Origin of the sequence: Psychrobacillus antarcticus, from assembly GCF_029533155.1 — a bacterium.
Taxonomy (GTDB): domain Bacteria; phylum Bacillota; class Bacilli; order Bacillales_A; family Planococcaceae; genus Psychrobacillus; species Psychrobacillus antarcticus.
Genome location: NZ_JAIZDB010000012.1, coordinates 1 through 57,671 on the forward strand (window position 1 = coordinate 1; position 57,671 = coordinate 57,671).

A 57,671-nucleotide genomic window follows, 5' to 3' on the forward strand; every position below is an offset into this window, starting at 1 on the left:
GATGCTGCTCAAGTTGTAATAATCCCTTCTGCATAAGACGTTGCAAAATAGTTACTACTTTGTTTTCACTAAAATGAGTACGTTCTACTAAGTTTTGTGGGGTAGGAAAATGATTTCCTGCTTCTCCATAAGCGATTAAATGCAATAGAAGAATAGCCTCTTCATCTCTTATGTTAATCGCTTTATAGTGACTAAAAAAAAGCTGGGAAATAGTTACATTCCCCTGCTCAGTCCAGATACGGAGTCGATCTAGCTTTTGCATACTCGTACTCCTTTCTCTCTATATAATACAATTTACTTATTATGGATATAAACGGTTCAATAGACGTGGGAACGGAATCGATTCACGAACATGCTCTGCTCCACTAAACCACGCTACCGTGCGCTCTAATCCTAGTCCAAAACCAGAATGAGGTACAGCACCTTGTTTACTTAAATCTAAGTACCAAGCATAAGCTGATTCATCTAGATTATGCTCTGCAAGACGTTTCTTCATAAGCTCATAATCATAAATACGCTCAGAACCGCCAATAACCTCACCATAACCTTCTGGAGCGATTAAATCAGCACATAAAACTACATCATCACGCTCTGGATGTGGTTGCATATAAAAAGGCTTAATGCCTACTGGATAGTGTGTTATAAACACTGGTTTATCATAGCTTTCGGCAATGGCTGTTTCATGTGGTGAACCAAAATCGTCTCCCCACACTATGTCATCAAAACCTTTTTCATGTAATAACTTAATAGCATCATCGTATGAAATACGTGGGAATGGTGCTTGAATATTTTCTAATTTCGACTTATCACGATCAAGACGCTCTAATTCTAGCGTACAGTTTTTCAATACTGCCTGAGCAATAAATGAAACATATTGTTCCTGCACTTCCAAGTTTTCTTCGAATTCAACAAAAGCCATTTCTGGTTCAATCATCCAAAATTCGATTAAGTGACGACGTGTTTTAGATTTCTCTGCACGGAATGTTGGTCCGAAAGAAAATACTTTCCCCATTGCCATAGCTGCCGCTTCTAAATATAATTGACCTGATTGAGAAAGATATGCATCCTCGTCAAAGTATTTCGTATGGAATAATTCTGAAGTTCCTTCTGGCGATGAACCCGTTAAAATAGGTGGATCCATTTTCACAAAGCCGTTTTCATTGAAGAATTCATATGTAGCACGAATAATTTCATTACGAATTTTCATAATGGCATGCTGCTTTCTAGAACGTAACCATAAATGACGGTTGTCCATTAGAAACTCTGTACCATGCTCCTTGGGAGTAATTGGGAAATCAACCGCTGCATGAATTACTTCGATTTCTTTCACTTGAAGTTCAAATCCAAAAGAAGAACGTTCATCTTTGATCACTTCACCAGTTACATACATAGAAGTTTCTTGCGATAACCCTTTTGCGGTTTGGAAGATTTCTTCTCCAACCTCTTCCTTTACTACTACACCTTGTACAAAACCTGAGCCATCACGTAATTGTAAAAATGCTATTTTACCACTTGAACGCTTGTTGGCAAGCCAAGCACCCATTTTCACTGTTTCTCCAACATGGTTGGCCATATCTTTAATCATGATTTTTTTCATTTTACCCTCCAAAAGTTTTGACTATAAGTTCGAAATTCGCTTCCACCATTCCCCATTATCGAATAACAAATATACATAATTGAGTTTGTCATCCGCATTCACATAGGTAATTTCCCATACTGGTCCTATTTTTTCTACACCTAATTTAGCATGTAAAAGTTTACCACCTTTAACATCTTTCATCGCTATGTCCACAGCTTGCTGCTCCGATATACCTTCGTCCAAGCTCACTTCCATAATTTTCTCGTCTGACTGCTTGGCAGGTAAAAAATATGCTTTTTCTTCCCCTTTAGCTGTCGTCCCAATTACTGTATGAAAAGTAGAGGTATTATTATAAACATAGGTCTTATCCACTTCAGCCAACAAATTATTTTCTACTGCATACGACTCTGCTTGATCCGTTGCCTCTGAGAATGGACTTTTAGCTTGGAAGTAAATTAATAAGCTTATAATGATCGTTAAACTAACTGCAAAAGTAACAATAAATAATAACCATCTTTTAAGTCCCATCTTCTACGTCCTGTAAATAGTGAAAACCGCTTTATTTTCATCTTGCTTATCTAAAGCTAATCCAAACATCAAATCTTTCTCTTTTAGTGTACGATTTAATGCATCAACTATTTTATATAAGTCTGATTGGTAGTCGACTACAACAGTCGATAGCGTTTCAATTTTGTTTTCCATATTCCTACCTGCTTTCTAAAATCATCCTTTATCAGTATACCAATTTTCTAGCTCTAAAACCATATTTTCTAGCGATACTTTCTTAACTGGAATATTAGGAATAGCCTGTAAAAAGTCACTCCCATATGACTTTGTCTCTATTCGTCTGTCTAAGACAATAAAAACACCTTTATCCGAAGAGGATCTGATTAGGCGCCCGAATCCTTGTCTAAAGCGCAACACAGCTTCCGGTAAAGAATAGGCTGAAAATGGATTTTGACCATTTTTCGTTATTAAATCTGCTCTTTTTTTAAATAGAGGATCATCTGGAGAGGAGAATGGTAATCGAACCATAATGATTACCGATAGTGCATCACCAGGTACATCTACCCCCTCCCAAAAACTATTAGTTCCAAATAGAACTGATTTGGAGAAACGTTGGAAAGATTTTAATAATCTCATCCTGCTGCCAGAAGTCATTCCTTGGGCAAAAAGCATATAATCATCCAACAAATGGGTATCTTGTATTAGTTCCACTGTTTTTCGTAGCATGTCTTGAGAGGTAAATAAAACAAAGCATCTACCTTCCGATACAAGAACCGTTTGTACTACTGCTTCTGCGACTGCTTCAATATAATCACTCTGTGATACCGCTTTAATATCTGGCATATTTTCCACTATTAAGAGTTCTGCCCCACTATAAAAATCGCTAGCAGCCTTATATTGAAAAATAGGTATTTCTGTACTTAACCCAAGTTGAGTAGTGATAAAGTGTCTATTAGAAGGCACGGTTATTGTTCCTGATGTCCAAATAACTGCTCCAATCTCTCGATGGGGCATTAAGGCATTTTTAATATCTTCTTTATAATTTAGAGGCCTTTTAATGACAGTGAGGCTACCCGGAATACTTCTAGTATCAATTTCTAGCCATCTTGCCTCTGTTACTCTATTCTGTAGGAAAATCTCATCCCATTCACTTACTTTTATAGCTAACTCTCTAATCCAATATTGCCACTCATTGATAAATGATTGAATTTTTTCTTCTTCAATATGCTTACTGTATGAGTCAATCATCGATTTGGTAGAAAAGATAAAGACCTGAATCGAGTTAGCAACTGTACGGAAAATAGATTGATCTAACTCAAGATCTTCTAATGCAATTGTCTTTTTAGTGCTTTTCCCGTTTCTTTTACTTTTATATAGGAAGGCATCAATAATATAAGATATAGCATGATCAAATTTTTCTATTGTCTCAACATATTGCTTTTCTAATTGAATTTGGACGGACAATGGAACATGCAAAAGTTCCAACTTTTGTAGCAACTGCTCCGTATCAAGCGTTCCAAACTGGCCTAATACATATTTCCAATTAGTATAAGAGAAAATACGCTCACCACGAGACATGCTAGCGTGAATCATTTGATGCGCTTCATCGATAATCATGGCACAACCAGAAGTGAGTAACGGGTGCTCTCGTACTTGATCGGTCATTACCATTGCGTGATTGGTTACTAATATATGGCAATCCTCACTTTTCCGAAGAGCTCTTTCATAAAAATCATTTTCTCCCACTTCTCTAATATCCGATAAACTTCCTCGTCTTATTTTATCAACAAATAGTTGGCCACCGCCGGAGACATTCAACTCGGTTAGATCGCCATCCTCAGTTAAAGTCAGCCACACTAAAATTTGCATAATCGTAAAGGTTTCATCGTACGACTCATCCTCTAGTTGGACATGCTGCCAAAAGCTATAAAGATCAATATAATGATGCATCCCTTTTAAAGTTGCAACCTTTACATTCGTTTCCAAAATTGCGTTAATCTTCGGGATTTCTTCTGTCACTAATTGATCTATCAGATGTGTCGTGTATGTACTTATAATAACGGGTCTTTTCATTTTAAATGCATAGAGAACAGCTGGTAATAAGTAACCTAATGTTTTACCTATTCCTGTTTCAGCTTCACAAACTATTTCTGATTCGTTAGCAAGAGCAGCTTGAATTTGATCCATCAATTCAAATTGTCCCTCACGCTCCTCAAAGTTGGGGATGCTCTTACTAAATAATTCTACTTTCATTTCCTTTGATGTAGGAAATGAAAGGGATATATTTTCTTCCTCTATCTCTTTCGATACTTCCCTCATCGGTATCCCTCGATAAATCAGAAAATTATCTGGTGATAACTCTTTTCGTTTACTTACGAGTACATCGAAAAATAGTATTGATAAATTAGATTTTAATTGAAATGAACGCTTATGTAATAACTCAATCGTTTGAAGTGGCAGCTTTATCAATTGATCCATACATTTTAACAATAAATAAGCAGTAGCAAGCGCATCATCATCCGCTCGATGTGCAGATTTTAGGTCGATCTCTAACTCATTGGCAATATCCTGCAGCTTATAGCTATACAAGGTTGGAAACATTAATTTTGTGAATTCCACTGTATCCATTGTTTTACAAACTAGTTTTGGAAGTCCTACACGTTTCAATTCGTTTTGAAGAAAAGGCAAGTCAAAGTGAATATTATGTGCAACAAAAATATGATCCTGTAGCATTTCCAATACTTCTGCCCCAATATCCTCAAATAATGGAGCATTTTGAACATCACTATTCGCTATTTTAGTCAAATCCTGGATAAATAATGGAATCGGCTTTTCTGGGTTAATAAAAGTCGTATATGTGTTAACCAACTTATTATTTTCAATAAATACAATTGCAAGCTGAATAATACGGTCACCATTCGTCGATGAGTGGCCTGTTGTTTCTATATCGACAACTGCATATTTATGATTTTCCATCATTTCTCAACTCACAGTCCTGTTGTTCTAAAAAAATTGTACCACATTCACTTTCCAGTGACGAAACTTTTACATTAAACTGACTTCCAGCTACCTCTTTTTAGAGTATTAGGATTTTACTGTACGCCACTGTTTCAATCACCAATTAAATAAAACGGAAAATTATTATTGTTTCGTTTATTTTTCTAAACATATCTTTTCATTTATTGCTATAATCAGAGAAAAGTAGGGGAAAAGGAATGATTACATGAAAAGTAAAATGAATCAATTAATAGAGAACCAGAAGAATGTTCATGTACTTTATTCTTATTATGAAATGGAAGATTACTTGGAAATGGTAGTGAGTTTTATTCTAGATGGCATTGAGGCAGGAGAATACACTATTCTTATTGAAAATGACAGACTTTATCCTCTCATTCAAGAAGAATTGAGCACAAGATTAACGGAAGTACAAATGAAATTTATTCATTTTGTCAACAGCTTATCCTTTTATTATTCAAGTGGTAGTTATCACCCTCTAGCAATAGCTGCTTACTTTAATAAAATGATTCATCCCTATGTGGTAAACAAAATCTCTTTCCGCTCATGGGCACATGTTGAGTGGAGTTCGATAGAAGAGCCACTACATCTAATAAGTGATTTTGAAAAGATTGTAGACCAAGCTGTTAACGAGGTAGAGTTTCCATTAATTTGCGCGTACTCAGGAATTAGAATGCCTTCATACCTAAAAACAATTTTATTGGAAACACATCCTTACGTGCTACTAGAGGATGATTTCATTGTCTCTGATCTTTATCAACCATCGAAAGTAGAGAAATAAGTTTGTAATGACATACTGTAAATGAACTTTATGGCCTTAAACAAAAATGAGCTTAGAGTAAATTTCAAAACTCTTTTTATGTTCTAGGAAATAACATGTATAATCTTGTTGTTTAGAACACGAAGTTCTTAGCCCTACAAAAAGAGGATTGTTAATCAAAATCAACTGGTGATATCTTATATTTGTTACGAACTTTAACTATACGCTCCACAATAAAGCCAACGACTAACCCGATAGCAATCGGAAGTAGAGCAATCCCCGTACCTAAAATTGAACCATCCTCCAATCTAATAAAGTAAAACCATTGTTCCGAACGATGATAATAATGGAAACGATAAAGAGTTCCTCATAAAATTCCTCCTTATTTTAATTTTAAAACAGAGTAAAATAATGTCAATAAATTGTTCCTTACAAACAAACCTTTACAAAATCGCATTAAAACATCCACGTTATTTGTAAAAAGTTAATCAATTAATTTATATTCGTATCTGTTTTATTCGAGTCTTAATTCTGTCCAATTTTTTACTGAAATTATTTCTATTGTCATCCAATAGTTGAATGTTTAACATGTTGGCAATCGTTTCAGCTACACTTTCAATTGACATTCGATCCGATAAGACATCTGCCTATTTGAATAGCCACCCAGATACTGTAATCTTGAAAATTTCCTCTATTAATTTCTTTGGGTATATTCTTATTAATAAAAAAACCTGAATTTTCGGGATCATAGATAAACAAATTAGGAATCCTTCTATGCAATTCATATGAAGTCTGGGTTTTACCAGAACCAAATGCTCCATTTATCCAAAATAAAATCACCCTGTTCTATATTGAATGGGTTCTCTATTTAAATTTCCCAAGCTACACTAAGAAAAAGAAATGGATATTAGAGAATTTAGAAGCACATTATCGAAAAGTTCTTTTTGTCGCCAGTGTATATGCTAGATTTTTTGACTTCAAAATTATTGTCTATCTCTGTTAAAAAATTTAGGACAGCTGCTTTCATCTGCTCCACACCTGGTTGTTCTATCGGAAAGTGACCAGCTCCCTCTAAGATGATACAACTTTTCTTACATTGTAATCGCTCATAAAAAGATTCACTTAAGCTATATGGCGTCATTGGATCTACTTCAGGATGAATCAGTAATGTTGGACAAACATCAAAATATTCAGGTTCTACAATTGGTTTCATCTTTAAGAAAGTTCTTAGAAATAGCAAAGGAACTTTTGTCCCTGCCGCTCGAGGATCTTTTATAATTAGTTTGGTCAGAGCTGTGCACTAACTAAAAAATTAACTGTTTTACCCATTAATTAAACCTCCTACCCTTTTTTTGATGGTTTGGCCATTGGATCAGTTGCACTAGGAATCTTAGCAAAAAGGGTTGGGTATCGCATGACTTTTAGTTATTCTGCAGCTTTTACGATTATTCTTTTGTTATTGTATCTATTTGGGAACAAAAAAACCTTATCACTAGCAGCAAATAAGGAAAAATCAAACTGAACGAAACTAAGAAGTCACACCTCTCAATAAGTGTAAAAATTTTACTTTTCAGAAAAAAAGGCGTATAATAGGCTTCGTAGACTAGATGACATTTTCATGCAAGCATATTAAATTGTTTTAACAAATAATTGAATCTTTTTTCGATGAACATCTTTTTGCCTTCCGGGGTGTACCAAGATGTTCTTTTTTTTATCTTGAAAACAGGTTTACTTGGAGGAAAGGTCAATGAAGAAAAATGCGATTATATATTGTGAGGCCCAATTTAGTTCGATGGATGGAAAGACAGCCAATGGATTAATCCGTGAACCTGGCAACTATTCTATTTCTGCTGTCATCGATAGCACAAAAACTGGGCAAGATTCAGGGACATTTTTAGATAACAAAAGAAATGGTATTCCTTTGTGTAGAAATCTGAAAGAAGCAATGACAATCTCACCTAAGAAACCTGAGTATTTTATTTTTGGTATTGCCCCTTCGGATGCCTTTCTAAAAGATAATGAAAGAGAAGTTATTATGAAAGCAATGCAAGCTGGACTTCATATTATTAATCCACTTCAAGAATTTCTAACAGAAGATGAGGAAATGATGGACTATGCAACACGTTATGGGGTAGAAATCCAAGATATTCGAAAACCTAAACCAAAAGATGAATGGAAGTTATTTACTGGAGAAATTCTTGAAATAGCAACTCCAATTATTACTGTCTTAGGAACAGATGGTGCTTGTGGGAAACGTACGTCCGCTGTGATTATCGAAAAAGCACTGAAAGAAAGAGGTTATAAAACCGCTTTTATCGCAACAGGGCAAACCGGCCTTATACAAGGTGCTTCATATGGATTTGCGATGGATGCTTTCCCTTTACAATATGTGATTGGTGAACTTGAAAGTGAAGTAGTTAGAGCAAACAAAACTGAAAATCCTGATATTATTATAGTAGAAGGGCAAGGTGCTTTAAGCCATCCAGCCTATGCAAGTTCATGTGGTATTTTAAGAGGAGCACGACCACAAGCAGTTATTTTGCAGCACCCTCCAAAAAGAAAAGTGTTAGGTGATTTCCCTTTCGTGAACATGCCAAGTGTCCAAAGTGAGATAGATCTTATTGAGCACTTCAGCGATACAAAAGTAATTGGTATTACACTGAATCATGAGAACATGAATAATCAGGAAGTAAACCGTACAATCCACGAATATGAACACATCTTTCAGCTCCCAGTAACCGATTTATTAACAACAGGTTCTGATAAAATTATTGACTCTATCGTTGAATTTTTCCCATCCTTACAAAACAATGTAAAAGTTGTTGTTTCATAAATGGCGCCTAATCCCAGAATTGAAATTAATCTCGATAAAATCAAACATAATGCAACTACTTTAAAAGAGTTGTACGAACTGAAAGGGATTCAAATAACTGGAGTGGTCAAAGGAGTATTTGCCAGACCTGAAGTGGTCAAAGTCTTAATTGATAGTGGAATTGAAAGTATTGCAGATTCCAAAATATCTAATATAGAAAAAATGAAAAAAGCAAATTTACAAGCAACCTTTATCTTATTACGTACCCCTGCAATGAGTGAGATTCAAAAGGTTGTAGAGTTTGCGGATATAAGTATGAATTCTGAACTTGAAGTCATTCGTGCTCTATCAGCTGAAGCTAAGAAAAAAAAGAAGATACATCAAATAATAGTGATGGTTGAAATGGGCGATTTAAGAGAAGGAATATTATTAAAGGATGTTTCCTCATTTATTCAAGAAGTATTGTTGCTTCCTAATATTCAAATTTCAGGTATCGGTACAAACTTTGCTTGCTTTGGAGGGGTCATCCCTACAGAGGAAAAAATGAGTGTGTTTTCTTCTCTAGTAAAAAAAATGAAAAGAAAATTTGGTTTACCTTTCCCTTATATTTCAGGTGGAAACTCCGCAAACCATAATTGGCTTATGAAAACAGCCGATGTGGGAGAGGTTAATAATCTGCGTCTTGGTGAATCTATTTTTTTAGGATGCGAGACAGTCAACGGTGCACCAATTCCGAATTTATTCACCGATGCATTTTCATTTTTTGCAGAAGTAATTGAGTCCAAACTAAAACCTTCTGTACCAATTGGCTATAGAGGGAAAAATGCTTTTGGTGAATTTATTTCATTTCCAGACCGTGGAATTATAAGACGAGCAATTGTTGGTGTCGGCCGACAAGATATACTCGTCTCAGGATTAACTCCCCTCCAACCTCTTGAAATAATTGGTTCAAGCAGTGATCACATTATTTTGGATACCAAAAGAACCTTTTTGAAGCCAGGTGATGAAATTGCATTCTCTCTCAACTACGGTGCTTTACTATCTGCCATGACATCCCCATCTGTTTATAAATATATGACATTCAGTACTGTAGTTAATAGAGGGTCCGCAAGAAAATAATATCCACATTGCAAAATGGTAAAAGGAAGTAACTTCACTTCCAAAATTATCATTGTGCATGTGGTATTTTTTTGTTTAAGAATTCAATATCAAGCTATTTCAATTAAAGCCTAAATAGATGATAATATTATTCGGAGTATGATATGGTAAATTATCTACAACTAAAGATTAGAAGGTGAAGACTATGCTAGAAGTAAGTGAAAGTAAGTTAGTGCAGTATGTCGTACATTATGTAGGTGATACTCTTGTCTTAGGAGATGAGTCATTTACCCAAACAGAGGTCATGCTAGAAGCAGCCTTTACACAATTAGCATTCAATAAAATTGATTTGGAACAGCGATTCGAATTTTTTCATGAAACAGATATTGGATTAAACGAAGTATATACATATGTAAATTCAATTTTTGATCAAAACAGCAGTTTTCTTGAACAATCCAAGCATATTGCCACTCATTTAAAAAGTGTATCTCAGCATCCTAATATTAAAAGTGGCGAATTGTTTATAGGATTATTTGATAACTGCTTATGGCATACAGAAGTAAAAAAGGTATTAGCCATTGTAAAAATCGATGAAAAAGAAATATTTTTAGATGTGAAAAACGACCAAAACAAAATGATTGTGAATGGCATCGACGGTATTAATGTAAGGAAAATCAATAATATGGCTGTTATCGTGGATATGGGACCAGACGTAGCACCTGCTGTCTTTATGAAAACGAAGAAAAAAGAAGATGTCGTCTATTGGCAAGAGCGTTTTCTAAAGATTAAAGTGGCGGATGAACATTATCATAAAACAGAGTTAGCATTAACAGAGTGTAAAAAATATATTATTAAAGAAGAAAGTTACACGAATACCGAGAAATTGGGTTTTCTAAACAAAACACTCGATTACTTTAGAAATGAAGAACAATTTCAAGTAGATGATTATATTGATACCGTTTTTGAAAAAACAGATCCAGTCCAAAAAGATATTATCATCAATTCAGTTAAACCATACGAAACAGTCATTTCTGACAGTGCTATTGCAAAGGCAGAGAAAACATATAAACGTAAAATAAAACTAGATTCCAACATTGAAATACAAGTGAATGTACGAGATATTGATGAAGTCGATAAGCTGATTGAAGTCGGCTATGACGAAGCAACCAATCGAAAGTTTTATAAAATCTATTTCCAAGAAGAAGTATAATCATAAAATGATAAAAGCCTGCCTTTGAAGTCAGTTTACACTCACTTCAAAGGCAGGCTTATTTAATCTCTAATTACATTACTGTTGCTTCAGGTTCATAATGGATGATTTGATCGATAGAATTATCTTGATTCATAATCGCAACTGTTGGTTTATGGGATTGTGCTTCTTCATTCATCACGTATGCATACGATAAAATGATTACTACATCTCCACGTTGGACTAGGCGTGCTGCTGCTCCGTTTACACAAATCACTCCACTTCCACGTTCTCCAGAGATAATATATGTTTCAAAACGTGCACCGTTATTATTATTCACGATATGCACTTTTTCGTTAGGCAACATACCAACAGCATCTAGTATATTTTGGTCGATTGTAATACTTCCTACATAATTTAAATCCGCTTCCGTCACTACTGCACGGTGAATTTTACCATTTAACATCATACGTAACATTTGTTACACATCCTTTTTCTAATATAATCGAATTAATTTATATAAACATATTTAATAATGAAATCCCAACAACGTTGATTTCTGCTCCAGGCGGACGCTTTCCACTCCAATCAACAAGATCGACTTTTTTGTCTTGATCAAGTTAATATATTATCGATTAACCGAGCTTTCTCGAAAAATACTGCTGTCGCAAATAAAACTTCTTTCGTTTCATTCGTAACAGGCTGCAACGCTGGGTAGGATAACGCTTCTAAATAATCAATTTTCCCAGACGTATTACTGTCAATATGCTCTTTCCCCTTAGCAATTGCTGCTGCTAAATCACTTGTTTTTTCCCATGTTTCTGTAGCTAATTGCAATGCTTTATACAAATGCATTGCCTCTACACGCTCTTGCTCACTCAGAAACACATTTCGAGAGCTTTTAGCAAGTCCGTCCGCTTCTCTAACAGTCGGAACTCGAACTATTTGTACTGGGAAGTTATACGCCTCCACAAATGTCTCAATAATTGCTAGTTGTTGTGCATCCTTTTGTCCAAAATACGCCTTCGTTGGTTGTACAAGATGAAATAACTTAGTAATTACTTTTAGGACACCATCAAAATGACCTGGTCTGCTTTCTCCACATAGCTTTGTCGAAAGATCTCCCACAGTTATAGTGATCCCACTCTCAAAAGGATACATTTCCGTAGCACTAGGAATGAATAATACGTCTACTCCTGCATCTGTCGCTAGCTGTGTATCTTTTTCAATATCTCTTGGGTATCGATCTAAGTCTTCATTTGGACCAAATTGAGCTGGGTTTACGAAAATACTTGCCACGACCAAGTCGTTATCGACTCTCGCCTTATTCAATAACGCTAGATGTCCTTCGTGTAAATAACCCATCGTAGGTACGAACCCGATCGTTTTTTCTTTATTTAAAGAGATTATATGTTTTAGCTCATTTATCGTTTGTACTGTTTGCATGATTGCCTCCATAAAGTGCAGAAAGTTGCTCTTCCTTCATCGTAAACGAATGCTCTAAAGTAGGAAAAGTACCATTTCGAACTTCCTCTACATATTGCTTGATACCTGCTAAGATTGGTTCTCCAACATTCGCAAATTCCTTCACAAATTTAGGAATATGATGTGTTCCGTATTTAACCATATCATGGAATACTAACACTTGCCCGTCTGCTTGAGCACCCGCTCCAATACCAATAGTTGGGATAACCAGGGAATTAGAAATTGTTTCTGTTAGTTGGTATGGAATGCATTCTAGAACGACCGCGCAAGCCCCAGCTTTCTCACATAATTTCGCATCTTCTATTAGCTTTTCTGCTGCAGCTGCCGTTTTACCCTGTACTTTGTATCCACCTAGTACACCCGCAGATTGAGGCAACAAACCAAGATGCGCGACAACTGGAATACCTGCAAACGTCAATTTTTCTATAACTGGCAGTACATCATCCGCACCTTCAAGTTTCACAGCCTGTGCACCTGTTTGCTGCATTAGTTGGATCGCATTTGTTAACGCTTGGTCTAATGAACCGTGAAATGTTCCAAAAGGCATATCCACCACGAGGAAAGTATCCTTCGCACCACGTCTAACGGCTTTTCCATGATGAATCATATCATCCATTGTAACGAGTACAGTCGAATCATAGCCAAGCACTACCATGCCAAGTGAATCTCCGACAAGAATCATATCCATTCCTGCCTCTTCTGCAAATTTTGCAGTTGGAAAATCGTAAGCTGTCATCATGGTAACTTTCTCATTGTTTTTTTTCATACTAATAAAGTTACTCGTCGTTTTCATACTATTATCCCTCCATTTGTGTGAAGAGAAAACCATATAAAAACCCTTCTAATCCAATTTGGACAGAAGGGCAGAAAAATTAGGTTCATAGGTTTTCTCCGTCCCTGTCATATAGATCAAGGCAGACTATTTAGTTAAACAAGCTTTTTTAAAAAGGTGCAGTTCAAAAAAGATACTGCCCAATACATACAGAATAACAAACAAGTTGCAATTCGTCCAAATTAATTTTTTCCTAGTAAATGAATATCGGCAGAATAAACACCACGAATTTCACCACTATCTAGTTTTAGTTCTAAAACGCCGTCATTTGTTATACCTAAGGCAACACCTTCAACAGTTTCCCGTAACATAGTGGCACGTATGCGTTTCCCAATCGTACAGTTAAGACTTTCCCAAAGAATCTTAATAGGTTGAAAACCTTTTTCCACATACAAGTCTCCATACTTTTCAAGATAGGAAAGAATTTTAGCTACCAATAAAGAACGATCTACCTCTTCACCGTTTTCCATTTTTAATGATGTAGCTGTAGTTTGAATGGATTCGTCAAATGCACTCAGTTCCTGATTCACATTGACACCAATCCCTATAATAATGGAATGGACGATATCCATATCTGCTTGCAACTCAGTTAAAATACCTGTCACTTTTTTTCCGTTAATAAGAATATCATTTGGCCATTTAATCTGAGGAGTAAGATTTGTCACCTCTTGAATAGCTTGAGTAATAGCTACAGCAGAAACAAGTGTGAATGGAGCAGCATTCTCTGGACTGATTGCTGGACGAATAATGACACTCATCCATATACCTTTATTTGCGGTCGAGTCCCAGCTTCGTTCTAATCTTCCTTTTCCGGCTGTTTGTTTCTCTGATATTATAACGGTTCCATGGGGTGCGCCTTCACGTGCTTTTTCTGCCGCAATAATTTGCGTGGATTCACAAGTCGTATAATAATCGATATTTCTCCCTAACTGCTTCGTGGTCAGATTAGGAATAATTCGCTCTGGAGTTACTAAATCCGGTATAGACTCTAGCACATACCCCTTCTTTTTGATGGCTTTTATTACATAGCCATCCTCTTCGATACTCTTCAGATGCTTCCAGATCATCGTTCGCGAAATATGTAATTCATCTGCGAGCTTCTGACCAGAGACAGGTTCCCCTTTTGCATTCATCAGCGTGGAAATAATTTTTTCTTTAATGGAGATATTCATGAGAAAACCATCCCTTTATCTCTTGTCTGTCATTCGTTATTTCGCCATTTACTATCATGTGTGATAATATGTCTAACACTTCTTTGATCCAAGGACCTCTTTTTTGATTGGCCCATTGCATTAAATCATTTCCATTAATAACAATATCTTTTTTGGAGGCAATTGGAATAGCACGTTTTCGTAATAAAAATTCCTCAAGCGAATCAGGTATTTCATTAGAAAGAATGGATTTTCCATAATGGTAGGCTACTGATAAAACTTCCTCACTATAATGGAATAATTCATCGGCTGTCCAAGCACCTTTTACTAAACAATGGACTGCTTGAACCACATTTTTCACATGTCTTTTCTCATCATTTGAGCACTTAAAATGATTTAATAGCTGATGAACAACCTCTTCCTTTTGCTGAAGAGCAAAAAATGCCCACCCATTTGCTTTTACATTAAAGCTAGCGAAGTCATTCCAACTTTGTAGACCCATTTTCCAGCTTCCAGGGAAATTGCTCGATAACCCACTGTCTACAAATAATTGCATTCCTTTGAAAGGACAATCACTTAGCCACATTTTCTCTAGCTCGACTTTTACCCTTTCTATGGAAACATGTGATATGAGTGCATGCAAGGATTGAATTGCATGTAAGGTATTTTGCTCAAGGGAGAAATTCAGCTGTGCAGAAAATCGGACCGCTCTTAACATTCTTAATGCATCTTCTGAGAATCTTAACTCAGGATTCCCGACTGCTTGAATTATTTCTTCCTCGATAGCTTGTCTTCCTCCAAAATAATCGACCAGCTCATCCTCTTTTGTTAAGGCCATCGCATTTATCGTAAAGTCTCTTCTTTGTAAATCTTCTTTCAAGGTACGAACAAACGTAACTCCATCTGGTCTTCTAAAATCTGTGTATGTCGATTCCGATCTATACGTAGTTACTTCGATAGGCTCGTCCAACACAACTAATACAGTTCCATGTTCAATACCAACATCAATCGTATGCATAAATATCTCTTTGACTTCATTCGGCGTTGCATTCGTGGTAATATCGACATCATTTACAGGAGCGTTACGTACAAAGTCTCGGACAGCCCCTCCTACTACAAATGCCTCGAAACCCGCTTGTTCAAGTTCATCAATTATTTTATAAGCTGCTGGCCACCGATTTTTCATAACGCTATTTTTTCGCCACTCTTTCATACATCGCTTCGTATTGCTCCACAATACTTTTTGAACTAAATCGATCCTGTATAATCTCAAGTGATCTATCTACTATTTGTTTATGTAATGTAGGGTTTTGTAAAATTTTCACACCATATTCTGCTACCTTCTCACAATCCCCTAATTCAACGGTATATCCATTTTGTCCATTTGTAATAACTTCTGGAATTCCACCAACATTTGTCCCTATACATGGTACTCCACAGGCCATAGCTTCAAGTATTACTAAACCAAATGACTCTTTTTCAGAGAGCAATAACATAAGATCCGCTATTGCATATAGCTCAGATAAACTATCCTGTTTTCCTAAAAACAACACATCATTTTCAATGGAGGTGCCTTTAATAGATTCCATAATAGGATGTTTTTCAGGACCATCTCCTACCAATAACAGTTTAGAAGGAACCTTCTGATGGATCAGTTGAAAGCTTTTCACAATATCCGGAACATGCTTCACTTTTCTAAAGTTTGAAACATGAATAACTACTTTTTCATCCGGTTTTATACCTAATAATTCTTTTAGGTTTCCTGGATCCTTTTTCGTGTATTCTCGTTCATCTATAAAATTATATATCGTCTCAATACTTTTGTTCGGAGCTATTAAGTCCATCGTTTCTTCGGCAAGGGAGTGAGATACCGCAGTAACGACATCTGATTTTTCTATCCCATATTTAATGGCACCTTTTAGGGAAGAGTCATAGCCCAATACTGTTATGTCTGTTCCATGTAAGGTTGTAACAATGCCAACATCTGAATTAGCCATATCTTTAGCCAAAATAGCGCACACTGCATGAGGGATAGCATAATGGACATGTAAAACATCTAATTGCTCTTCTACAATTACTTCTGCCATTTTATTGGCTAGTGCAATGTCATAGGGAGCATATTGAAATACAGAGTAGCTATTCACTTCAACCTGGTGAAAGGTTATTGTTGGATATATTTTATTTAATCGGAAAGGGATTCCAGATGTGATGAAATGAATTTCATGTCCTTTTGCTGCAAGCATCTTTCCTAATTCCGTCGCAATTACTCCAGATCCACCAACTGTTGGATAGCAAGTAATACCTATTTTCAATTTACGCACTTAATCACTTCCTTAACGTGAACGTCTCTCTGCTAATAAACGCCAATCTAAAAACCCTTCTTCAATACCTTTTAACAGAATTTCTGCCGTCCCCATATTCGTTGCAAGCGGAATCTGATATACATCACAAAGTCGAATGAGAGCAGTTACATCTGGCTCATGAGGTTGGGCAGTAAGTGGATCTCGGAAAAATATGACCATATCCATTTCGTTGTTTGCAATTGATGATCCTATTTGTTGGTCACCACCAAGTGGTCCTGATTTATATCTAAAAACATTTAAGCCAACTTCATCGATAATACGAGTTCCCGTTGTTCCGGTAGCAAATAATTCATGCTCCACTAATATGGATTTGTAGGCAGTTACGAACTGTATTAAATCTTCTTTTTTCTGATCATGCGCTACTAATGCAATTCTCATTCTTTACCCCCTATAAAATAATATCTTCTAAACCGTAAATCAAAACATTACGTTTCACAACTTCCTCAATCGACAATACAATTCCAGACATAAAAGATGCACGGTCAAACGAATCATGTCGTAAAGTGAGCAATTGTCCTTCCCCGCCAAGCAGTACCTGTTGATGTGCAACTAAACCAGGTAAACGGACACTGTGTATACGCATACCATCTACATTCGCTCCTCTTGCCCCTTGGATTGTCTCTTCCTCACTCGGATGACCCTGTTCCATCGAAGAGCGTGTCTGCTGAATCATTTGAGCCGTTTTAATAGCTGTTCCCGAAGGGGCATCTACTTTTTGATCGTGATGCATCTCGATAATCTCTACATTCGGCAAATATTTTGCTGCTGTTTGTGCAAACTTCATCATAAGGACAGCACCTATAGAAAAGTTAGGTGCGATAATACAGCCCACTTGTCTTTCTTCTACTTTATTACGTAATGTATCTAATTGTAAATCAGTAAAGCCAGTTGTACCAATAACTGGTCTTACACCATACTCTAGGGCAGTCATCGCATGATCAAATACTGCTGAAGGTACTGTCAAGTCAACTAATACATCTGGTTCTGTTTGTTCGATTAATAATTGCAAAGAAGTGAAGGTGGGAACTCTATCCCCTATAGACTCCATATCTTTCTTTGAATCCAATACCGCTACTAATAAAAAATCCTTATTTTTAATTATTGTTGCAACTGCTTCTTTTCCCATTTTACCTCTAGGGCCTGCTAATGCTACCTTAATAACCAATTTTAGTCCTCCTTGACCGTCCATCTATCTTTATCTCTCGTATTATATTTGTGTAAGACTTGCTCTAGTGACTGTTGCAGATCTATACCTTCCACGTTTGCAAGACACAGTAGTACAAAAAAGAAATCTCCCAATTCATCGGCTATCTCTTTTTCTACCTCTGTATCTTTTTTCTTCTTTACCCCATACTTATGTTGAATCTCTCTCGAAAGCTCCCCCAATTCTTCTGTGAGTCTTGCTAATAATTCCATTGGTGGAAAATAACCTTCTCTATATTGATTTATGTATGTATCTACTGTTTGTTGTAGTTCATTTAAACTTTTTTTCTCTGTCAAGTTATAATCTCTCCTTTTACATCGTAATAAATTTAACCACTAGTTGTCAAAGCTAGCGAAATAATTGATAATAGCTTAAGTATGAACTAATAAGTGAGGTGGAACAATGGGAATTGGACTTAAATTTAAAAACATAATAATGATTATATTGGGATCAGCCATTTATAGTTTTGGCTTTGTTCACTTTAATATGCAAAATGAACTTGGAGAAGGCGGATTTTCTGGAATTACGCTCGTTCTATATTTTGCGTTCAACTGGGATGTAGCTTTGATGAACCTTTTATTAAATATACCAATGTTTTTCTTAGGTTGGAAGTTGCTTGGTAGGAAAATGTTTGCTTATACATTGATCGGTACTATTTCCGTCTCTGTATTTTTAAAATTATTTGATATTTATGAAGTTCACCTAGGCCTAGAGGATGACTTGTTTCTAGTTTCGCTATTTGCAGGTGTTTTTGTCGGTATAGGTCTAGGAATAATATTCAAATATGGTGGGACAACTGGCGGAGTGGATATTATCGCCCGCCTTGTATTTAAGTACAAGGGATGGAGCATGGGGAAAACGATGTTTATCTTCGATGCATTCGTTATAGTATTATCATGGGCAACTTTCTTAAATGAGCGCTCGATGATGTATACACTTGTAGCGGTATATGTAGGAGCAAGGGTCATTGACTTTGTACAAGAAGGTGCTTATTCTGCTAGAGGTGCATTTATCATTTCTGAAAAGCAAAATGAAATTGCAGATCAAATTACGAATAAATTATCTCGCGGTGTGACTATTTTAAATGGACATGGACATTTTACTAAAAACAGTCGCGAAGTAATCTATTGTGTCGTAGCCAAAAACCAGATAAGTGCATTAAAGACGGTAATAAGCTCAGTAGATCCCCACGCATTTGTGTCTATTACAGAAGTAAAGGATGTAATGGGTGAAGGCTTCACTTTAGATGATGAGAAAAACCCGATAGAATAGTATTAAAGGATTGTTCGAGTATTTTTACTTGGACAATCCTTTTTTAAAGGCTCTGTTAAATAATATTGTTGATAAATCCACTAATAAAGAAAAAGGACCAATTTACGGTCCTTTTGTGGTATTCTTATTCAGCTATTAAAGTGTCGATTTTATTGGACTAATAATCCAATATACCTTCCTTTTCTCGAAAATTTAGTATTGCTTCTTCACATCGTTATATATTTTTATTGCCTGTTCATAAATATGATTATTAGGCTCGATTTGATAATTTTCAGCACTGTCACTTAGGTGATAAATTCCCATATCATCTATCACTAAAGAACCTGAAGTTTGGTCATTATAGATAAATGTTATTGTTATCGCCTTTTCATAATTAACTTGCTGGTTTGTTTGTCCACTATACTCTATATGATTGTAAGCCTTCACAAGTGACTGAACAGTTTCTTTATCTACTTTGTCATATCCCTCGTACAAACTCTGCCCAAAACCAATATCAAAGTAATCTGCTTTAATTTGTTTTACAGAGTTATCATTACATCCGCTTACAATTAAAAATACAATTAGCAATATAGACATAAATAATATTTTTCTCACAATCTCACTCCCCCCAGCATACATTGATGAAAATTTTGTTCAATCAAACTTCTCGTATGATGAACAACAACAGACCTAATATTGATACGTTCCCAATGAGCTATAAGTTTCATTAATGGGTAGTAGACAACTATCTACTACCATCTTGCTTATAGAACCATCATCACTTCTATGCTTCACAATATCGAGAAATTGAAACCAACTCAAATAATGGTCGAGGTATTTTGTTGCCACGCCATTAAATCGTTGTATCCAGCCTTTTAAACTACTGTGATTGTTATTCACGTTTTGGATGTGAGAAATGCCTCTTACTCGATCAATTCCGTCTGATTTGAAGCGATAATGCTCCAAATCTTTGCTTTTCGCATAGGTAGAAAATGCCCTCCAAGCCTCGGTGAAGAGCGTGTTGTCTGGTGATAACTTTGAACCTATGGCTGTGTGTAACTGTGTCTTAACTAGCCGCCCTCGTCCAAGAACACCTGGATAAGTGGCTTTTTGTCGGTCTCTTGCAATGAGGACACAATCCTGCTCTCGACTTCTTCCTCGAAACTGGGATGACCCGCCACGCTTTCGTAATTTTCGTTCTTTGATATTTCGCTTGCATTTTGGAGTATAGAAAATATGTTTCATTCATTTCTACAATACAAGAAAATGTATTAAAGTCTGTTTGTTTTAGGGCAGCCAATACTTTTCTCCAATAAGAACAAGGTAACAAAATGTACGCCTCCGATGAGGTCTGCCGATTTACGGAAGGAATAGCCTTCCAACAGACACTTAATGAATTCTATCCATTATATTTAGGTGGTATTATATCCAATAATCCCATCATATAAAGTGGATTTAATTGATTGGAGCGCAGAGCGGCGACTTCAGTGGGAATAGCGCGAGCTGAAGACCCTGGACCGCGCGTAGCGAAGGAAGCGGCTGAAGCCCTGCCCACCGAACGCGTCCGCTCGGAGCGAAAATCAATGGCAAGTCTATGTTATAATATATAGAGGACCGTGCGTCTTTTGTCCGGTTTTTCATAGTTAACTATTCTAAATTTAATAATTGTTATCGTATTGAAAAAGGGCTTGGAGAAATGAATACTCCCAAGCTCTTTATTTTCTGTCTTTTTATTAATATTTACCATTTACTTTAAGTATATTTCTTCAAAATGTTTATCACTTAAATTATTTCGAATCCTCTGTTAAGAAAGTAATCAGTGCAAATAGTGCAAATGCCAATAATAATAAAGTTCCCCCTACAATGAAGAGAATCATCACAAATGTTTCATTTAAGTTAAATGGGTTTAAATTATACATCCACATACCAAACGTTAGACCAAGTGCGCCAAGCATTGCTGTAATAGCGTGTATAGATACCAGTTTTTTATATTTTACAGTATAAACTTTATAAAATATTCCCCATGCAAATACGGATAACCACCCAACTAATAATATATGTGCATGTATAGGACGCAATGAATAATCCATATCTCCACTCATTTTCGACCCTAAAATCGTACCTATTACTCCAAATATTGCTGCAAAACGAATTAATCGGATTGACCATTTCTTTTCCATCATGTTAGCTCCTTCTTATTGGTAATTTAATTTCAAATGTACTTCCTTTTCCGACTTTACTGGTGACATTTACTTCTCCACCATATAACTCCACAACTTTGTTGACTATGGAAAGTCCTAGCCCAGTTCCATCTTTCATTCTTGCTGTATGTACCCGATAAAAGCGAACAAATATTTGGGTTAGTTGTTCACTATTAATCCCAATTCCTGAATTTTTAAATATAATTTGAATTTCGTCATGTACTTCCCCTCAAGTAATCAAATTAATACATGCAGATTCAGAATACTTAATAGCATTACTTAATTAATTATCCCACACATTCATGAGTAATTCTGCATCACCTTGAATAGTTACAGGTTATAATTATAGGATAATTCTAATTTTCGTTCATTAATCCGCAATTGTGACTTCCTTATAGTCTCTTTTAACTGCCTGGCATCCCATTACTAGCTGAGGATTTTGTTACTACTTCAACGCCATCAACTCCTTTTTCCACTTGAATTGCATCGATGTCTTTACCTAAAACGTAACTTACCATGTTTTAATTGTTTTAATGCTAAAACATACGATAACCTTCTTTTCATTTACATTCTTCATCATAAACTAATTATATAAACTAACGATACTTGGGCTGAAATAGGGGTATTTATACATCCAAGTGGAGTTCTTATTTTTCTAAAACTTAGTTATAGTAGAAATTGACACAAAAAATGGAGAGCACGACAGAAGTCATTGCTCTCCATTTTTTAATTTATACTAATCGTTGCGAGTCATTCCTGTATAGATTAATACTAGTCGTAATAACTCTAAAACTGCTACTGCTGTTGCAGCGACATAGGTTAATGCAGCAGCGTTTAATACTTTTTTCGCGTGACGTTCTTCTTCATTGCGTATAATACCATGGGATACCATTTGGTTCATCGCTCGACTTGAAGCGTTAAATTCCACAGGTAACGTAACAATTTGGAATACTACTCCAGCAGCTAATAACACAATTCCTATTAACATAAGATTCGGGAAGCTAGCTAGCATTCCAATCATGATAAAAACCCACGAAGCGTTGGAAGAAATATTAGCAACTGGTACTAGTTTATGGCGTAAATTTAAAAATGAATAGGATTCTTTGTGTTGAATTGCATGACCGACCTCATGTGCTGCAATCGCAGATCCTGCAACAGAAGATTCATGAAAATTATGTGAGGACAAGGCCACTATTTTAGTCATTGGATTGTAGTGATCACTTAAAAACCCTCTACTCTCCACAACTTGAACATCCGATAATCCATTTGCATCTAATATTGTTCTTGCTACTTGCGCACCTGTCATACCAGAAGTAGAACGAACTTTTGAATATTTTTTATATGTTCTTTTAACTTTCATTTGTGCATACAAAGGCAATAATAAAATTATCGCAAAGTATATGAGATAAGAAGCCAATCTTTTTCCCCCTCTATAATCTATACTACTTATTTTAATAGGAATAAGAAATACATTCAACTAATACGCTTTGACCTTTTTTGATAAATGAAAGATGCTAGCGCAATACAAGCAATGGATAGCCAAAATGTAAAGTAACCAATCTGATCAGCATATTTGTTTAAACTCCTATATGTGGGCATTTGATCGAATACATAATCAACCACATCATTATGTAAAGTCCATATAGCAGCAATTAATATATGAATCCAAGTAAAGCGATAATATGGAATGTACAATACAGCTTGGACCGCCATTGCAAAATGTGAAGCTACTAACATCCACCCCATCCAACCGAGATAATCATTCTCCACGTACGTCCAAACATTCATCACGACTGCCCATAAGCCGTATTTAACAAGCGTGATTAATGCGAGAGCTTCGATTAACTTCCAATTTTTCTTTAACAACCACGCAAATAACGCAATTGTAAAAAATAAACTAGCAGTAGGACTGTCTGGGACGAATAGAAGAAACTTGGCTTCTGTTTGAGACAATTGGCCCTTATACCAATAGAAACCATAGACCGTACCCAAAAGGTTAACAATGAATAGCAGCCACATAAATGTTTTATTAAAGAGAACTAATTTTATATATAGTAGCAATTCTTTCATTTATTTGGACTCCTTTTTTGTATGAAAAAAGAGAGTCAGTTTCCTGACTCTCTTCATTTGTTAAAATTATTCTGCTGGTTGTAGTGTTGTAATATACTCAGCTAGTTTTTGTAGCTCTTCTTCGGTACCTTGATAAGTTCCACCTGGCATACCGCCTCTACCTTCGTGGGCGATCTCTACGATTTCCTCAGCAGTCAAGTCTAAACCTACTAATGGAAGTCCTATACCGCCCTCAAACGCGTTACCGTGACACCCGATACAAGATGAAGCTTGGTAAAGTTGATAACCTTCTGATGTTTCATCAATTTCAACTGAAACTTCTTCTTTAATCTCACCATATGCTTTTGCTTTTTCCCAGTCATGGTTTACAACAGATTCCCACGTTAAATAAAACATGGCAGCAATTGCAAGAAGCATGAATCCTGTCGGTAATGGACGTTTCCATGGACTTCTTTCTTTACTTGTATCTAAGAATGGTACTAATAATAGCGCTCCGAAAGCCAGTCCTGGCATAACCATTGCTCCAATAATATTGTATGGTCCTGAAGCAAATTCATATTTTAATAATTGATATAAAAATAAGAAATACCAGTCTGGTACTGGAATATAACCTGTGTCAGCTGGATCAGCTGGGCGTTCAAGTGGTGATGGATGTGCAACAGTTAATACTAAATAACCAACTAAGAAAACCGCACCGACTAACCATTCTTTTAATAAGAAGTCAGGCCAGAAAGCTTCTGTTTTACCTGGGTACTCAGAATAGTCTTTTGGAGTGTTTTTCTTTCGGTTAGAAAGATCTGGTACACGTGAGTCTCCAACGAATTTCATGCCTTTTCCGCGATGCATAATGTCCCCTCCTTGTAACAATTATCTGTTCCATTTTACCCATTAAAGTGGTCCAGAAATACCTTGACGACGAATCATGATAAAGTGAGCTGCAAGTAAGCCAAATAAAGCAGCTGGCAAGAAGAACACATGAATCGCAAAGAATCTTGTTAATGTTTGTGCACCAATGATTGTTTCATCACCAGCTAAAAGTGTTTTAATCATTCCACCGATAAATGGAACAGATGCTGCAATTTCAATACCTACTTTTGTTGCGAACAATGCTTTCATGTCCCAAGGAAGTAAGTAACCTGTAAATCCTAAACCTAACATAACAGCGAAGATTAATACTCCAACCATCCAGTTTAGTTCACGAGGTTTTTTATAAGAACCAGTAAAGAATACACGTAATGTATGTAAGAACATCATAACAATTACAAGTGATGCCCCCCAGTGATGCATCCCGCGCACGATTTCACCGAATGCTACTTCATTTTGAAGATAGTAAACAGATTCCCACGCATTTTCAATGTCAGGTACATAATACATAGTTAAGAACATACCGGAAAGAATTTGGATTACTGTGATGAAGAACGTTAATCCTCCGAAACAGTATACAAATGCAGAGAAGTGATGTGCAGGGTTTACGTGTTCTGGTACTTCGTGGTCTGCAATATCACGCCATATAGGAGTAATATCAAGACGTTCATCCACCCAATCATAGATTTTATTAAGCACTGATGTCGTACCCCCTTACTTTAAGCTAATGTGTTAGGAATAGCTTTCCCAATTTCTAAGAACCCGTCATTGTCACGAACTTCATATTGATCCAACGGACCTAGAGGTGGTGTTTTTGGAACATTTTTACCGTTTTTCTCGTAACGACCCGAGTGACATGGACAGAAGAATTGATTTTTGTGCGCTGGGTCACCTTCCCAGCTTACTGTACAACCCAAATGTTTACATACTGGAGAAAGTGCGATTATTTCATCGCCTTCTTTGTATACCCAAGCTGCATTAGTAATATCAGACTTGTACCATGCATCAACTTGTTCAAAAGTGAAGTCAACACGTTCTGGTTTTTCCGTAATATCGGCAATTTTCTTCTCCGTTAATACGAAATCTCCGCCTTCTTTTTTCTGCAATACAGGATCAACTGCAAATCGTACCATTGGCATAAGCATTCCTGCTGCCATGAATCCGCCAACCCCTGTTAAGGTATAACTTAAAAATTGACGTCTCGATACTTTATTGTTACTCATCCTTTTCCCCCCTCTTACTTAAAGGTCAGTCCAATGGACATACTTGCTTGAATAATAATACTAGGACATATCCATGATATATCAATAAAAAAGGAAGGTCAATATTCGATTTCCTCGAATTCTAAATTTTACCGACAAATGATGTAAAAAACTGTCACTAATTCGCCCATTTTTTTGCAAAAATCGGAATAAGTTGTCGTAATTGATCTTCTAATACTGAGTTTCTCATTTTCTGATCCATAGAATCCAGTGGAACAGACGGAATCCATATAATATTTTGTTCTTCTCCTATTGTACTCCAATCTCTATCCGAAGTAACGAAAAAAATGTGTTTGAAGGAAGCTTTGTTTAATTCTTCCTGCCACTCTTTAAAAACCGCTTGCTTGTCCTGGCTTTTTGTATAAGAGAAGGAAGGAAATAAAATAATCCTTCCTTTGAACTGATTTTCAATGACGTTTGCTAAAGATAATGTAAAGTCTGCTGCAGATGCAGCAAATCGGAATCCATCATCAGAACCATCAATTTGTATTAGTGGGACCACTGCTGTATCTATAAATTCTTTTTGTGCTTGAAATACTGCACTATCTTTTCCGTTCCAATGCATTTTGTAACCTCTCCTAAACCTCTTTGTCTTGTATTTGCTTCCATAAGGAAGAAAGCTCCATGAATTTCTCTTTGTTATTCTCATCAATTGCTTGATCAATTTGCTTTTTTAATTGTTCCATCTGAAAGGCTTGCAAGCTTTCCATTACGATATCCTCTGCAATCATTTTATCCTTTTCACTTATCTGCAAATATTTTGGCATGTATGGATTTTCTTCTAATACCGCCAAATACTCTGGACTAGGTGGCATCATTTGAAAGTTCAATTGAATGTACATATCCTCTTCCGGATGTAAACGCAAATCATGAAAGGACTTTTCAGCATCAGCAGTCATGATGCTACCTTTATAGAATCGAAATGGTATACCTGAGGACGTCGTAACCGACATAATCATTGCTCGAGGACAATAGTGCGCCTCCTCCACAAAGTGGACGTTATTCAACAATGTCTCGTGGCTTATTAAGTAATTCAAGATCCACACGCACTCTCTTCTTTTCATCTGATACTTTTTTAAAAACCACCGAACAAATTCTTTTTTCTCACCAACTGAAACAGAAGCAGTCACGTAACCTCTCCTTCCCTCATTTATTCGAACATTTCAAACCATTCACTATTTTCCGGTTGAAGTTTTTGCAAAATCAGTACAACCTCTTTTGCCTCTGCTCTTTTCCCTTCCTCTAAAAGGAAATAAACATATCTTTCTAAAAAAGGAACATCCTCTTTATGTTCAGTATATGCAAGTTGATAAAATTCGTATGCTTTTTCAAAGGATTCTAATCTTTCGTATGCAACTGCTAAAAATGGGTACATCGCAGACCATTCAAATTGCTCTTTCTTCAACGTTTCATAGAGTTCCAAGAGCTCCTCATCCTTCTCTTCTGTGGAAAGTAAGGAAGACAAGATGAAAATAGCATCCATATATTCTGGGTCAAGTGCAATTGCTTCCCTTAAAAAAGTTTCTGCTTCTTTCACTCTACCCAATTTCAAGGAAATTTTACCTGCAAATAAATAATATTCTTTTTCAAACTCATCCCTATTAATACCGTCTGTAATTGCTTTTAGAGCATCCTCATTTTTGTCTTGCATTGCATATGTCTCAGCAAGTAGCATATAGCCTGAGAAGTAGTCAGGATCAATTTGAAGGAGGTCCTCTAACTGATTGGTAGCAGTCTCATAATGCTGCACTTGGAAGGATGCATAAGCAGCATGAAAGAGCACGTCTGGTGCGACTTCTTTTTTCAGTGCTTCTGTATAAAAGGGGATCGCTTCTTCATAGGCCGCTCCAGCACTATAGATTTCTGCTAATTTAAGCGATAAATCTACTCCTTGTATGGAGTCCTGATGAGGTAGTAAATCCTCTATTACACGTGCTGCTTCTAAGTATCTGCCAGTTTCAAACAATAATTCACCTTTCGCATACATTAGCAAAGGTTCTTTTGGTAATAACATAATTGCTTCATTTATTTTTTGTTCTGCAACCTCATATAGCCCAAGCATTTGATAATAGTCAGCTAATGTAAGTAATGCCTGCGGATAAGCATCACTCGTTTTTTCAATAGTCGTTAGCATTTCTAGAGCTTCATCTTCTTTATCCATTTCCAAATACAGCTGCGCTTGATCGATCTTCAGCTGATTTTCTTCCGGAAATAAAAAGTGAAGATGCTCTAGGACAGTAATGGCTTCTTGTAAAAATCCGAATTGAGTCAGCGAATCTGCTAGTTGGTACTGCTCATCGGGATCGCCATTCAATAAGAAATGTTCAATCATTGTTCCAAGTTTTTCTATGTTTCCTTCTTCCATTGCCTGGATGAAAGGTGTCAAGTTGTCCATGTTATCACCATACTTTCATTATACCTTTATCCTACAAGAACATTTGTTTTTGAACAAGAGAAAAACCCTCATAGTTAAGGGATGCCAATAATAAATATAATATCAGCCACTTTTCTGTTCAAAATTGAACAAAAGTGGCTGATATTAATCCTTCCAATATAGATTATTCTACTTCTTCAAGGGCGTCAGGATAAATAACGCTGTCAAACACTTCACCCGAAACTTCATCCTTCGAATTAATCTTCACTTTATAATCGTCCGAATCTACACCATTAAACAATTGATAGAGCAATACAGACATCCCTAGACCCATCACACAAAGCCATCAAAGCTATTTTCATATGCGGCCATATCTGCGCATTCGAAATTATTAAACTCCATATAGAACACTAGTTCTACCGATGATATAATAAACCCACAATTGCATATGCAGGGCTGGCGGTTGGTCACTTCCATGTAGAATGGAAGTGATATTATGACAACTTTTGAGATTATAAGTTTACTAATTCAACTATCCATTGGTTGGGTTGCCTTATTCTCCATTTTGTTGTCCATCATCTTTTTTGGAATGAAAAAGAAGTAACCGCCCCTCCCACAAAGGTTTGACGGTTACTTCAACGTTAAAACTGGATCAACCGCTCTTCTTGCGGTTTGGCAATTGTATGACCGGGTGTTGACGCACTCGGTATTTATAATATATGTCTATTTTATCATATTCATCAGAAAAATTACATTGGTAGAGAAAATATGTCATACATTAAACACAAATTAATTTTACAGAATTACTTTGATTTTATAACACTCGAAATATCTTCAAAAAATGTCGGGTAGGAAACAGCGATGCACCCTGCATTATCTATTGTGACAGGGTCTGTTGTTATCAAGGAAGCGACTGCTGCCATCATGCCAATACGGTGATCTCCATAAGTGAGGAGTTCGCCGCCATGAAGTGTTGTCGGTCCTTCGATGATCATGCCATCATCTGTGGCAATAATATTAGCTCCCAGTTTTTTTAATTCATTTACTACTGCATCAATTCGGTTCGTTTCTTTCACTTTTAGCTCTTCTGCATTTTTAATAATAGTTTTCCCGTTCGCTTGAGTAGCTAGTAAAGCGATAACCGGGATTTCATCAATAAGTCGAGGGATCAGCTCTCCACCGATTTCCGTACCAACTAAATCAGAGGACTCGATGTCAATCGTACCCATTTCCTCGTGACTACTGTTGTCGGAGTCATTAACTGTATAAGTAGCACCCATTGCTTGTAGAACGTCCATAATACCTGTTCTTGTTGGATTTAAGCCGACATTTGTCAAGGTCAGCCTGCTATTTGGGACAATTGCTCCAGCAACTAATAAAAACGCAGCAGAAGAAATATCACCTGGTACAATAACATGCGTTCCAGTAAGCTTTTGTCCACCTTGTAATCGTATCGTTTTATCATCTACCGCAATAGATGCACCGAAGTGTTTTAACATTTTCTCTGTATGATCTCTAGACGTTTCCATTTCCTCCACTACGGTTTCTCCGTCTGCATTTAAAGCCGCGAGTAAAATAGCAGATTTCACCTGCGCACTAGCTACTGGCATCGTATAGTGAATAGCTTGCAATTTAGATCCTTCCACTGCAATAGGGGTAAATTGTCCGTTTTCTCGCCCTATCAGCTTCGTACCCATTTGTTTTAATGGATCCGTGACTCTTCTCATTGGACGTTTTTGGATTGATTCGTCCCCTATTAAAACCGATGCAACGGAAGAGCCAGCTAAAATTCCGAGCATTAAACGAGTAGTTGTCCCAGAATTCCCCGTATATAGTATTTCATCGGGTTCTTTCCAGTTCATGATCCCTTCACTCATAATCGTTACTTCCTCACCATCAATAGAAATTTTCACTCCAAGCTTTTGAAAGCAATCTATTGTACTTAAGCAATCATCGCTCTGTAAAAACCCTTCGACAGTTGTAGTCCCTTCTGCTATAGCACCAAACATAATGGAACGATGCGAGACAGACTTATCTCCAGGGATACGAATAGTACCCTCTAATGTAGGCTGTGCATAATCTAAATTCTGACTAGTTACCAAGGTCATCCCTCCTTAAGAAATATACGTTTCAAATGTTGTGTTCTTAGCAATGCACTCCACAGCTTTTGCACGATCATCTATCGATTGAAAGCTTATGACTAGTATTCCAAAAACGTCTTCACGAGTTTCAACAATCCGTAAGTTCGTGATACTTATATGGTCTTTTGCTAAATATCCTGTTATTTCAGAAATGACACCAGGATAATCAGGTACATCCACATAGAGGTCAAATACACTATACATCGCCCCTTGTGAATTGATAGGTAGATCATCTCGTATATTTTTAGCGGTTGTAAAATATTCCTCTATATCACTTGAATCAGCGTAGGAAAGTAAGTCTTGCAATTTAGTCATTTCATTGGTCCATATTTGTAATTGATTACTTAATTCCTTCCGATTTTGAAGGGTTATATCTCTCCAAACAATTGGATTGGCGGAAGCAATTCTAGTTAGGTCTCGAAATCCTCCGGCCGCAAGCTGTTTTGTAAAAGGATATTGTTCGTTTTCAAAAGATAATTGATGTACAAGGGAAGCTGCGACTAAATGCGGGAAATGACTAACTACAGCAGTCATATGATCATGTTCCTCTGCTCCAACTTGTACTAATTTCGCTTTCGTTACATGTAATAAATCTATCAGAACTTGAATTCGTTCTTCAGATTCGTCTTCAAAAGGTGTCAGTAAATAATAGGCATTTTCAAACAGGATCGGTCTGGCAGCCTCTACACCACTTTTGTGGGAGCCAGCCATGGGATGACCACCTATAAACGTAATGCCCTTTTCTTTTAATGAAATGGCAGCTTTCATTATTTCTTTTTTCGTACTACCTGTATCTGTTACAATTACTTGTTTCTTTAGTTGCCAATTCGGCAATTCATTCATCAACCGAATTGTTTCACTTACGGGAGTAGCAAAAACAATTACGTCCGCAATCTCCGTTCCATCTTCCATGTTCGTAACCATCTCATCAATGACACTAATTCTTTTCGCTGTTCGAAGCGTATGTCCATTTGCATCATATCCAATTATTGTCACATCTTTATTGCGTTTTAACCCAAGTGCCAGGGAACCACCTATTAATCCAAGACCTATTATGAAAACGGTTTGCTGCATTATAGGACGCCTTCCTCTTTTAGAACTTCATCTAGTTTTTCTAATAACTCATTGTTTTGCTGCTCAGTTCCAATTGTAATACGAAGGTATCCTGGTTTCCCTAATACATTCCCACTTCGAACGATAAAACCACGCTTCATCAACCCTTGGAATACTACATCACTATCAGCTTTCACTTCCATTAAGATGAAATTAGTTTGCGAAGGGAAATAATCCAGATTTCTTTCTTGGCAATAAGACATAAATTGAGCTTTCCCAGTATTATTTTTTTCTCTACATTGTTCTATAAATGCTTGGTCCTCTAAACCAATAAGCGCAACTTGCTGACTTAGAACGGTATTATTAAATGGCTCGCGCGTTGGTTCTAGTTGAGCTATTACTGCTTCTGATCCGATTGCATATCCAACACGAAAGCTTGCAAGGCCATATGCTTTAGAGAAAGTACGCATGATTAATACATTTGGATGATTTTCTAATAATCCTATAGAATCTTTGTAGTTTATGTCTGTTATGTATTCTGTGTATGCTTCATCCAAAACGATTAAAACATCCGTTGCTACTTTTTCGATAAAATCTTTCAATTTATCGCTAGGTGTTAATGTGCCAGTTGGGTTGTTTGGATTACACACCCAAATGATGGCAGTGTTTTCATCAATCGCTGCTAGCATATTGTCTAAATCATGCTCTCCGTTGTTTGTAAGAGGGATTTCACGTACCTCTGCTCCTTCAACGATCGCATTATGCTTATATTGACCGAATGTTATATCGGCCATAATTGTATTCAATCCAGGTCGTAAAATAGCTCTTGATACAATTAAGATATTCTCGTCAGATCCATTACCAAATAATAGTTGTTTCTCCGAGACGTTCAAATGATTCGCTACAGCTGTTCTTAAATTTGATGCATATCCATCCGGATAGATGGCAAAATCTATCGTTGCATTCTCGAAGTATTCTTTTACTTTTGGTGACGCACCATATGGATTTTCATTGGATGCAAGTTTCGTCACTTTTTCTAAGTTAAACATCTTCTTCACTTCGTCGGAAGTTTTGCCAGGCTGATATGCATTTAACCCATTGATCTGTTGTTTGAATTTCATTTTAACCCCTCAATTCTATAAATTATTTAAGTAAATCTGGTCTTAGTTGGACAGCGTTATTTAAATAGATATGCTGTACCTCTTGCTGTGTTTTTTCTGTATTTACATGCATTAGTAATCGAATACATTTATCTAACGCTCCTGGTACGTTCATTTCATGAGTACACATTACTGGGACATACGTCCATCCCTCTAAGCCTCTAACAGCTCTTGCCGGAAAGGCAGAAGTAATATCGGTCGTAGTTGAAATAATGACAGAAGCGATGTCTTCAGGTAAAATATCATTTGATTTTGCCATTTCTTCCACTAGTCGTCTAGTTTCTTGCAGTACTAATTCATTTGAATCGGCTGTTACTGTAGTTGCTCCTCTTACCCCTCTAATCATTCGTTACCCTCCCTAACCCATTGTCGCAGCTGTTCGTCACATTTTTTAACTTCTTCCATCAAAATTGTTTGGACAAATGGTTCACCAATTTCTTGAAGTAATGCAAAATGAAGTTCCCCATTCATTGTCTTTTTATCTTTTAGCATAAATTTTGATAAATCTTCAAATTTACATGGAAGAACATGCTTAAAATTATATCCAAGTCGATTCGCTAGATCATACACGTCTTTAGAATATCCTGCTGCCACATTACCATGAAGCTCACTTAGCATTAGTGCAGGAATCATACCGATCATCACAGCCTCGCCATGCGTTATTTTACCGTAGCCGACAGATGCCTCAACTGCATGGCCATATGTATGACCAAAATTTAAAAACTTGCGATAGGACTGCTCTTTTTCGTCTAATTCGACAATATGTGCTTTTACACGAATTCCCTTTTCAATCCAACGTAATAATTCATTATTATCGATGGCATCTAAGTTAGGGAGAGCAAGAAATTCATCCATCCAGTTAGCATCACTGATAATCGCATGCTTGATCACTTCGGCAAGACCCGAACGAACCTCTGCTTCTGGTAACGTTTTTAAGAAATGAAAGTCATATAATACTTCCATAGGTTGATAGAAAGCCCCGATCATATTCTTTCCATTTGGGTGATTAATAGCAGTTTTACCTCCAACGGCACTATCATGCGCTAAAATAGTCGTTGGAATTTGATAAAAAGGAATACCTCGCATAAATGTTGCTGCCACAAACCCAGCCAAGTCACCAACTGCTCCTCCCCCTAACGCAAGAAGAGCAGAATTTCTAGAAAAATTTTCTTCTAGCAAAAAGGTCTGTACTTGATAATAGGATTCAAACGTTTTACAGTCCTCACCATTTGGAACGATATAAAGTTTATATGGCAGCTTAAAATTAGTCCGAACATACTCCTCATGTAAACTCCACACATGTTCATCCGTAATTAGCACTAATTGATCATATGCCGACAATACATCTGCTTGTCTTTCACAAAAAGATTCTAAAACATTCTCACCTAAATAAACTTCATATACGGAATCTTTCGTTTTGACTTGGATAGACATCATTAAAACCCCTTTGTATATGCTCTATGACTCTCTATATCTGCCAGTAATGTATCCAATTTATCTCCATGGAAGGTTTCCAGTACTGCTTGTGCAATCTCCCAAGCAATAACAGCTTCGGCAACTACAGAAGCTGCTGGTACTGCACAGCTATCCGATCTTTCAATACTTGCCTTGAATGGCTCTTTCGTATCGATGTCTACACTTTGAAGTGGCTTATAAAGCGTAGGAATTGGTTTCATCACGCCACGAACTACTATTGGCATTCCAGTAGACATACCGCCCTCTAGACCACCTAAACGGTTTGTATCGCGTGTATAACCTTCTGCTTCACTCCAAGAAATCTGATCGTGAACTTGGCTTCCAAAAAGGTTCGCCATTTCAAATCCTAATCCTACTTCTACACCCTTAAATGCATTGATGCTCATCATCGCCATTGCCAGTTTACCGTCTAACTTACGATCATAATGGACATAGCTACCAACTCCTGCCGGCATCCCTGTAACGATTACCTCTACTACTCCACCAATCGTATCTCCAGCCTTTTTTGCATTGTCGATCGCTTCTACCATTTTCGCAGAGCTTTCCGGATCTAAGCAATAAACCGGGTCTGCCTCCACAATGTCACGAATTTCCTCTATTGTCTTTCCGTTTGTCAAATCCAAATTAGCCTCTATTCCGCCAATTTTCGTCACATGAGCGACAATAGATATACCTAATTTACTTAACAATTCTTTTGCAACTGCTCCAACCGCAACTCTTACCGTAGTTTCACGAGCTGACGAACGCTCTAGGACATTGCGTAAATCACGATGACCATACTTCATACCACCAACTAAATCGGCATGTCCAGGACGTGGTCTTGTAATTTTTCGTTTAATATCCTCAGGATCTATTTCATCTCCAAGAGGCTCAATTCCCATAATATTTGTCCAATGCTTCCAATCATCATTGTTTACAACGAGACAAACTGGAGATCCTAGCGTTTTCCCGTGGCGTACACCTGAAGTAATAGCTACTGTATCTGTTTCAATCTGCATACGTCTTCCGCGACCATGTCCACCCTGACGACGTTTTAATTCTTTATTTACCATTTCACTCGTTATTTCTAATTGGGCCGGTAACCCCTCTATAATAGCTGTTAGTTGTGGTCCATGTGATTCACCTGCAGTTAAATATCTCACAGCACTTTCCCCCTTCAACTCGTTAAAGTATTTGTTTATCACTATATCAAAATTTCAGTTCAATGTATAGAAAAAAAGCAGTAGTGCCTATTTTTCAGAAGTCAGTTTTGGTTTCCGACATCGTGTCGCTGGAGACTAGAAGAAAACTGTCCGAAATTCCTCGGACAGTTCCACTTATTTTTTCCGATAAAAAAAGGTATCTTCCGTTTCAAATCCATACTTACTTGGATTGAATATCTGTTCCGTACTGCCGACAAATAGAATTCCTCCAGATTTTAATGAATCACTAAAGTTTTGATAAATTTGATCTTTTGCTTCTTCCGTAAAGTAAATCATCACATTCCTACAAACAATCAAATCAAAATTTTTATCATATGTATCTTTCAATAAATTATGTTTTTTAAATGTTACAGTCTTTTTAACCGAATCACTCATTTTATAAAATGGAGTTTGGTCCTCAAAGTACTTATTTTTTATATCCGCCGGAACCTCAGCTAATGAGCGTTCTGGATAAATACCAACTTTTGCACGCTGTATGGCATTTTCATCTAAATCGGTTGCGTGAACAGCAATTTGAGATAGAGGTAGATAATTAGATAAAACCATTGCAATTGTATAAGGCTCTTCTCCAGTTGAGCATGCTGCACTCCAAATTTTTAGGCGTTTGTTTGTTTCTAATAATTTTGGAAGTATTTTAGTTTGCAGTATATCCCAGCGTTTCGCATTCCGATAAAACTCTGAAACATTGATCGTCATTCTATCTAGAAACTCGTTCAATAGATCTCTATTCGTGTCGAGTGCTTGATAAAATTCGACAAAGTTATTAAATCCCTTTTTTTCATACAAAGAAGTAAGTCTACGACGCATCTGTGCCTCTTTATACGCCGCAAGATCTATGCCTGTTTTTTTCTTAATGGAATCCACAAATTTAATATAATCTGGCAAAATGATTTCGCCCCCTTCTGAAGACCTATAATTAGTATATCTTATCCATGGCATTTCGAACATACAAAAAAGACAGACAAATATGAACATTTGTCTGTCTTACTATTTGTTGAGAGTGAGAAGCTCTCTCGTATAGGAGGAGATCCCTCTCGTATAACTATGGGGCTCTCGTATAGCCGCCATTCTCTCTCGTATAAGCACGAATCTCTCTAGTATAGGCTAAGTTGCCGCTCGTATAAACATGCAGCTCTCTTATGGTCGCCATTCTCTCTCGTATAAGCGCAAGTCTCTCTCGTATAAACACGCAGCTCTCGTATAGCCGCATTCTCTCTCACACAAGTTATTTCCCAAATAAAAAAATGGTTGTTTATGACCGAAGTCTTAAACAACCATTTTTATTATTAGTTAATCCAGTTGTTAGCATCTTTTTTGTAAGATACTAGCTCTTCTTGTTTGAAGAATAATCCGATTTCGCGTTCAGCGCTTTCTGGAGCGTCAGAACCGTGGATAATATTTTTCCCTACAGTTACTGCGAAGTCTCCACGGATCGTTCCAGGTGCAGATTCTTTAGGGTTTGTAGCACCAACCAATAAACGAGCAGTTGAGATAACATTTTCACCTTCCCAAACCATTGCGAAAACTGGTCCAGAAGTGATGAATTCTACTAATTCTCCGAAGAATGGGCGTTCTTTGTGCTCGCCGTAATGTTCTTCAGCAAGTTCAGTAGGAATTTGCATTAATTTTGCTCCAACTAATTGGAATCCTTTTGCTTCAAAACGACCTACGATTTCACCGATTAAGTTACGTTGTACGCCATCAGGTTTTACCATTAAAAATGTTTTTTCCATAGTTAACACTCCTCGAATATATATGATGGACTTTATTCTCCACCGTTACAAATATTATCATTATAATTCATTATTTTCAAATTAAATTATCATCTGGTTATTTACAACAGGTTCCACGCCTATATTAAAATTTTCTTTTACTCATAAATAGTGCAATGTTTTGTAATGATTTCTTTGCGGAATTTGCTGGTAATTGTCTAACTTCGTTTAGCGCTTTTTGCAAATATATATTACTTACTTGTTTGGCACGATCAATACCGTCTGATTCGCGAATTTTAGTTAACAGTTGTTGTCGGTTTACGTCACTGATAGTCCCCTCTAATATTTCTTTTAATAAAGGTTTGATAGCTGGATCATCTTTAACATATAGAACAGGTAACGTAATATTTCCTTGTGCAAGATCAGATCCAGCAGGTTTGCCTAATTGCTCATCAGTAGATGTAAGATCCAAAATGTCATCAATTATTTGGAATGACATACCAACGTAATATCCAAATCGATTTAGATGCTTTATTGTTTTCTCATCTGCTTGAGCAGCAATCGCTCCCAATTCACAGCTAGCCGATATTAAAATAGCCGTTTTTCGTTTAATTCGACGTAAATAGTCTCGAACCGTTTGATCAAGATAATGCTTATCCTCAATTTGGTTAATTTCCCCGATACAAAGTTCCACCATTGTTTGCGATAACACTTCATGAGCATATGTATTTTGTAAATCTGTTATGTATTCAATTGCATTTGCAAAAAGAAAATCCCCTGTATACATCGCGACTCGATTATTCCATTGTGCTTTTACCGTTTCTCTACCTCGTCTTGTTTCCGCATCGTCAATCACATCGTCGTGGACTAGAGAAGCCATATGAATGAGTTCAACAGAAACAGCTACACTTTTTATAGAATCTATTGAAGAGTTTCCAAATTTCGATGCAAGCAAAACGAAAACTGGTCTAATTCGTTTTCCACCAGCACGTAATAAATGAAGAGACGCCTCATTCAATAAGTGAGAAGAAGAATTCACCGCTATAGCTAATTCTTTTTCGATGATATCAAGATCCGATTTTAAATCGGAATAGAGTAACTTTAACTTCATCTTATCCAAGGTTACAACCTCACTCACTTAAATATCTTTTTTGTATCCTATATGTCTAGCAGCCGCCCCACCACTATATGGTTTACTTGATACATTGACCAAGCCCACTTTTTCAAATAGCTTCGTTAACTCTGTTCTATTCGGAAAATCTTTGGCAGATTCCTGCAACCATGAATATTCTTTGTAGCTTTTCGCAAAAAGTTTTCCAAATATCGGCATGATGTAGCGGAAATAGAATCGGAAAAATCCATTGAATAATTTTGAATCTGGTTGAGATGTTTCTAAACAAACAACCATTCCACCTGGTTTTACAACACGATTCATTTCACTTAATACTTGTGTGTAGTCCGGTACATTTCGTAAACCAAAACCAATCGTTACATAATCAAAGGAATTATCTTCAAATGGCAATTCCATTGCATTTCCCTGTATTAACTCAATTTGCGAAATTTGTTTTACTTTTTCTAATCCAACATTCAACATATTTTGACTAAAATCTAAACCTCTTACTTCTCCAGTTGGTCCAGTTGCCTCTGCCAATGCGATTGTCCAATCTGCCGTCCCGCAACACACGTCTAATGCTTTGCTTCCAGATTTTACTTGCATGGCCTTCATCGTATCTTTGCGCCATGCTTTATGTTGTTGAAAGCTGATAACTGAATTCATCGAATCATAATTATCGGATATCTTTTCAAAAACATCATGCACATGTTGTTCTTTTGATTTTCCCACGATTTAACCTTCTCTCAACTGCTGTACTAAGGTGCATTTCATTAATTTTTCTAATATTATACTTTTTAGATGATCTTGTAATAGCTCTGAGTTTTTAACCTCATCTATGAGTAATGATTCAACTTTTTTGATCTCTGCTTTTAGCAAATTGATATTAGCTTGTAATTGACTAGATTTACTTATATAAAAAGGGTCGTTGCCTTGCCCATAAGCTGCTAGTTCTTTTTTTAACGAAATAAGTAGCAAGGACTCTTTCATAAAAAATACATACTCATGAAATGAATAATGTTCGAAAAACTGTTCGATAGATTTAGATTCGATCAATTGGATAGATTGAATCAGATGTTCAAAACTATATAACTTTCGATCATAAAACCTAGTTTTGTGTTCTGATATTGTTGCAATCCCATCCGACAATTGTTGGATTAGGACTAATTGTTTGTCGCTGGCTAATAACTGGTAATACTTCCCGCTATAATAATCCCCGGCTAATACTTGCAGTTGCTGTTCCTTGGTTGTTGCATTCATTTCTTTTACTAAGTCGTGGGCAGCTAATGCGGAAAAGATAAGAGTTACTGCAATGGCAGAATTTCTTTGAGAGTCTTCCCATTCTTCCCCATTAAAAAGTGGTAAAAGTGTAAAAAACAAACGCTCTTCATCAATGACAGGAGCCCCGGTATACTTCAACAAAGTACTTTGTAGAACTTGTTTAAGAATAGCATCTTTATACTGCTTTATATGTTGTTTGATCAATGCTTCGTTCATACACTTTACTCCATTTCCCAACCGCGCTTAATCTGTTTATATGCTATTTTTCTCTATTATTTTTTAGAATCGGATTGTATTATTCCATTGGCAGAATGGATTGTTGCTTTCCCTCTGATCTTCATGGCTGAGGTATGCTCTGTAAATTGGGCAATCATTACTTCGCCACTATCCAGTTTTTCGGAATGATGAAATTTTGTATCTGTTCCTCTTGTAAGGCCAATTACATGAACTCCATCTTCTTCTGCTTTTATCAAAATATATTCTGAACTAGACATATTATAGTCTCCTTTGTTCATAGTCTTTTTCCATCATAACATATTCTAAAGCCGACATCCAAAGCTATTACTTCATGTTTATGAATGAAAGTATTTCTGAGCGCTTCACATCGTCTGTTTCTAAAATTCCACGTGCCACAGCAGTAATTGTTTTTGCACCAGGTTTCTTAATTCCGCGCATCGTCATACACATATGTTCCGCCTCGACTACAACATATACACCGTATGGATTAAGCATTTGCATGATATCATCTGCCACGCTTGAGGTAATTCTCTCCTGTAGTTGAGGACGTCTTGCAGTTGTCTCTACAGCTCTAGCAAGTTTACTTAAACCAGTGACCACCCCATTACGAGGAATATACGCGACATGTGCTTTACCGTAAAAAGGAACTAAATGATGTTCACACATGGAGTAGAATGATATATCTTTTACTAAAACTAGCTCTTCATGCTCTTCGTTAAAGACCGTTTTAAAATATTCCTTTGGATCCTGATGCAAACCTTCAAACATCTCTGCATACATTTTAGCTACTCTTTTTGGAGTGTCCAACAATCCTTCTCTACTTGGATCTTCTCCGACTGCTTCTAAAATCATTTTAACCGCTTCTTCTATCTTGGTCAGATCGACTTTTGTCATCTGTAGACCCCCTAAAACTATGTATTATATCAATTGAATATTAGCATATGAAATGCTTCTTTTAAATAAATTTGTCATTTGCTATGCGAATTCTTAATGTTTGCTTTCTTTTATGAGTGGGTTAACAAATGAGTAATGTAACAACAGAACTTAATTGAAAAGAACGGCTATCGTGAAGCAAGCTCCACAATAACCGTTCTATGTACTACAACATCAGTTACTTAACTGCGTCTTTAAGTGCTTTACCTGGTTTAAACGCAGGTACTTTGCTTGCAGCGATGTCGATTTCTTCACCTGTTTGTGGGTTACGCCCTTTACGTGCAGCACGTTCACGAACTTCAAAGTTACCAAAACCGATTAATTGTACTTTTTCACCACCTGCAAGTGCAGATTGAATTGATTCAAATACAGCTTCAACAGCTTTAGTAGCGTCTTTTTTAGAAAGTTCTGTAGCTTCTGCAACAGAGTTTACTAGTTCAGTTTTATTCATATCATTCACCTCCTCTCAAAGGAAGATAGCTTCAATCCTGTAAAAAGAGTATCACAACAAAAAATCCTTCGCAACACTATTTGCACTAGTTTAGCTAAGTTTCCTCAAAAAAAGGTCATTTTAACACAATAATAGGACTTTTTGCATAGTCGCAAAAAGTCCTGTATTGGATTTACAATATAAATGTGACCATCCCTCGGTCACCTTCATTTACCATTCTTTCAATCGTTTCGCGCATTCTTTTCTTCGCAACATCCGAAACACTTTCCGTTTTATAACGTAAACTTTCTTTTAATACTTCCACTAATGAAGTTCCAAAAACTTGTGTTTGCCACAAAGCATCTCGGTCATGTAAAAATCCATGTTTTAGATCTTTTAATAATTGCTGACTATGAAATTCAGACCCGATTAATGGTGCGAATTCTGCTTCCATATCCACACGAATAATGTGAAGAGAAGCTGCTTTTGCTTTTAAACTTACACCATAGAAATTATTTTGTTTGATAATTTCTGGCGCAGTTGGCTGAAAATCTTGAATAGTTGGTAAAGATACGCCATAACCATGTTTTTTCGCGGCTTCTAATGCTTCTGAAAATTTATTGTATGCCTTTTTAGCTGTAGAAGCCTCTTTGACAAACAGTAGCCAGTCTTTTTTCGACTCAATGGGTTCATCTAACCATTCATCACAAACCTCTTGAAAAACTTCGGGTTTTAGGCCAATTTGGATACATGCTGACCCTCTACCTGGATTTGCCTCTACTACTTCAGCAGACTGGATAAAGGGAACCTGCTTAAATCTTGATGCTAATTCTTTTACGTCTTTCATTTTGGATACTAGTTGGAGCCATTCATGTAAGGAAGATGTTATGGCATTATTGACAAAATGGTCCGGTTCTAATACATCGGTCCAATCTGGCTTGAGTAACTCGATATCCGTGATCGGAAATTCATAGAGTGCTTGTTGGAGTATGTACTGAATTTCCTCAGCAGTCATGCGATCAACGGCAGTTGCAATTACCGGAACTTCATGCTGTCTTTGAAGTTCTTCACTTAATTGAATTGTTTCTAAATGGCCTGGATTTTTGCTATTAAGAATGATAACGAATGGTTTACCAATTTCTTTTAGTTGCGTGATAATCTGTTGTTCGGCACTTTCAACTGCCATACGTGGAATATTATTTACTGTTCCATCTGTTGTGACAACTATTCCGATGGTAGAATGATCTCTAATTACTTTGTCTGTGCCAATTCTAGCTGCTTCCTCAAAAGGTATTGCTTCGCTATGCCACGGGGTATGCACAAGCTTTTGACCTTCTTCACCAGAATGCGTTTTAATGCCGTCAATCATATAACCAACACAATCTACTAGTCTGATCTGCAAACGTAGCTGATCTTCCCCTAAATGAATATTTGTCCCTTGAGCGGGTACAAATTTAGGCTCCGCTGTCATAATCACATTGCCAGGAGAACTTTGAGGCAATTCATCTTGTGCACGTAGACGCTCTGCCTCTTCCTGGATATTCGGAATTACTACTAACTCCATTACGCGTTTTACAAAAGTAGACTTACCAACACGGACAGGACCTACTACACCAATATACACATCACCATTCGTTCTTTCTGCTATCTGTTCATACAGTTTACTCGACATGGATACGCTCCTTTCTTAGCAATTTAATATATGCACAAAAAAAACGTTTCATGCATAATGCATGAAACGTCGTTTTTATTTATTCAACATAATAACCGGTTCATTCTTTTCATTTACTGTGTAAGGTAGCGAATAAGCTGGGACAATCGCAAAATTATCTGTTAAGAGAAAACGAATGTCATCTCCAGGTTTTATTTTCTCTTCTGTTTTTTGAAGTAATCTATTCAGCTCTATCGAGTAATCCACATAGACTTCCCCATCACCAGTAGCTACTATTGGCAACTGAGTATCGGAATAAGGGCTTTGAACAGACAACTCGCTGTCATACCCCATTTTTTCATAGTCAAGCTTATAGACACCTTCAGCAATCGTTTCAGCTATAGGTCCGAATCCATTTATACTTTTTCTATGGTTAATGTCACGAAGAGTATCTGCAATACGTAAATCTACTAATTTAACAGTAGGATTCTCTTCTACATCCATTAGTACGTACTGATAAATACCCCCAGCTTCATATGAATTGGCCGGAGCCTTTCCAAGCTTTAATGGAATTATTTTACTAAAGTCAATTGGATATTTAATGTATTGATCAGTTTCCATATCACGCGTTTTTATCGGCAAAAGTCCACCTGAGTCTTGCTGAAAACTATCTACAGCATTTTGAACCGCTAGCAGTTGATCCTCATATGGCAATAAATTCTCTGGCTCATAACCACTTTTATAACCACATCCGGCTAAGAAAACCATTAGCATAATTACAACAGCAATAAGTTTAAAGTTTTTCATAGGAATCTCCTTGCTATGCCTTAGTTGGGTTAAATACTATATAAATCATCGTAATAAAACCTATAAATAATAATATGTATGCAATCAGACCAAATATAAATTTCAACATTTTATTTTTTAATTTATTTTTCACAAAAAACATAAATATCATCGCTAATAACATACAGCCCATAGACCCAAACGATATCCACATTTTATCCATTGATGATATTAATAACACAACAACTTCCACACCTTTCTACAATAAAAAAGTATACCATATAGGAAAAGCGCAAGCGCCTACGTAAGCCCTGACAACGTTCTTCTGCGATGAGCTTTGGCGCAGGAGCTAGACAGATGAGCAGAAATTTCAAGGTAACCACTCAAAAAGAAGCACTTGATAAAAACATTATTTCTAGTATACAGTCAAAAAAGAGTTGTTATTAACAACAACTCTTTGCATTTGTGACAATTTTAGAACGTTTTATAATCTTCTAATTCATGTTTTTTCGTGCGGTGCATGAGAATGTCCACAGCCTCTTTAGGATTGACCTGTTCAAATAAAACAGAATACAACGCTTCTGTAATTGGCATATCCACTTGTTGCTTATTAGCGAGTTGATATGCCGCTTTTGTAGTCCTGACACCTTCCACGACCATGCCCATCTCCTCTAACACTGTATCAAGGGTTGCTCCCTTACCCAACATATTACCAGCACGCCAATTTCTAGAATGCACACTTGTACATGTTACGATCAAGTCACCCATGCCTGTTAAACCGGAGAACGTGTAGCCTTTCGCACCTAGGCTGATACCTAGACGAGAGATTTCTGCAAGTCCTCGAGTGATTAGGGCGGCTTTTGCATTATCTCCATATCCTAGCCCATCCACAATTCCTGCTGCTAAAGCTATGACATTTTTGAGAGCTGCTCCAATTTCTACACCAATTACGTCATCGTTTGTATAGACCCGGAAATATTTATTCATGAACAAATCTTGAATTTTTTCTGCAGCAATCATATTTTCACTTGCAACTGTAATCGTTGTTGGATGCTTTAAGACAACCTCTTCTGCATGACTTGGACCAGATAATACGACTATTGCTTCTGTGACATCCGCAGATATCTCTTCTTGAATCATTTCTGATATCCTTTTTAGCGAATCAGGTTCAATTCCTTTAGAAACATGTACAAATAGCTTCTTTTCATCCAAGAAAGGTAGCATGTTTTGGCAAACTTCTCTTATCGCCTTAGTTGGAACAGCAATCACAATAACATTTGCATGTTGAATTGCTTGTTGAAAGTCACTAGTAGCCTTTAAATTAGCCGGTAAGATCGTATCGGGTAAATATTTTTTATTTGTATGCATTGTAGTTATTTCTGTTGCCTGATCATTTCTATGAGACCATAACAGACAGTCGTGTCCATTGTTTGCGAGAACCATTGCTAGGGCTGTTCCCCAGCTTCCTGCACCTAGTACAGTTACTTTTTCCATCGCTATTTCGCTCCTTTAAAACTAATAGGATTAAGTTCTTGTACGCGTGATAATCCGGATTGGAGTTCCTTCAAAGTCAAAGGACTCTCTAATACGATTTTCTAAAAATCTTTCATAAGAGAAATGCATCATTTCAGCATCATTAACAAATACAACGAAAGTTGGCGGTTTAATAGCCACTTGAGTCGCATAGTAAATACGCAGTCTTTTCCCTTTATCGGTTGGAGCTGGGTTTCTTGCCACAGAGTCTTCAATTACCTCATTCAATATAGAAGACTGAACACGCATTGCATGATTTTCACTTACCCGATTAACAATTGGGAAGAGTCCATTTACACGTTGTTTCGTTATAGCAGACACGAAAGCAATCGGTGCATAATCTAGGAATTGGAAATTATCTCTAATTTTTCTTGTCATCATAATCATCGTTTTATCGTCTTTTTCAATAGCATCCCATTTATTCATGACGATAATAACAGCTTTACCAGCCTCATGTGCATAGCCAGCAATTTTTTTATCTTGCTCTTGAATACCCTCTTCCGCATTCAGGATAACTAAAACAACGTCAGAACGTTCAATCGCCTTTAACGCACGTAATACACTGTATTTCTCCGTCGTTTCATATACTTTCCCTTTTTTACGCATACCTGCTGTATCAATCATAACGTATTCCTGACCATCAAAAGTGTATTCCGTATCAATCGCATCTCTTGTTGTTCCAGCGATTTCACTTACGATTACACGATCATGTCCCAAAAATGCGTTGATCAGAGAAGACTTCCCTACATTTGGACGTCCGATTAGTGAAAACTTAATAACTTCTTCCCCATATTCTAAATCCTCTACTTCTGGGAAATTCTTCGCTACTTCATCTAGCAAATCCCCTAATCCAAGTCCATGAGAACCTGAGATAGGGAAAGGTTCACCTAATCCTAAAGCGTAAAAGTCATATAGCATATCGCGCATATCTGGATTATCGATTTTGTTTACAGCTAAAACGACTGGTTTTTTTGTTTTATACAAAATTTTAGCTACATACTCATCTGCAGCTGTAACCCCTTCACGACCATTCGTCAAGAATATGATAACATCTGCTTCGTCCATCGCTATTTCTGCTTGTTGTTTGATTTGTTCTAAAAACGGTTCGTCGCTTAATTCAATACCTCCTGTGTCGATAATATTGAATTCATGTGTCAACCAATCGGCAGAACTATATATACGATCACGTGTAATACCTGGAATATCTTCCACGATAGATACACGCTCTCCTACGATTCGATTAAATATAGTCGATTTGCCGACATTTGGCCTACCAACGATTGCTACTACTGGTTTTGTCATTATTTATTCATCCTTCCAACTTCGTCTATTTTGTATTATACAACAAAAAGACAAAAACAGGCGACTTATTAAAGTCACCTGTTTTAAATAGTGTATAGTTTTAGTTATTTTTCATGAAGCCTTTTAACTTATCACCTAGGACATCACTGATAGAAAATCCTCGTGATTCCTCCGGCATTTGATAATCTTCTATATTATACTTATCTTCATTTTCAACTAATTCTTTAATACTTAAAGAGAGACGTTTTTCAGTAATGTTAACTTCCATTACTTTAACTTGTACTTCTTCGCCCTCTTTTAGTACTTCTTGTGGGTTAGTAATATGCTTATGGGCAATTTGAGAAATATGCACTAGTCCTTCTACTCCAGCGAAAACTTCTACAAACGCACCGTACGAAACAAGGCGCTTTACTTTCCCTGTAAGAACTGCTCCTTTTGAAGCCTTTTCTTCAATCTCCGCCCATGGTCCAGGTAGCGTATCTTTAATAGATAAAGAAATTCTTTCTGCATCCCGATCGATCGATAATACTTTTACTTTAACTTCTTGCCCTTCGGATAAAACGTCCGCAACATTTTCCAAATGCTCGTACGAAATTTGTGAAATATGAACAAGTCCATCCACTCCACCTATATCGACAAAGGCACCAAACGAAGCTAAACGTTGCACTTTACCTGTTAGAATGTCACCACTTTTGATGGATTCAAAGGTTTGTTGCTTGCTAACAGACTTTTCAACTTCTACAACTGCTTTATGAGAAAGAATTAGTCTGTTTTTAGCTTTTTCAAGTTCTACTATTTTAAAGGTTATTACTTTCCCTTTATAATCTTCAAAGGACTCTACAAAATGATCCTCAATTAAGGAAGCAGGAATAAAACCACGGACACCTAAATCTACTACCAGGCCGCCTTTTACTACTTCTTTCACTTCAGTTTCAATTATTTCTCCAGATTGGAATTGCTTTTCTAACTTATCCCAAGCTATTTCCGCATCCACTCTTCTTTTAGAGAGAACATAGTTAGCTTCCTCCACTTTGGTAATCATTAACTCTAATTCGTCACCGATGGAAACGGAGTCGGATGCTTTTTCAATATGCAAGCTAGATAGTTCACTTATTGGAACTATTCCATCAAAAGGTGCTCCTTCAATTGTTACAATAATAGATTTCTCATCTACTTGTGCAACCGTTGCTTTAACTAGTTCACCCTCTTTAAACTCATTCGTGTCGTTTAAGTTCATTTCTTCTGACATATGATATTCCTCCTTCACAGCGTCTCTATTCTATTTTATGCGAATTGGCACAGAATTACAAAAGGAAGCACTTTGCAAATGAAAAGATTCTTACTATTTCGCTTTATGTTCGTCTATTAATTGGCCTATTTTCTCCATAATAATATCTGTCACTTCATCTGCAGAGGCCTTTCTTTCACGGTATGGACTAATATCAATTGCTTCGCCATATACTACTTTTAACTTTTTAAAAGGTTTATAAGGTCCTATTATTGCACAAGGGACTACATTTGCTTCCCCACGTAATGCAAAGAATCCCGCTCCACTAAATCCTTTTCCTAGCGTACCGTCCTTACTTCTTGTCCCTTCAGGGAATAATCCTACTACTTCTCCACCTTTTAAAAGCTTAATAGCTGTTCGAAGGGCATCCCGATCACTCAACCCCCTTTTCACAGGAAACGCATTCACACCAGGTAAAATCGCTTTTAATAGTGGAATATTAAATAGTTCTGCTTTTGCCATGAAATGGACAGGTCTAGGAGCAAGTATTCCGACCACTGGCGGGTCTAACGCATTAATATGATTAGAGCATAATAAAATTCCGCCATCTTTCGGAAAGTTTTCCGTTCCAATAACTTCAAATCGATAAATTGGTTTCAACGCTGAAAAAACAAACGTTTTTGCAAAGGAGTATAAATTCATATTAGGACATCCTTTCTTTTGCTAGGTGCATAATTTTTTCGGACACTTCATCAACCGTTAAGGATGTCGTATCAATATAAATTGCATCATCCGCCTGTATTAATGGTGATGCTTCTCGTTCACTATCAAACTTATCCCTTAGAGCAATCTCTTGTTTAAGTTCTTCGAAGTTTGTTTCAATTCCTCTATTATGGTTTTCTAAAAATCTTCTATTCGCTCGTTCTTCTACGCTGGCACTCATAAAAATCTTCAGTTCAGCATTCTTTAATACATGGGTACCAATATCTCTACCATCCATTACGACACTACCGTTTTTACCCATCTCCATTTGTCTTTTAACCATTTCTTCTCGTAATGTTGCATGCGCAGCTACTGCCGAAACAGATGCTGTTACTACTTTAGAACGAATTTCCTCGGTGACTGCTACATTATCGAGAAATACTAATTGCCCAGCTGGAGAAGGTTTTAACTCAATAATAGTTTCCTTTAACAAGTTGGTTAATTTATCTTCGTCTTGCAAATCTATGTTTTCTTGAAGTGCTTTATACGTAATTGCACGATACATCGCACCTGTGTCTACATATGTATACCCTAGTAACTCTGCTGTCTTTTTTGCAATCGTACTTTTTCCTGCTGCTGCTGGGCCATCTATGGCTATTTGTATTTGTTTGTTCAATTTAATTGCCTCCACTCTATTCCTTTACATTTTATCATAGAACAGTAGTAATGAGAAAAAAGCAAGCGTCGAAAAGATAACTTATTTTAGAATGTTATGCCAAGTAAGTTCACATTTTATTTTCACCGTAAATTGGAAGAGGCTACCCAAAAGTTTTACTTTTGAGAAGCCTCTTTTCTTTTCATTTAATTCATTGATTTTTTACGAATAAATAGTTGGCGTTCAAAACAGAATCGTACTATTTGTTGCTTATCTAGATCATCCGTATCTGTAAAATGTATAGAAGCAATTGTTAGGGATCCTTTTTCCCAAATCCTAACTACTTGCGCAAGAGTTGTGACGTACTTAATATCTCCATTGTTAAATAACAATGGAATTAATAACATTACTTCGTCACCAGCTATAAAGTTAACTGGTTTGTTTATGATGACAGCCGTTCCTCCAGCGCTAATATCATCTGTAACGAATTGGTATCTCTCCTCTTCAAATTGTACGGAGATATCAATAGAAGTATTCACACGAACAAAATCTCTACGTTGTATACGCAAAAATTCAGCGTCTGCTGGAAGTGTAAGCTTAACCATAGGGATTTGTTTTGATTTTTTTCCTAATACCTCTGTTTGAAAAGCATAAACTGCCTTTGATTCTTCCACAAAGGTTGCTCTTAGCTGCATGCCATCCATTAAAAAAACCGTTCTATTGGAAAGTGTATCCATTGGATAGTCGATATAAATAAATTGGTCGTCTAAATCTACCACCTTACATCGATATTTTTCTGATTTATCTGTAGAGGTTGGCTCTAGTATTAGTTGTGTGCCGAGTTTGATTTTCATATGCAACCCTCTTTTAATATCATAATTTATTTTCTATTATGACACTTAAGTGGATATATTTCTATAAAAAAAATCTTTAGGGAAGTTTATCTGCATGTAAAATTTCATGGTTTTCAGTATCAATATAAATTTTATATGTGCCAATAGACTCGTTCACTGCTAATAATTGGTAGGCCAAACGTTGTTGCAGCTGTTTATTTTCCACATATGCTAATCGCTCTTCTTCTACCAAAAAGTTACTTGAAAAAAGATCCGCTTTATTTAATGGCACTATTTTTTGATTCTCAATTTTTTCTTTCTGAATATATTCCATTGCATTTAAACCAAGTAATTCACCATTATCCTTCGCAATTTTGAATTGTATACCATCTGCATAGATTAAAGCATCGTTATTTTCGCTTTTTCTTGCAAATGCTAAATGCCAGGCTATCGAATTTTCACGATATTCGACCATCTCCGTGTCAGTAAAACCTAAATTTTTCATATACTCAGCGGATTTATCTTTCATCTGTTGTACGGTTATCGTTGTCTTTTCAAAAGGTCTTTCCATTAAAAATGATAATATATGTCCACCCTTTTTAGTCAAATCTGCATACCCTATTCGAATGCCTTTATGAAATTGGATATGGTAAAAAGGGTAAGGAGCATCTGGTGAGCTTTCTGTTATGTGAATCTTTGCATCCTTAAATTCCGGAAACAATTTAAAGAACTTTTCTTTTGCTTCCGCTGATGTAATATCGGAGTCCTTAATGTGCTGTAAATCTTTTTTCTTTTGTTGATCCGCTTCACTTGCAGTCATTGGGAAATCGCTTTCTGTATAAGCTTTCACAGAGTTACCTAGAGATTTCCAACTCTTTTCACCACTTTGATCTAATTTGTTCTGAACAAATGCTTTAACAATATAATCCTTACTCCCACCGTCTTTGTTTGTAAATGCCCATTGATTGGAAAGGTCCTGCAAGTTTTCTCTAGTAGTAACCATATTCTTTTGCCATTCTTCAATTGGTACTTTGCCTTCTTTCACTTGTGCAGCGCCATTGCCTAGTCTGTTTAAGTAATTCATCCATACTGCAGATGTTTCACTATTTATTGGCAATGCACTTATAGAAGTTCTAATATCTGAAGAAATCCTCCATACATCATCTAAAGGCTGTTCTAAAGCCTCCTTATCTGTAAATAACATTGTTTGATCTACAGATTCTGTTAGTTTCGTTAATTTCTCAGAAGCTGAGGTCAACTGGTTGGAATATTGTACTGCTAATGCATTTTCAAGCCTATTATTTTGTGACTGAACGGAGAAATGATACACAAGGAAAACTGCTGCAACGGAAGACACGATTACCCATATAATTTTTTTCATTTTATCTCCTTAAGCACAGAATATATGCTGTCCTATTGTTTTAATTTGTGGTCTGCTCCAAATCCATTCACTCGTTGCGGTAGCGGGATTAAAATAATAAATAGCATTTTCGGTTGGATCCCAGCCATTTAGTGCATCTAATACTGCTTCTTTTGCACGTTCATTTGGTTCTAGCCAGATTTGTCCATCTGCTACAGCTGTAAAAGCTCGAGGTTGAAAAATTACTTCTGATATTGTATTTGGAAAATCAGGATGTTCCACGCGATTTAAAATTACCGCTGCCACTGCGACCTGTCCTTCATAAGGCTCTCCTCGAGCTTCACCATACACAGCATTGGCAATCAGTTTTAAATCTTTTTCCGAATATTGTGGTGGTAATTGCATATTTGTACTCTCTGATTTTTGTGGGGTTTTTACTTGCTTATCTAAATCTATCCCACCATAATATGTGAAACTATTCCCTTTTTTTATCTGCTCATGAACAAATTCTTTATCATAATCTGAAACACCTACTAATTTTTTCTTGGTGTTTTCTCCTAACAGTCCATCTATGGGAAGGCCATACTTTTCCTGAAAATTCCTTAATGCCCAATAGGTACTATAACCAAACTTACCATCTATCTCACTCTTATAAAACCCTATATACTGTAATCTTGCTTGGAGTTCAATAACGTCATCTCCATAGGCACCTCGTTCTAATATTTGAGCAGAGAAGGCCTGGGTAGTTGGTTGCTCATTGAAAAAAGTATAACTGAACGTACAAAATAGCAAACAAATCAGAATGTACTTTATTTGTTTCAAACGACATCTCTCCTTTTTACTTAGCATGGTGTAAGATGCTCTAAAATATACAAAAAAAGTCTAGCAATTGGCTAGACTTTTTCTTCTACATAATATTCATGATCCACAAATCTTTTTTTACGTGATAAAACATGAGCTTTCTTTACTTTGGATAAACTAAATAACCACAAAAACAGCATAAATGGTACCATCAATAAAAGCTCTAAGCCTGTAATGTCTAACCCTAATATACTATTATAAATCGTGTGCAAGATTAATGGTGCCATTAGTGCAAAAAATATTTCATAACGAGATTTCGTTAAGGTCGCAAATTTTGCTCTGCCGATATAGTATCCCATCAAAACACCAAATAGGGCATGACTGGAAACTGGAAGAATCGCTCGTAAAATTGCTGCCTCCATACCAAAATTCAATAAATATAATATATTTTCAACAGTCGCAAAACCTAACGCTACGCTTGCACCATATAAAATGCCATCATAGGGATCGTCGAACTCCACATGTTTGTAGATAGCAACAATTAGAACAAGCCATTTAAAGAACTCTTCTAATAAACTCGTTACAATAGCTTGATGTATAAATAAAGAAGAAAAAATCTGTTCCTCTTGAAAAACATGTTGAATAAACAAGATTGGAAATGTTAGAATGGCGCCATATATAAATGTATGTAACAATAATCTAGAAGGTTCTGCAGAAATTTCTTTTCGCAAGTAAAAATAACTTAACAGTGCTAAAGCAGGGGCTATTGCAACGGAAAGTAGTATGAACATATCCTTACTCCTTCCATTTCATTATCACTATTATACCTTAAATAATCAGAATATGGGAGGTACTTAAGATGAAAACTATTTTACTTATTCACACAGGTGGCACGATATCCATGCAGGTACACGCTGAAACTGGAGCTATAGTGCCAGCAGATCAAAATCCGCTTTTAATCGAGGCGGAAAAACTTAAATCATTGGCAAATATAGTAGAAATAGAGGCTTTTAATCTACCATCACCTCATATTACACCTATCGAGATGTTGGTGTTGAAAGAGCTTATCGATAACTATATCGTAACTGCTGATATAGATGGGGTTGTTATTACGCATGGAACAGATACCCTAGAAGAAACTGCATACTTTTTGGACCTAACCGTTGATACAGATATTCCGGTTGTCCTTACTGGTGCAATGCGTTCTTCGAATGAAATTGGAGCAGATGGATTGTATAATTTGCTATCCGCTATCCAAGTCGCTTCTTCAGATGATGCAAAAATGAAAGGGGTACTAGTTGTATTAAACGATGAAATACACACTGCGGAAAATGTAACGAAAACTCATGCAAGTAATGTGAGTACTTTTCAGAGTCCACAATATGGCCCTATAGGCTTTATATCTAAATCAATGGTACATTTTCATCATTCTCCCAACCATCGAATTGTCTTTCCAATTGAGCATATCGAGAAAAAAGTCGCATTGTTTAAAGTATATGCAGGCATGGAACCAGACTTGCTAAAAGCTTCCATAGATTTAGGATATGATGGAATAGTATTGGAGGGCTTAGGTCAGGGAAATGTGCCTCCTAGCCTTGTTTCTGTCATTGAAGAAACGTTAAACAAAGGCATTCCAATTGTATTAGTTTCCAGATGTTTTAATGGAATTGCACAAGACGTCTATGGTTATAAAGGTGGAGGAAAAGGACTTAAAGACGCAGGAGTGATTTTTGCACAAGGCTTAAATGGACAAAAAGCCCGACTCGCCTTACTGATCGCATTGAACCATCCTGATCCACAGAAAGCAATTAAGTTTATTTTTTAGGGGTACAGATGATTAAAGAGTAGCTGTCGTAACTCAGTGAGTCTACGACAGCTACTCTTTTTTCAAATGGGGTCAAATTTGGAGAAACTATTAAGTAATTCGTCCATTTAATGTTATCCACTTTACTTCCTGACCATTTACTTGCGTTCACCTGATAGTTACTTGCGCCACATCGTATTTTACTAGCTCAATCCTATTGGTTACTAGCTCTCCATCGCTGTTTACTTGTGGACGATAAGGATTTACTTGCGGAACGGTAAATTTATCCATTACTTATTTTCATCCATTGATTTTGTCCACAAAAAAACACCCCTAATACCAAAAATTTAGGGATGATTCAATATTATTATTCATTGTCTGATTTTCTCATTATTTCTTTGGCAATTTGATCCCCGTGGAATCGTCCATTTTCAATGAATATTTCATTTGCGTTATTACCAGCAGCAATAACACCAGCAATGAAAATTCCTCCTACATTCGTTTCCATCGTTTCCGTGTCATAGGAAGGTCTCCCTGTAGCTTCATCGATTTGAATACCCATTTGTTTTAAAAATGCATGATCAGGATGATAACCCGTCATGGCAAATACATAATCATTAGGAATGTTGAATTCTCCTGTTTTAATACTTTTTAATGTTACGTCAGAAGTTCCGATTTTTATTACTTCTGTTTCAAAATGCATTTGTACATCATTATTTCTGACAAGACCCTCAAACTCAGGAAGGACCCAAGGCTTTATACTCGATGAATATTCGCTCCCTCGGTAAGCTACTGTCACATTAGCTCCTGCTTTGTTCAGTTCTAGTGCTGCATCGATAGCCGAATTTTTACCGCCTATTACCAATACATCTAGACCGAAATACGGATGCCCCTCTTTAAAATAATGATGTACCTTTGCTAAGTCTTCCCCAGGAATGTTCATATAGTTAGGGTGGTCATAATAACCAGTTGCAATGACTATATTTTTAGCTAAATATATTTCCTTTGAAGTGTACACCTTAAAATTATTATTTTGTTTCTCTACTTTTTGCACCTGTTCATATTTATGGACATCTATATTATTTAGTTTCACCACTTCACGATAGTAGACTAGCGCTTGATTTCTTTTTGGCTTTCTCTCTTCTACAATAAATGGAACCCCGCCGATGGATAATTTCTCACTTGTGCTAAAAAAAGTTTGATGTGTGGGATAATTATAAATAGCCTCGACTACATTCCCTTTCTCGATTGCGATGGTTTTAAGTCCAATATTTTGCGTAGAAATAGCAGCTGCTAATCCACAAGGTCCTCCTCCAACGATTAATACATCTACCTGTTGATACACAAAAAAACTTCCTTTCTTTCTTTCTTTCTTTCTTTCTTTCTTTCTCTTAATGCCGTCCACTTATAGTAATTAGATGACATTCAGATTTTGCTCCAAGTCGGAGTGGAACTGCCGTCGTTCCATATCCATTACTAATGAGCTCAGTACTATTTTCTTTTTCACGATAGCTACCCTTTTCATAAATTCCAAATGGACCGAAGCGGATTTGCCCACCATGAAGATGTCCAGCTAAAAGAAGATGTGGCTTACTGACCTTTTTGGCATTATGGAAGTACGTAGGAGCATGCGTTGCAAAAATGATGACATCCGATTCTTCCACTTCTTTGAATGCCTCATATATTTTTACATTCCCGGCAAATCCATCATTAATCCCAACTATACGAACTGAAAAATTATTTTTCTCAAACTTCATGGAGTTATTTTCCAATATGTGAACGTCATGTGAATTTAGGATGCTTCGTAAGTTTTGTTCTCCCACTTCGCGATCATTGTTACCAAACACATAACAAGTACTTCCTAACTTGGCAAGTTTTTTAATATTATCATTTGTTCGTTTTAAAGGTACGCCTTTCTCTGTTAAATCTCCTCCAATAATTACTATATCCACTTTACCATTGAGGTTTCGAATAAGTTTCTCACTTATTTTTCTCCGGTGAATGTCAGATATAAAAAAAACATGAAATTGATGGTCCCTCGGCCATTCGTCAATTAATAAAGAATGGGTATGAACATTTGTTTGAAAAGCTAAAAATAACATATACAAAAAAAGGCCAAAAATTATAAACAAAGCACTACCAATTATCCATACAGCCAATGATATACCCCCAAACAACATGGAAAAGGACAGGGAAATTCCCCTGTCCTAAACTCGAGTTTACTACCTACAAACGCTACTCTTCTTTATCAATATGTAGAACACGAAAACCTGACTTTTCTAAATCTGCTAAAATACGATCAAGCTTTGTATCATTTGCTATTTTTAATACGATACGTCTGAATAATTTATCGGTTTCATCAAAAGTTACGATGGAAATGACCGAGGCATGATATTTATGAAGGACGTCCGTCATTTTTTGAATCTGCCCTTCTGATTCAACAGAAGTGAACGTGATACGCGTCCCTTTAATATTCATACCAAATGCACTTTTAAATTGCTCCACTGCATCATATCGGGTAACCAATCCAAGGAACTTTCGATCCTCGACAACTGCTATGACTGGGAAATCATGAAGCTTAATCATTGCATTTTCGAAAACATCTTCATACGTAACAAATATATCTTCGTATGTCATAATATCAGTTACTTTCGTTTGCTCCATAAACGTTACTTTATCCAGATTGCTATAGAAATAAGCTTTATATACAAGGTACTTGTTGAACATACCCACATACATCCCATTATCTAAAATCGGTAAAGCATCCATTTCTTTTTCTTCTAATTCACGGAGAGCCGACAACACCGATGTACCCACTTGAACTGTTATACATTTTTCTTTTGGGATCATCACACTTTTTACAAACATATTAGCACCTCTTCCATCTTAGGATATACTTTATATATTCAACATTCGTGATAAATATCCTTCTTTCTAACGTTTAAGGTAGCACTAACTTTTGTCCAACTGAAATTTCATTTGATGAAAGACCATTTGCAGATTTTATTTTTTCGACTGCTGTTGGGTCATTATAATAATTTACAGCTATACGATATAGCGTTTCATTTTCCTTCACTATATGCGATTTAGAACTAGTTACTTCAGTAGGTTTTGTTTTTTCAACTACCACTGGCTCTTGCTTTGGCTCTTCTGTCACTTCCACTTTTGGTTCTTCCGTTATTACCGCTGCTGGCTCTTCGGCTGGTTGCTCCGTTTTTTCAGGGACAACTTCTACTGGAGTTTCTACCTCTTCTTTGGTTGATTCATCTTTTTCTGTTCCATTATTAATCGTTTGTGTTTCAACATGAATCGTATCATTTTTTACTACTTCTGCTTTATTTGGATCAGCTTCATAAAAGAATTGTACATAAATAAATATACTAACTGGTATTAAAATAAAAATAAAAAAGACAGTAGGGATTAATAAGTTTTTAGATTTCTTCTTTGGTTTCTTATTTATACTTCTACTTCTTCTCATTTCATTGGAATCGTCATCTTGTCCAATGGATTGTCGATGTTCGTCGATTTTTTTTTGATAATCATCTTGGTTCATTTTATTCAAACTCCATTTCTACCTTCATATCTACTTCTATTATGACGAATATTGTAGAAAAAGTAAACTTAACAAATGTATTACGATGGTAGGAGGATATTTAGTCTATTTTTCCAATTCAATCTATCTTGGTTATTCTTTTCATCTTTTCTCTTTCGTAAGACGCTTGTAACGTCTAACCTACATTTGGAGCAACAATGGGCAGGTTTTTCTAACAATGTTTGGTCAAAATAATGTAGTAGTTGCCGACGGATACAAGTATCATTTTGTATCATGGAGTAAAAACTTTGAATGTCCTGCCACTTTTTTTGCTTAATTTGTTTAAATAATTGAATGGTTTCTTGTTCATTTAATCGTTCTTTCCAGTAAGCTAAAATACGGGTTGTTGTCTCCGCCTGTTCTACTTCAGCGTACTCAGGCTGATAGGCGATATGAATATCTTGTTCTTCTGGAAAGTCTTGCATCGCTACGTAAAAAGTGTGTTCAACATCTGTAGAAGTATATAAAAGAGAGGCGATTGCTTGTTTTCCATCTCTTGCAGCCCTTCCAACCTCCTGCATATAGCCTGCTACCGAGGACGGAATATGATCATGAATAATTTGCCCGATATTATCTTTGTGAATACCCATTCCAAAAGCGTTTGTCGCACAAATCCAATCTAATTGCCCTTGCTGAAACTGTTGCTGGATTAATATCCGGTCACTTTGCTC

Annotated in this window: 65 protein-coding genes and 1 pseudogene (1 of these 66 running past the window's edge); 6 read left to right on the forward strand and 60 right to left on the reverse strand. The window is 36.5% G+C overall.

Translation table 11 applies throughout. The annotated features are described in order from the left end of the window. The 5 genes from LDK52_RS07850 to dinG form a co-directional block, all read right to left on the reverse strand. Nucleotides 1-262: helix-turn-helix domain-containing protein (locus LDK52_RS07850; protein ID WP_277585405.1), on the reverse strand; the 262-nt coding region annotated here is incomplete at its 3' end. A gap of 39 nt (nt 263-301) precedes the next feature. Continuing rightward, entirely contained in the window at nt 302-1,597 is a 1,296-nt protein-coding gene (gene asnS / locus LDK52_RS07855; protein WP_277585406.1) for an asparagine--tRNA ligase, read from the reverse strand. Between the two features lie 21 nt (nt 1,598-1,618). Then, a complete protein-coding gene (locus tag LDK52_RS07860) occupies nt 1,619-2,107 on the reverse strand; it encodes a cell wall elongation regulator TseB-like domain-containing protein (RefSeq protein ID WP_277585407.1) in 489 nt (162 codons plus the stop codon). 3 nt (nt 2,108-2,110) lie between these two features. Continuing rightward, complete coding sequence (locus LDK52_RS07865) at nt 2,111-2,281, reverse strand: YpmA family protein (protein ID WP_090561709.1); 171 nt, start codon at nt 2,279-2,281, stop codon at nt 2,111-2,113. A gap of 21 nt (nt 2,282-2,302) precedes the next feature. Then, nucleotides 2,303-5,065 carry an ATP-dependent DNA helicase DinG gene (gene dinG, locus LDK52_RS07870; RefSeq protein WP_277585408.1) on the reverse strand — a complete coding sequence of 921 codons (2,763 nt, stop codon included), beginning with the start codon at nt 5,063-5,065 and terminating at the stop codon, nt 2,303-2,305. 244 nt (nt 5,066-5,309) lie between these two features. On the opposite strand from dinG, the gene LDK52_RS07875 reads away from it, so the two are divergent. Continuing rightward, nucleotides 5,310-5,882: an MEDS domain-containing protein gene (locus LDK52_RS07875; RefSeq protein WP_277585409.1), complete on the forward strand. Its 573-nt coding sequence runs from the start codon at nt 5,310-5,312 to the stop codon at nt 5,880-5,882. Nucleotides 5,883-6,777: 895 nt separating this feature from the next. On the opposite strand, the gene LDK52_RS07885 is transcribed toward LDK52_RS07875, so the two are convergent. Continuing rightward, entirely contained in the window at nt 6,778-7,074 is a 297-nt protein-coding gene (locus tag LDK52_RS07885; protein ID WP_277585410.1) for an alpha/beta hydrolase, read from the reverse strand. A 534-nt stretch (nt 7,075-7,608) separates the two neighbouring features. Here LDK52_RS07885 and LDK52_RS07890 point away from each other — a divergent pair. The 3 genes from LDK52_RS07890 (at nt 7,609) to LDK52_RS07900 (ending at nt 10,981) form a co-directional block, all read left to right on the forward strand. Further along, entirely contained in the window at nt 7,609-8,694 is a 1,086-nt protein-coding gene (locus LDK52_RS07890; RefSeq protein WP_277585411.1) for an N-acetyltransferase DgcN family protein, read from the forward strand. Then, entirely contained in the window at nt 8,695-9,792 is a 1,098-nt protein-coding gene (locus LDK52_RS07895; RefSeq protein ID WP_277585412.1) for an alanine/ornithine racemase family PLP-dependent enzyme, read from the forward strand. Between the two features lie 184 nt (nt 9,793-9,976). Beyond that, a complete protein-coding gene (locus LDK52_RS07900) occupies nt 9,977-10,981 on the forward strand; it encodes a nucleoid-associated protein (RefSeq protein ID WP_277585413.1) in 1,005 nt (334 codons plus the stop codon). Between the two features lie 73 nt (nt 10,982-11,054). Here the strand turns inward: LDK52_RS07900 and panD are convergent, their stop codons facing one another. The 9 genes from panD to LDK52_RS07945 form a co-directional block, all read right to left on the reverse strand. Next, nucleotides 11,055-11,438 (reverse strand): aspartate 1-decarboxylase, encoded by a 384-nt coding sequence (gene panD, locus LDK52_RS07905; RefSeq protein WP_211893959.1) that lies wholly within the window; start codon nt 11,436-11,438, stop codon nt 11,055-11,057. A 137-nt stretch (nt 11,439-11,575) separates the two neighbouring features. Next, nucleotides 11,576-12,406 carry a pantoate--beta-alanine ligase gene (panC, locus tag LDK52_RS07910; protein WP_277585414.1) on the reverse strand — a complete coding sequence of 277 codons (831 nt, stop codon included), beginning with the start codon at nt 12,404-12,406 and terminating at the stop codon, nt 11,576-11,578. Further along, a complete protein-coding gene (gene panB, locus LDK52_RS07915) occupies nt 12,381-13,238 on the reverse strand; it encodes a 3-methyl-2-oxobutanoate hydroxymethyltransferase (RefSeq protein ID WP_277585415.1) in 858 nt (285 codons plus the stop codon). Before panB ends, panC begins: the two co-directional genes overlap by 26 nt. A gap of 221 nt (nt 13,239-13,459) precedes the next feature. Next, nucleotides 13,460-14,449 (reverse strand): biotin--[acetyl-CoA-carboxylase] ligase, encoded by a 990-nt coding sequence (locus tag LDK52_RS07920; RefSeq protein ID WP_277585416.1) that lies wholly within the window; start codon nt 14,447-14,449, stop codon nt 13,460-13,462. Further along, nucleotides 14,433-15,641 (reverse strand): CCA tRNA nucleotidyltransferase, encoded by a 1,209-nt coding sequence (locus LDK52_RS07925; RefSeq protein WP_277585417.1) that lies wholly within the window; start codon nt 15,639-15,641, stop codon nt 14,433-14,435. The genes LDK52_RS07920 and LDK52_RS07925 overlap by 17 nt, the downstream gene beginning before the upstream one ends. After that, complete coding sequence (gene bshA, locus LDK52_RS07930; RefSeq protein WP_277585418.1) at nt 15,619-16,749, reverse strand: N-acetyl-alpha-D-glucosaminyl L-malate synthase BshA; 1,131 nt, start codon at nt 16,747-16,749, stop codon at nt 15,619-15,621. Before bshA ends, LDK52_RS07925 begins: the two co-directional genes overlap by 23 nt. 12 nt (nt 16,750-16,761) lie before the next feature. Then, complete coding sequence (gene mgsA, locus LDK52_RS07935; RefSeq protein ID WP_277585419.1) at nt 16,762-17,169, reverse strand: methylglyoxal synthase; 408 nt, start codon at nt 17,167-17,169, stop codon at nt 16,762-16,764. Between the two features lie 10 nt (nt 17,170-17,179). Further along, nucleotides 17,180-17,956, reverse strand: a complete 777-nt coding sequence (gene dapB, locus LDK52_RS07940; RefSeq protein ID WP_277585420.1) for a 4-hydroxy-tetrahydrodipicolinate reductase — start codon at nt 17,954-17,956, stop codon at nt 17,180-17,182. Nucleotides 17,957-17,958: 2 nt separating this feature from the next. After that, on the reverse strand, nt 17,959-18,291 hold the full coding sequence (locus tag LDK52_RS07945; RefSeq protein ID WP_277585421.1) for a nucleotide pyrophosphohydrolase: 333 nt from the start codon (nt 18,289-18,291) through the stop codon (nt 17,959-17,961). 106 nt (nt 18,292-18,397) lie between these two features. Here LDK52_RS07945 and LDK52_RS07950 point away from each other — a divergent pair, with 106 nt between their 5' ends. Further along, a complete protein-coding gene (locus tag LDK52_RS07950) occupies nt 18,398-19,267 on the forward strand; it encodes a YitT family protein (RefSeq protein WP_277585422.1) in 870 nt (289 codons plus the stop codon). 192 nt (nt 19,268-19,459) lie between these two features. Here the strand turns inward: LDK52_RS07950 and LDK52_RS07955 are convergent, their stop codons facing one another. The 39 genes and pseudogenes from LDK52_RS07955 to prsW form a co-directional block, all read right to left on the reverse strand. Continuing rightward, complete coding sequence (locus tag LDK52_RS07955; protein ID WP_277585423.1) at nt 19,460-19,843, reverse strand: hypothetical protein; 384 nt, start codon at nt 19,841-19,843, stop codon at nt 19,460-19,462. Nucleotides 19,844-19,936: 93 nt separating this feature from the next. Continuing rightward, nucleotides 19,937-20,652 (reverse strand): annotated as a pseudogene (locus LDK52_RS07960) (IS1595 family transposase); the annotation flags it as partial. 381 nt (nt 20,653-21,033) lie between these two features. After that, nucleotides 21,034-21,426 (reverse strand): hypothetical protein, encoded by a 393-nt coding sequence (locus LDK52_RS07965; RefSeq protein ID WP_277585424.1) that lies wholly within the window; start codon nt 21,424-21,426, stop codon nt 21,034-21,036. 4 nt (nt 21,427-21,430) lie between these two features. Further along, the gene (locus LDK52_RS20090; protein ID WP_407081800.1) at nt 21,431-21,658 is read right to left on the reverse strand and encodes a sensor histidine kinase; all 228 of its coding nucleotides are present in this window, start codon (nt 21,656-21,658) and stop codon (nt 21,431-21,433) included. Nucleotides 21,659-22,183: 525 nt separating this feature from the next. Next, nucleotides 22,184-22,864, reverse strand: coding sequence for a zinc metallopeptidase (locus LDK52_RS07970; protein ID WP_277585425.1), 681 nt, complete (start codon nt 22,862-22,864; stop codon nt 22,184-22,186). A gap of 56 nt (nt 22,865-22,920) precedes the next feature. Beyond that, complete coding sequence (gene lhaT, locus LDK52_RS07975; RefSeq protein WP_277585426.1) at nt 22,921-23,517, reverse strand: lipoprotein heptaprenylglyceryl N-acetyltransferase LhaT; 597 nt, start codon at nt 23,515-23,517, stop codon at nt 22,921-22,923. 66 nt (nt 23,518-23,583) lie between these two features. Beyond that, the gene (locus LDK52_RS07980) at nt 23,584-24,363 is read right to left on the reverse strand and encodes a menaquinol-cytochrome c reductase cytochrome b/c subunit (protein WP_277585427.1); all 780 of its coding nucleotides are present in this window, start codon (nt 24,361-24,363) and stop codon (nt 23,584-23,586) included. A 42-nt stretch (nt 24,364-24,405) separates the two neighbouring features. Continuing rightward, nucleotides 24,406-25,080, reverse strand: coding sequence for a menaquinol-cytochrome c reductase cytochrome b subunit (gene qcrB / locus LDK52_RS07985; RefSeq protein WP_093060857.1), 675 nt, complete (start codon nt 25,078-25,080; stop codon nt 24,406-24,408). 20 nt (nt 25,081-25,100) lie between these two features. After that, on the reverse strand, nt 25,101-25,604 hold the full coding sequence (locus LDK52_RS07990; protein ID WP_277585428.1) for a QcrA and Rieske domain-containing protein: 504 nt from the start codon (nt 25,602-25,604) through the stop codon (nt 25,101-25,103). A gap of 157 nt (nt 25,605-25,761) precedes the next feature. Continuing rightward, a complete protein-coding gene (locus tag LDK52_RS07995) occupies nt 25,762-26,208 on the reverse strand; it encodes a YpiF family protein (RefSeq protein ID WP_277585429.1) in 447 nt (148 codons plus the stop codon). Between the two features lie 13 nt (nt 26,209-26,221). Beyond that, complete coding sequence (locus tag LDK52_RS08000) at nt 26,222-26,773, reverse strand: ReoY family proteolytic degradation factor (protein WP_277585430.1); 552 nt, start codon at nt 26,771-26,773, stop codon at nt 26,222-26,224. 20 nt (nt 26,774-26,793) lie between these two features. Beyond that, nucleotides 26,794-28,038, reverse strand: coding sequence for a tetratricopeptide repeat protein (locus LDK52_RS08005; protein ID WP_277585431.1), 1,245 nt, complete (start codon nt 28,036-28,038; stop codon nt 26,794-26,796). Nucleotides 28,039-28,201: 163 nt separating this feature from the next. Further along, a complete protein-coding gene (locus LDK52_RS08010; protein ID WP_277585432.1) occupies nt 28,202-28,339 on the reverse strand; it encodes a hypothetical protein in 138 nt (45 codons plus the stop codon). A gap of 481 nt (nt 28,340-28,820) precedes the next feature. Next, on the reverse strand, nt 28,821-30,119 hold the full coding sequence (aroA, locus tag LDK52_RS08015; protein WP_277585433.1) for a 3-phosphoshikimate 1-carboxyvinyltransferase: 1,299 nt from the start codon (nt 30,117-30,119) through the stop codon (nt 28,821-28,823). Nucleotides 30,120-30,131: 12 nt separating this feature from the next. Beyond that, nucleotides 30,132-31,232, reverse strand: a complete 1,101-nt coding sequence (locus tag LDK52_RS08020; protein ID WP_277585434.1) for a prephenate dehydrogenase — start codon at nt 31,230-31,232, stop codon at nt 30,132-30,134. Next, nucleotides 31,232-32,332, reverse strand: coding sequence for a histidinol-phosphate transaminase (gene hisC / locus LDK52_RS08025; RefSeq protein WP_277585435.1), 1,101 nt, complete (start codon nt 32,330-32,332; stop codon nt 31,232-31,234). Before hisC ends, LDK52_RS08020 begins: the two co-directional genes overlap by 1 nt. 22 nt (nt 32,333-32,354) lie before the next feature. Next, nucleotides 32,355-32,717, reverse strand: a complete 363-nt coding sequence (gene aroH / locus LDK52_RS08030; RefSeq protein ID WP_277585436.1) for a chorismate mutase — start codon at nt 32,715-32,717, stop codon at nt 32,355-32,357. Next, on the reverse strand, nt 32,714-33,805 hold the full coding sequence (aroB, locus tag LDK52_RS08035) for a 3-dehydroquinate synthase (RefSeq protein ID WP_277585437.1): 1,092 nt from the start codon (nt 33,803-33,805) through the stop codon (nt 32,714-32,716). The genes aroH and aroB overlap by 4 nt, the downstream gene beginning before the upstream one ends. A 2-nt stretch (nt 33,806-33,807) precedes the next feature. Then, nucleotides 33,808-34,989 carry a chorismate synthase gene (gene aroC, locus LDK52_RS08040; RefSeq protein ID WP_277585438.1) on the reverse strand — a complete coding sequence of 394 codons (1,182 nt, stop codon included), beginning with the start codon at nt 34,987-34,989 and terminating at the stop codon, nt 33,808-33,810. A 174-nt stretch (nt 34,990-35,163) separates the two neighbouring features. Beyond that, nucleotides 35,164-35,934, reverse strand: coding sequence for a CheR family methyltransferase (locus LDK52_RS08045; protein ID WP_277585439.1), 771 nt, complete (start codon nt 35,932-35,934; stop codon nt 35,164-35,166). Between the two features lie 401 nt (nt 35,935-36,335). After that, entirely contained in the window at nt 36,336-36,782 is a 447-nt protein-coding gene (ndk, locus tag LDK52_RS08050; RefSeq protein ID WP_277585440.1) for a nucleoside-diphosphate kinase, read from the reverse strand. 124 nt (nt 36,783-36,906) lie between these two features. Continuing rightward, nucleotides 36,907-37,881, reverse strand: coding sequence for a heptaprenyl diphosphate synthase component II (gene hepT, locus LDK52_RS08055; protein ID WP_277585441.1), 975 nt, complete (start codon nt 37,879-37,881; stop codon nt 36,907-36,909). Nucleotides 37,882-37,899: 18 nt separating this feature from the next. Beyond that, nucleotides 37,900-38,604 carry a demethylmenaquinone methyltransferase gene (locus LDK52_RS08060; protein WP_277585442.1) on the reverse strand — a complete coding sequence of 235 codons (705 nt, stop codon included), beginning with the start codon at nt 38,602-38,604 and terminating at the stop codon, nt 37,900-37,902. Between the two features lie 3 nt (nt 38,605-38,607). Then, on the reverse strand, nt 38,608-39,369 hold the full coding sequence (locus LDK52_RS08065) for a heptaprenyl diphosphate synthase component 1 (protein WP_277585443.1): 762 nt from the start codon (nt 39,367-39,369) through the stop codon (nt 38,608-38,610). A gap of 56 nt (nt 39,370-39,425) precedes the next feature. Then, nucleotides 39,426-39,647, reverse strand: coding sequence for a trp RNA-binding attenuation protein MtrB (gene mtrB, locus LDK52_RS08070; protein ID WP_277585444.1), 222 nt, complete (start codon nt 39,645-39,647; stop codon nt 39,426-39,428). A gap of 67 nt (nt 39,648-39,714) precedes the next feature. Continuing rightward, nucleotides 39,715-40,284, reverse strand: coding sequence for a GTP cyclohydrolase I FolE (folE, locus tag LDK52_RS08075; protein WP_277585445.1), 570 nt, complete (start codon nt 40,282-40,284; stop codon nt 39,715-39,717). 217 nt (nt 40,285-40,501) lie between these two features. Continuing rightward, the gene (locus LDK52_RS08080) at nt 40,502-40,774 is read right to left on the reverse strand and encodes an HU family DNA-binding protein (RefSeq protein WP_277585446.1); all 273 of its coding nucleotides are present in this window, start codon (nt 40,772-40,774) and stop codon (nt 40,502-40,504) included. Between the two features lie 172 nt (nt 40,775-40,946). Next, nucleotides 40,947-42,425 (reverse strand): stage IV sporulation protein A, encoded by a 1,479-nt coding sequence (spoIVA, locus tag LDK52_RS08085; protein ID WP_277585447.1) that lies wholly within the window; start codon nt 42,423-42,425, stop codon nt 40,947-40,949. Nucleotides 42,426-42,500: 75 nt separating this feature from the next. Next, nucleotides 42,501-43,211, reverse strand: coding sequence for an LptM family lipoprotein (locus LDK52_RS08090; protein WP_277585448.1), 711 nt, complete (start codon nt 43,209-43,211; stop codon nt 42,501-42,503). Between the two features lie 13 nt (nt 43,212-43,224). Continuing rightward, the gene (locus tag LDK52_RS08095) at nt 43,225-43,413 is read right to left on the reverse strand and encodes a DUF2768 family protein (protein WP_320415352.1); all 189 of its coding nucleotides are present in this window, start codon (nt 43,411-43,413) and stop codon (nt 43,225-43,227) included. A gap of 251 nt (nt 43,414-43,664) precedes the next feature. Beyond that, complete coding sequence (locus tag LDK52_RS08100; RefSeq protein ID WP_277585449.1) at nt 43,665-44,684, reverse strand: NAD(P)H-dependent glycerol-3-phosphate dehydrogenase; 1,020 nt, start codon at nt 44,682-44,684, stop codon at nt 43,665-43,667. Between the two features lie 30 nt (nt 44,685-44,714). Then, nucleotides 44,715-46,025 (reverse strand): ribosome biogenesis GTPase Der, encoded by a 1,311-nt coding sequence (gene der / locus LDK52_RS08105; protein WP_277585450.1) that lies wholly within the window; start codon nt 46,023-46,025, stop codon nt 44,715-44,717. Between the two features lie 100 nt (nt 46,026-46,125). Beyond that, complete coding sequence (gene rpsA, locus LDK52_RS08110; RefSeq protein ID WP_277585451.1) at nt 46,126-47,274, reverse strand: 30S ribosomal protein S1; 1,149 nt, start codon at nt 47,272-47,274, stop codon at nt 46,126-46,128. A gap of 93 nt (nt 47,275-47,367) precedes the next feature. Further along, nucleotides 47,368-47,955, reverse strand: a complete 588-nt coding sequence (locus LDK52_RS08115; RefSeq protein ID WP_277585452.1) for a lysophospholipid acyltransferase family protein — start codon at nt 47,953-47,955, stop codon at nt 47,368-47,370. Between the two features lies 1 nt (nt 47,956). Further along, nucleotides 47,957-48,631, reverse strand: coding sequence for a (d)CMP kinase (gene cmk, locus LDK52_RS08120; protein ID WP_277585453.1), 675 nt, complete (start codon nt 48,629-48,631; stop codon nt 47,957-47,959). Nucleotides 48,632-48,816: 185 nt separating this feature from the next. Next, complete coding sequence (locus LDK52_RS08125; protein ID WP_277585454.1) at nt 48,817-49,464, reverse strand: flagellar brake protein; 648 nt, start codon at nt 49,462-49,464, stop codon at nt 48,817-48,819. Nucleotides 49,465-49,540: 76 nt separating this feature from the next. After that, nucleotides 49,541-50,824, reverse strand: a complete 1,284-nt coding sequence (locus LDK52_RS08130) for a PepSY1/2 domain-containing protein (RefSeq protein ID WP_277585455.1) — start codon at nt 50,822-50,824, stop codon at nt 49,541-49,543. Nucleotides 50,825-50,833: 9 nt separating this feature from the next. Then, nucleotides 50,834-51,601, reverse strand: coding sequence for a spore cortex-lytic enzyme (gene sleB / locus LDK52_RS08135; RefSeq protein WP_407081801.1), 768 nt, complete (start codon nt 51,599-51,601; stop codon nt 50,834-50,836). Between the two features lie 95 nt (nt 51,602-51,696). Further along, on the reverse strand, nt 51,697-52,395 hold the full coding sequence (prsW, locus tag LDK52_RS08140; RefSeq protein WP_277585457.1) for a glutamic-type intramembrane protease PrsW: 699 nt from the start codon (nt 52,393-52,395) through the stop codon (nt 51,697-51,699). Between the two features lie 68 nt (nt 52,396-52,463). Between prsW and LDK52_RS08145 the strand changes: the two genes are divergently transcribed. Then, complete coding sequence (locus LDK52_RS08145; protein ID WP_277585458.1) at nt 52,464-53,429, forward strand: asparaginase; 966 nt, start codon at nt 52,464-52,466, stop codon at nt 53,427-53,429. A gap of 147 nt (nt 53,430-53,576) precedes the next feature. On the opposite strand, the gene LDK52_RS08150 is transcribed toward LDK52_RS08145, so the two are convergent. From LDK52_RS08150 to LDK52_RS08175, 6 genes are all read right to left on the reverse strand, one after another. Continuing rightward, a complete protein-coding gene (locus LDK52_RS08150) occupies nt 53,577-53,699 on the reverse strand; it encodes a hypothetical protein (protein WP_277585459.1) in 123 nt (40 codons plus the stop codon). Between the two features lie 76 nt (nt 53,700-53,775). After that, nucleotides 53,776-54,753, reverse strand: coding sequence for a YpdA family putative bacillithiol disulfide reductase (locus LDK52_RS08155; RefSeq protein ID WP_277585460.1), 978 nt, complete (start codon nt 54,751-54,753; stop codon nt 53,776-53,778). 46 nt (nt 54,754-54,799) lie between these two features. Then, nucleotides 54,800-55,567, reverse strand: coding sequence for a metallophosphoesterase (locus tag LDK52_RS08160; protein ID WP_277585461.1), 768 nt, complete (start codon nt 55,565-55,567; stop codon nt 54,800-54,802). A 76-nt stretch (nt 55,568-55,643) separates the two neighbouring features. Beyond that, complete coding sequence (locus LDK52_RS08165) at nt 55,644-56,276, reverse strand: CBS domain-containing protein (RefSeq protein WP_277585462.1); 633 nt, start codon at nt 56,274-56,276, stop codon at nt 55,644-55,646. Between the two features lie 73 nt (nt 56,277-56,349). Further along, nucleotides 56,350-56,961, reverse strand: coding sequence for a LysM peptidoglycan-binding domain-containing protein (locus LDK52_RS08170; RefSeq protein WP_277585463.1), 612 nt, complete (start codon nt 56,959-56,961; stop codon nt 56,350-56,352). Nucleotides 56,962-57,041: 80 nt separating this feature from the next. After that, nucleotides 57,042-57,671: the final stretch of a RecQ family ATP-dependent DNA helicase gene (locus tag LDK52_RS08175; RefSeq protein WP_277585464.1), read on the reverse strand. 786 nt of this gene lie beyond the right edge of the window; 630 of the gene's 1,416 nt are visible here — the last part of the coding sequence; its start codon lies off the right edge, out of view; it ends in the stop codon at nt 57,042-57,044.

What these genes read in the sequence shown, in the direction of transcription:
- asnS (WP_277585406.1), bottom strand. Translation starts at nt 1,597, where the DNA reads ATGAAAAAAATCATGATTAAAGATATGGCCAACCATGTTGGAGAAACA.
- LDK52_RS07860 (WP_277585407.1), bottom strand. Translation starts at nt 2,107, where the DNA reads ATGGGACTTAAAAGATGGTTATTATTTATTGTTACTTTTGCAGTTAGT.
- LDK52_RS07865 (WP_090561709.1), bottom strand. Translation starts at nt 2,281, where the DNA reads ATGGAAAACAAAATTGAAACGCTATCGACTGTTGTAGTCGACTACCAA.
- dinG (WP_277585408.1), bottom strand. Translation starts at nt 5,065, where the DNA reads ATGATGGAAAATCATAAATATGCAGTTGTCGATATAGAAACAACAGGC.
- LDK52_RS07875 (WP_277585409.1), top strand. Translation starts at nt 5,310, where the DNA reads ATGAAAAGTAAAATGAATCAATTAATAGAGAACCAGAAGAATGTTCAT.
- LDK52_RS07885 (WP_277585410.1), bottom strand. Translation starts at nt 7,074, where the DNA reads ATGAAACCAATTGTAGAACCTGAATATTTTGATGTTTGTCCAACATTA.
- LDK52_RS07890 (WP_277585411.1), top strand. Translation starts at nt 7,609, where the DNA reads ATGAAGAAAAATGCGATTATATATTGTGAGGCCCAATTTAGTTCGATG.
- LDK52_RS07895 (WP_277585412.1), top strand. Translation starts at nt 8,695, where the DNA reads ATGGCGCCTAATCCCAGAATTGAAATTAATCTCGATAAAATCAAACAT.
- LDK52_RS07900 (WP_277585413.1), top strand. Translation starts at nt 9,977, where the DNA reads ATGCTAGAAGTAAGTGAAAGTAAGTTAGTGCAGTATGTCGTACATTAT.
- panD (WP_211893959.1), bottom strand. Translation starts at nt 11,438, where the DNA reads ATGTTACGTATGATGTTAAATGGTAAAATTCACCGTGCAGTAGTGACG.
- panC (WP_277585414.1), bottom strand. Translation starts at nt 12,406, where the DNA reads ATGCAAACAGTACAAACGATAAATGAGCTAAAACATATAATCTCTTTA.
- panB (WP_277585415.1), bottom strand. Translation starts at nt 13,238, where the DNA reads ATGAAAACGACGAGTAACTTTATTAGTATGAAAAAAAACAATGAGAAA.
- LDK52_RS07920 (WP_277585416.1), bottom strand. Translation starts at nt 14,449, where the DNA reads ATGAATATCTCCATTAAAGAAAAAATTATTTCCACGCTGATGAATGCA.
- LDK52_RS07925 (WP_277585417.1), bottom strand. Translation starts at nt 15,641, where the DNA reads ATGAAAGAGTGGCGAAAAAATAGCGTTATGAAAAATCGGTGGCCAGCA.
- mgsA (WP_277585419.1), bottom strand. Translation starts at nt 17,169, where the DNA reads ATGAGAATTGCATTAGTAGCGCATGATCAGAAAAAAGAAGATTTAATA.
- LDK52_RS07950 (WP_277585422.1), top strand. Translation starts at nt 18,398, where the DNA reads ATGGGAATTGGACTTAAATTTAAAAACATAATAATGATTATATTGGGA.
- LDK52_RS07955 (WP_277585423.1), bottom strand. Translation starts at nt 19,843, where the DNA reads ATGTCTATATTGCTAATTGTATTTTTAATTGTAAGCGGATGTAATGAT.
- LDK52_RS07965 (WP_277585424.1), bottom strand. Translation starts at nt 21,426, where the DNA reads ATGGAAAAGAAATGGTCAATCCGATTAATTCGTTTTGCAGCAATATTT.
- lhaT (WP_277585426.1), bottom strand. Translation starts at nt 23,517, where the DNA reads ATGAAAGAATTGCTACTATATATAAAATTAGTTCTCTTTAATAAAACA.
- LDK52_RS07980 (WP_277585427.1), bottom strand. Translation starts at nt 24,363, where the DNA reads ATGCATCGCGGAAAAGGCATGAAATTCGTTGGAGACTCACGTGTACCA.
- LDK52_RS07990 (WP_277585428.1), bottom strand. Translation starts at nt 25,604, where the DNA reads ATGAGTAACAATAAAGTATCGAGACGTCAATTTTTAAGTTATACCTTA.
- LDK52_RS07995 (WP_277585429.1), bottom strand. Translation starts at nt 26,208, where the DNA reads ATGCATTGGAACGGAAAAGATAGTGCAGTATTTCAAGCACAAAAAGAA.
- LDK52_RS08005 (WP_277585431.1), bottom strand. Translation starts at nt 28,038, where the DNA reads ATGGACAACTTGACACCTTTCATCCAGGCAATGGAAGAAGGAAACATA.
- LDK52_RS08010 (WP_277585432.1), bottom strand. Translation starts at nt 28,339, where the DNA reads ATGTCTGTATTGCTCTATCAATTGTTTAATGGTGTAGATTCGGACGAT.
- LDK52_RS08020 (WP_277585434.1), bottom strand. Translation starts at nt 31,232, where the DNA reads ATGCAGCAAACCGTTTTCATAATAGGTCTTGGATTAATAGGTGGTTCC.
- hisC (WP_277585435.1), bottom strand. Translation starts at nt 32,332, where the DNA reads ATGAAATTCAAACAACAGATCAATGGGTTAAATGCATATCAGCCTGGC.
- aroH (WP_277585436.1), bottom strand. Translation starts at nt 32,717, where the DNA reads ATGATTAGAGGGGTAAGAGGAGCAACTACAGTAACAGCCGATTCAAAT.
- aroB (WP_277585437.1), bottom strand. Translation starts at nt 33,805, where the DNA reads ATGTCTATCCAAGTCAAAACGAAAGATTCCGTATATGAAGTTTATTTA.
- ndk (WP_277585440.1), bottom strand. Translation starts at nt 36,782, where the DNA reads ATGGAAAAAACATTTTTAATGGTAAAACCTGATGGCGTACAACGTAAC.
- LDK52_RS08065 (WP_277585443.1), bottom strand. Translation starts at nt 39,369, where the DNA reads ATGAACGAAGCATTGATCAAACAACATATAAAGCAGTATAAAGATGCT.
- mtrB (WP_277585444.1), bottom strand. Translation starts at nt 39,647, where the DNA reads ATGTCTAGTTCAGAATATATTTTGATAAAAGCAGAAGAAGATGGAGTT.
- folE (WP_277585445.1), bottom strand. Translation starts at nt 40,284, where the DNA reads ATGACAAAAGTCGATCTGACCAAGATAGAAGAAGCGGTTAAAATGATT.
- LDK52_RS08080 (WP_277585446.1), bottom strand. Translation starts at nt 40,774, where the DNA reads ATGAATAAAACTGAACTAGTAAACTCTGTTGCAGAAGCTACAGAACTT.
- spoIVA (WP_277585447.1), bottom strand. Translation starts at nt 42,425, where the DNA reads ATGTCGAGTAAACTGTATGAACAGATAGCAGAAAGAACGAATGGTGAT.
- LDK52_RS08090 (WP_277585448.1), bottom strand. Translation starts at nt 43,211, where the DNA reads ATGAAAAACTTTAAACTTATTGCTGTTGTAATTATGCTAATGGTTTTC.
- LDK52_RS08095 (WP_320415352.1), bottom strand. Translation starts at nt 43,413, where the DNA reads ATGGATAAAATGTGGATATCGTTTGGGTCTATGGGCTGTATGTTATTA.
- LDK52_RS08100 (WP_277585449.1), bottom strand. Translation starts at nt 44,684, where the DNA reads ATGGAAAAAGTAACTGTACTAGGTGCAGGAAGCTGGGGAACAGCCCTA.
- der (WP_277585450.1), bottom strand. Translation starts at nt 46,025, where the DNA reads ATGACAAAACCAGTAGTAGCAATCGTTGGTAGGCCAAATGTCGGCAAA.
- rpsA (WP_277585451.1), bottom strand. Translation starts at nt 47,274, where the DNA reads ATGTCAGAAGAAATGAACTTAAACGACACGAATGAGTTTAAAGAGGGT.
- LDK52_RS08115 (WP_277585452.1), bottom strand. Translation starts at nt 47,955, where the DNA reads ATGAATTTATACTCCTTTGCAAAAACGTTTGTTTTTTCAGCGTTGAAA.
- LDK52_RS08125 (WP_277585454.1), bottom strand. Translation starts at nt 49,464, where the DNA reads ATGAAAATCAAACTCGGCACACAACTAATACTAGAGCCAACCTCTACA.
- LDK52_RS08130 (WP_277585455.1), bottom strand. Translation starts at nt 50,824, where the DNA reads ATGAAAAAAATTATATGGGTAATCGTGTCTTCCGTTGCAGCAGTTTTC.
- prsW (WP_277585457.1), bottom strand. Translation starts at nt 52,395, where the DNA reads ATGTTCATACTACTTTCCGTTGCAATAGCCCCTGCTTTAGCACTGTTA.
- LDK52_RS08145 (WP_277585458.1), top strand. Translation starts at nt 52,464, where the DNA reads ATGAAAACTATTTTACTTATTCACACAGGTGGCACGATATCCATGCAG.
- LDK52_RS08150 (WP_277585459.1), bottom strand. Translation starts at nt 53,699, where the DNA reads ATGGATAAATTTACCGTTCCGCAAGTAAATCCTTATCGTCCACAAGTA.
- LDK52_RS08165 (WP_277585462.1), bottom strand. Translation starts at nt 56,276, where the DNA reads ATGTTTGTAAAAAGTGTGATGATCCCAAAAGAAAAATGTATAACAGTT.
- LDK52_RS08170 (WP_277585463.1), bottom strand. Translation starts at nt 56,961, where the DNA reads ATGAACCAAGATGATTATCAAAAAAAAATCGACGAACATCGACAATCC.